Genomic DNA, 57,671 nt, shown 5'->3' with positions numbered 1-57,671 from the left:
TCTTTGTGCAATCGGCGGAGAAGATACCTATAGACTATTACCATATTTATTTGAAAATGATGAACTAAAAAATGTTGTAAGGCAAAAGATATTTTTAGGTTTCTCCGACACCACAGTAAATCATCTTATGCTTCATAAACTTGGTATAAAAACATTTTATGGACAGGCCTTTCTAACGGAAGTGGCTGAGATAGATGATGAAATGCTTCCATATTCTAAAAGCTATTTTAAAGAGCTTATGGAGACCGGGACTATTAGTGAAATTAGACCAAGTGATATTTGGTATGACGAAAGAACAGATTTTTCAAAAAAGGCAATTGGGACTAAAAGACCAACGCACAAAAATAATGGATATGAATTATTACAGGGAAGTGGAAAATTTTCTGGAGAGATTCTTGGTGGATGTATCGACACAATCTATCGAATAATTAGTAAAGACTTTAAGGAAGCCTTTGACTTGGCAAATAAGTATGGAATATTTCCAAGCACAGAAGATTGGAAGAATAAGATTTTACTTTTAGAGACAAGCGAAAATAAACCCGATCCAAAGCTTTATAAGAAGATGATAAGGACATTAAAATCTACGGGAATATTTGACGTAATAAATGGAGTTATTATTGGTAAGCCACAAGACGATAAGTACTATGATGAGTATAAAGAGATTTTAGTTGAAGAGATAGATAATGATTTAAATATTTTATATAACTTCAACGTTGGCCATGCGCTACCAAGATGTATAGTTCCATTTGGCGTGCCATGTGAAGTGGACTTTGATAATCAAGTAATCAGATTTAATAATGAAAAGTAGGAGATTATGACGGACAAAGACAATAGATATGAAACCATAACCCACACTCTAGAGCCACTTTATAATAGTGAATCAAAAATATTAATTCTAGGTTCCTTTCCATCAGTTAAAACTAGGGAATATGGATTTTTCTATGGCCATCCACAAAATAGATTTTGGCCTGTTATGGAAAAATTGTTCAATGTAGAACTAAGTAGAGACATTAACGAGAGAAGAGATTTTTTACTAAGTCATGACATTGCGGTTTTTGATTCCATATATGAATGTGACATAATCGGTTCAAGTGATGCAAGTATTAAAAATGTTAAGCCATCTAACTTGGTGGAAATAGTTAAAAAAGCAGATATAAAACAGGTTTTTTGCAATGGAGGAACTTCCTATAAATACTATAAGAAGTACCACGCAAAAAAGCTTGGACTAAAGGGAGTAAAACTTCCTTCCACAAGCCCTGCCAATGCAAGGTATAGGCTTGATGATTTGTTGGAAGAGTGGAAAGAGATACTGAAATATATTGAGAGGTAGATATGAAATTATTTGAAGAATATATTGATGACAAAATTAAACTAAAAAACCACTTGGTTATGCCACCAATGTGCATGTATCAATGTAAAAAACATGACGGTGTTCCAACTGACTTTCATGTTGCTCACTACGGTGCAAGAGCCATAGGGCAAGTTGGAATGATAATTGTTGAAGCAACCGGGGTTATGGATATCGGACGAATTACTGACAATTGCCTTGGCCTTTGGAATGATGAACAGATTGAAGGGCATAATAGAATAGTTTCGTCAATAAAGAACAATGGAAGCTATGCAGCAATACAACTTAACCATGCGGGAAGAAAATCTGAAACCAGTGGACTAAGACATATTGGACCAAGTGAAGTTAAGTACAATGACAAAGAAATAGATTATGAAGAAATGACTTTGGAAGATATAAAGGAAGTTATTCAAGCTTTTAAAGACGGGGCGAAAAGAGCGGACCTTGCTGGCTATGATGGACTGGAAATTCACGCAGCCCATGGATATTTAATACACCAATTTATAAGTCCTATAGCAAATAAGAGAAAAGATAAATATGGTGAAGATAGATATTTATTGTTAAAAGAAATTGTTTCTGCAATTAAAGAGGTATGGCCTATAGAAAAGGCTCTATGGATGAGAATATCAGCTACAGACTATCATGAAGATGGACTTAAAGTAGAAGACTGGATTAATTTCTTAAATGAAAACAAAGACCTAGTAGACTTTGTACATGTGTCAGCGGGGGCAGTTGTAAATGTGCCAATAAAAGTTTATCCAGGATATATGTTGCAATTTGCAAAGAGGATAAAGAAAGAAACTGGATACAAGACAATTGGAGTTGGCATGATAAAGACACTTGAATTGGCAGACTATGCCTTAGAAGAAGGGGCCTGCGATTTAGTTGCCATAGGTAGAGAACTTCTTAAAAACCCAAACCTTTATCTAGATTTTGTTGAAGATCGGGGAAGGGGCGAAATACCTTTCTACTATAAGAGAGCCTATAGAGAGCTTGACTAGTTACAAAACAAATTCAATTCAGAAATATTAATTATTTTTTAAATTGTAAAGAATTTGTAAGATTTTTTTTCTTGAAACAGATTTGTAGTAGTCTTAAAATAATTATGGTATTACTATGGAGGCGAATATGAGAAAAAAACTAATCTGGATTGTATTATTAATATTACTTGTGAGTTGTAAAGATATTAGTCAAGATAAAAATAAAATAAATAACTCAGAGAGTAATAATCAATTTGAAAGTGATGTATCTAGTAATGATTTATCAAAAGAAAATAAAATTTTAATGTCAAATATGAATGGCGATAAAGTTTTGAATGAAGTTTGTGATGTGCTAAATAAGTCACTTGATAAAGACTCTGTTGAAAATTTCAAAAAAAGTGTAAGTGATTATAATAAATCAGTTCAAGGCGAAGGGCTTTTGAATGAGTTTAAAAACACGAAACAACCTGAATATAATATTTCAAAACTTGAAGAGCTATGGAGCAAGGAACATGGAAACTTTACAGGACTCAACTGTAGAATGAACGCTTTTATGCTTCTAAAAGAAAATATTGAAGTAAATAAAATTGATTTTGATGACAACTTACTATTTATGGATATTGACTCTAATAAACTTGGCAAAGTTTTTAATGATGAGGAAATGGATAAATTCAAAAGTCTTTTTTCAAGGGTAAAGACAGAAGCTGTTAAGGATGTAAATATTCATGGAGAAAAGATGCAAAAGTTTTTGTCTCAATTTAAATTCAATGACAATGCTAGATTTATATCTCTTGCAGTCCATGATAATTTAGATGGAGATTATCTTTTTATTGGACATGTTGGTGTTCTAGTTAAAGATAAAGATGGTTATTTGCTAGTTGAAAAACTATCTTTTCAAGAGCCATATCAAGCTGTAAAATTTCAATCAAAAGAAGATTGTTACAAATATTTTTACAACAAATATGAGAATTATAGAGACGATTCAACTTCAAAACCATTTATAATGGATAATGAAAACTTCATAGACCCATCTGTATATAATAATTAAAATTTGACTGTTAGAGACAAAAAAATGCTCTAACAGTTTTTATTTGTAATAATTCATACCACTAAAATGATTCTTCGTGATAATATATAGAAAAGGAAAGAAAAGAGGGATCATGATGGCAGTAACTTTATAACAAAAGTAAATGCAAAATAAAAATTGAATAGCGAAATTGTTAGGAGGTTATATGAAACTTTTAGACATGAAAAACATCTCCATGGCATTTGGAGATAGAGAACTTTTTTCTTTTGACAGTTTGGAAATATGGTCAGGGGACAAAGTTGGCCTAGTTGGTGTAAATGGATGTGGTAAGACAACTCTTTTTAGAATAATGCTTGGAGAGTTAAAACCTCAAGATGGACTTGTCAATCGAAGTGGAAATTGGAAGGTGTTTAAGCAATTTGAATCCATTGAGAAGTTTAGTGAGATTGATGGAGAGCATAGTGGAAGATGGAATGTAAATGAGATTATAAAAAGAGACAGTAAAAAGTTTTCCGGTGGCGAGGAGACGAGAATAAGGCTTGCAGACACCTTTAGTGCAGAGCCGGACTTAATTTTGCTTGATGAACCAACTGCAAACCTCGATATTAAAGGCATTGAAAAACTAGAAAGTGCTTTAGAGAAACTAGACTCCTTTGTACTAATTTCCCACGACAGAAACCTATTAGACAAGTTGACCAATCGAACCGTAGAGATTAGTGATGGGAAGATTTTTGACTTTAATGGCAATTACTCGCAATATATGCAGTGGAAAGAGGAAGATTTTTCAAGAAGACAGAGAGAATATGAAAACTATGTTGACGAGAAAAAAAGACTTCTAGAAATTTCTGAAAATCAAAAGCAAAAGGCAAGTAAGATGCGTGCAAAGCCGAAAAATCTTTCAAACAGTGAAATAAAACAGAGGGCATATGGAGCTGTAGGCAAATCCTTTGGTGGAAAGGAAAAGAGTTTTCAAAGGGCTGCAAAGCATACGGAAAAGAGAATTGAACAGTTAGAGAAAAAAGAAAAGCCTTTGAAAAATCCTATTATTCGTCCAAACTTTAATCTAACAGACCCTCCCAATAATAGATTTATTATTGAAGGAGAAAGTATAAATTTTTCCTACGGAGATAGAGTTATATTTAAAAATGCGAACTTTAAATTAAAGAGAAATAAGAGAACTGCACTGGTTGGAGAAAATGGATGTGGTAAGACAACACTCCTTAAACTTGTTGAAGAAGAGTACGAGGGTATAAGGATTGTTCCTAAGGCAAAGTTTGGAATCTATAGGCAGTCTTTAGATCAAATTGACGAAGGGAAAAGTTTACTGGAGAATATAAATTCAGTTTCTATTCAAGAAGAGGAAGTAAATAGAAATGTACTCATAAGAATGGGTTTTAGAAGACAAGACTTCCACAAGAGCGCTGCAGTTTTGTCCGGTGGAGAAAAAATAAAACTTACATTTGCAATGCTATTTGTTTCCGATGTAAATGTGTTATTACTTGACGAACCTACAAACTTTTTAGACATTGACTCCATAAAGGCCATAGAAAATCTGTTTTTAGACTTTGAAGGCACAATGCTATTTGTGTCCCACGACAGACATTTTATAGATTCCCTATGTGATGAAATATTTATTATTGAAGATAAAAAAATAAAATCCTTTCCTGGAAATTTAACAGAGTATGAGCAGTCAAAGCAAGTTAAATCAAAGGGCAATGAGGACAAGTTATTACTTGAAATGAAGAAAACAGCATTAATGAGCGAGCTTAGCCTTGGCCTTAGAAATAAAGACGAGATAATTAAAGAACTTGATGAAGTTGAGAAGAGACTAAGAGAAATAAAATAAAGTGGAGGTAAAATGAAAAAGACATTTAGAAAACTATTAATTGGAATTTTGTGCTTGAGTTTATTTACTTCATGTAAATTTAACAAGTTCAAAGAAGGTGTTGAAAAATTATCCACTGAGGAAATGCAAAGTACAGAAGTAGCAAAGAAACCTACAGAAACTACCGAAAATAAAGAAACAGAAACTGAAGAAAAACAATATAAGAACTTAATTGAAAAAGATGGGCAATATCTCGCTTCAATATATGCTCCAAAAAAAGGAGAGGTTGACGAATACAATATGGCTTCAGTATATGAAGTGTCTTCAGACGGAGATGTTCTTATAGTAAAGGGCTCCTTTAATTACAATGAAGAAGTTAATAATATGATGGATTCTGATGACGAAATACTTGAAAATAGTGAATACACTTTTAAAATTGATGAATCTACAAGATATTTTGCTGTTAGTGGACTGGCTAAGCCAGAAGATATGGGTCTTGAAAGATTTTTAAGTTATTTCAAAGAATGTGAAGAAACTGGACTTGGACTTGGCATTATTATTGAAAATGGTGTTGTAACAGAAGTCTCCATATCATCATAAGGAGTTAGTATGAAGGAAAGTTTTAAAATAGAAAGCTCCTCAGGAGTAAACTTAGATGTAAGTTTTTTTAAAAGTGATGAATCAAAGGCCCTTATCCAAATTGTCCATGGAATGCAGGAGCATAAGGAAAGGTACGATGACTTTGCGAACTATCTTTGCTCCAATGGTTATGATGTTGTAATTCACGACCATCTTGGACACGGCAAGAGCATAAACGAAGAGCACCCACTGGGAGATATGGTTTCACTGGAGAATTTAATTACAGATATGCACATGGTGAGAAATCATATAAACTTTGATGGTGAGTATATTTGTTTTGGCCATAGTATGGGATCTTTTCTTGCAAGAATTTATTCTTCAATTTACCCAGTGGACAAGCTAGTTGCTTGTGGCACAGGGCAACCAAGTAAAATGGAAGCGAGCTTTTTAAAGTTTTTACTAAAATTTCAAAAGGGAAAAACACCACTACCAAATATTCAAAAACTTGTAGTAGGGCCCTATGAAAAAAAGTTTAAAGAACCTTCCACATGGATTTCTTATAACGAAGACAATAGAAAAGCCTATATGGAAGATAAGCTTTGCGGCAATCCCTTTACAAGAGAAGGTTTTGAAACCTTGGCTGATATAGTTATAAGGCTTAACAATGAAGATACATTTAAAAACTGTACTGCAAAAGAAATATTATTAATTGCAGGGGCATGTGATCCAGTGGGAGATTTTTCAAAAGGCATAAAGAAAGTTGAAGATAAATACAAGAGCTATGGAAAATCAGTTCAAAAAATAATTTATCAAGACATGGCCCATGAAATTTTAAATGAAAAAGAGAATAAAAAAGTTTATAAAGATGTTTTAGACTTTGTAAACAAGTAAAAATGAAACAGACGATTATGTCTGTTTTTTTCATTGACAAGTGACACGGTGTCATATATAATGAAAACGAAATGACATAGTGTCATAGGAGGCGTTATGAATAGAAAAAATTTAATTTTATTAGCTGCACTGGTATGGATGATGGCAGGTAGCATGGTTATAAAAACAGCAGCATCAGCATATTCATTGAAGGATTTTAAATTTATTTATCTTGCTATTTCTCTAGTAGTTTTTGGATTATTCTTTTTTAAAATCTTTTCACCACTAGCAACTAAAAATAAAAATCGTATTATGAGCTTAGAACATAATCAAGTAAAGTTTTGGAAGTTCTTAGATAAAAAGGGTTATTTAATAATGGCCTTTATGATGACCTTTGGAATTCTTTTAAGAAAGAGTGGACTGGTTAGAGATTTGTACATCTTTATATTCTACTTAGGACTTGGAGTTGCACTTTTCTCTGCAGGAGTTAAATATATGTATTTGTATTTTAAGGAAGGAAAAAACTATGCCAAAAAAGACATTTTATAATCTTAGCGATGAAAAAAGAGGAAAAATCATAGATGTTTTGAAGAAAAATTTTGAACAAAAGACCATCTTTGAAGCAAATGTAAAAGAGATTGTTGAAGAACTTCAAATTGCTAGGGGCAGCTTCTATCAATACTTTGAAGACTTGGAAGACTCATACTTCTTTATTTTGGACATGGAGACAATTGATGTGCACAAGTTGTTTCTAAAGTTGTTAAAAGAAAATAACTTTGATGTCTTGAAGGCATTAGAAGAATATGGTCAGATGGTTTCAGAAATTATTTTTTCAAAGGAAGCCTACAACTTGTATAAAAACAAATATCTCTACTGGAACTCAGAGTTTGAAGAAAAATGGAAAAATTACAAGGCGAAGGATGTGAACAAGAATGAAATTTCAAATATTAACGAACTTAATACGGAAAAAATGAAGTTTATTAAAGCTCTTGTTCATGATTTAATAAAGAGAAATTTTAAAGAAGGTTGGTCGAAAGAAGATTTTTTAAGCCACTATAATATTTATATGAAGTGGATAAAGGAGGGAATATAATGGCAGTTTTTGAATCGTTATTTGATATTATTTATTTAACAATCGTAATTGCAATGGGGGTTAGGCTTTTATTTTTAGATAATAAAGAATCTAACTTAGTTGGCATAATGGCACTTACACTTGGAATAGGAGACTCTTTTCATCTATTACCAAGAGTGTTTTCACATATGAGCGCTGGAGGTTTTGAAAAGTTTGCAAAGTCATTGTCATGGGGACAATTTGTAACAGGTATAACAATGACTGTTTTTTACGTAATATTTTATTTTTATTATAGAAAACTTAGCGGCGACAGAGATTCAAAAAAGAAAATTACAATATTTGTGCTAGCTGTTGCAAGAATTATTTTATTACTTCTTCCGCAAAATAATTGGGGTGGAGAAGGAAATTACAATATGGGCATTGTAAGAAATATTCCATTTTTAATTATGGGCATACTATTAATAATGTGGACATATAAAAAGAGAAATATTGATGGACTAAAAAAGAGTTATTTATGGATCTTACTAAGCTTTTTATTTTACATTCCAGTAGTCCTATTTGCAGACAAAGTCCCAGCAGTTGGCGCGCTTATGATGCCAAAGACAATAGCCTATGTACTTTTAATACTTGAATGTTTCAGACACTATAGTAGAGAGTTTAATCTTAAAAGCCTATATGACATGTCATTAACCTTTTTAATAATGGGATTTGCAGGAGGTGTTTTCTATAGAGAATTTACAAAATATAATTTATTTACGGGAAACACACATCTGGGAAAAGTTCACGTGCATACAATAGTTTTAGGATTTGTAGTTACAATATTACTTTTCTTAATTTCTAGAAGCCAAGAAGACATAACGAAAAATATTTTTAAACCATTTAAAATTTATGTTGCAGGAATTATTCTTTCAGTTTGCAATATGATGGTTTATGGAATATACGATGTTATTGGTGCAGGAAATGATTTGGTTTCAATACCAATGCTTGCAGGCTTTGCAGGAATAGGCCATATATTATTGTCAGTAGGACTGGTATGGGTGCTTTTAAAAATTAAAAGAGATTTAAAAATTGAAGCATAAAAAAGAGCCATTTATATCAAGTGGCTCTTTTTTTAATGGGTATATATAAAAAAGGAAGGTGAGAAAATGGATAGAAATTTTTTAAGAGAATTTTTAGGACGAACAGGAGTTGGAATTGTAAAGTATATTAAAGCAATAGTCATCTCGTCATTAATAAACTTTATAGTTTTATTATTTGGACTTAAATATGCAAATGTTTCATACTATGGACTAATAGCCTTTGCCATAGCAGTGGTAGATGTGTTACCAGTACTAGGTGCAGGAATAGTTTTGATACCATGGGCAATAATAGTTTTAATACAAGGCAACACACATTTGGCAGTGACATTAATAGTGCTTTATCTAATAACATTTGTATTAACACAAATACTTCAACCGATAATACTAGGTAAGACCATTGGACTAAAACCACTTTACACATTGGGAATAACAGTGGTTTGTATGTTTGTATTAACCCCAGGCGTTGGAGCAATAGTGGGAGCTCTAGTGTCAATAATGGTTGCTGTGTTTATTGATATGAAAAATGGAAATATTTTTGGTGAAGATAGGAAATGAATTTAGAAAAATTTGGGAGAAGAGTTTGATTTATTATCGGACTCTTTTTATGAATAAATTGATTTTTTTAATTTGTCTATGCTAATATGGGATTAAATATAAGGAATATGTTATTAAATACTAAAATTTTAAGGAGAATAACTAGAATGGGCAAATCTGAACAGATGATACAAAATGAAATATATAGCAACAATACAACTATTTTAGATAAATATGAGTGTTTAAGCTTAGGTGCAACTACAATTAATAATTTAATGAAATCATCAATCATTAAAGAATATTCAGTAAATAAAAAAATCGGTTCAAAAAAACCTGATGTATTAATAATTGATAGTGAAAAAAATGTAATAATCTATGTTGAGCAAAAAAGACCGAGCAAGCTAAAAAGTGAAAAAGATATAAAGGACGCAATAAATCAAGAACTTTATGTTGCAAAAGCAATAAATGCAAAAATATATGTAGTTAGTGACGGAAGTTCATATATTTGGATCAATCCTAAAACTGGCAATCCAATTATTGATGAAAATAATAATTTAATTAATTTAGAAATCAAACCAAAAGAAAATGGCAAAGAAGTTGCTAAGTTAATAAATGATATACTAATATCAATAAATGATGAGTCTGATCAGATACTAAAAAAAGAATTTTTAGATCCAACAGATTTGGCAGTAAAAATAAATAGAAAATTAGTAAATTTGACTTTTGCTTCAGTAAAAATGTCTCTATATACTTTTGTTGAATTATTTTTATTCAAATATTTATCAGATATTGGAGTATTAAGTGGAGATAGTTCATTTTCTTATATTGCAAATATGTACAAGGAAGAATATAAAAAAATAGACCCAAGTATAAATGATGCAAAAGTATTGGGCAAATACTTAGATGGCCCAAGAGAAACTATGAAGACTCTATTTCCAGAGGGAGAAGACGGTACAAGCATTATAAATGGTCAAGTTTTTCATGTTAAAAAAGATGAATATAATCAATATGTAAGCCCCGACAACAAAGATAAAATATTTAAAGAAGTGGTTCTAGAGTTTGAAAACTACGAAAAAGAAAATGGAAAATTCATTCATATAAGTACAGATTTCAAGTCGAAACTATTTGAAACATTCATGAAACATAGTGATGAAAAATCAAATATGGGACAGTTTTTCACACCATTAAAGATTGTAAACGAAATGATTGAGATGGTTGATATATATGAGGGAATGTCAATATGCGACCCAGCTTGTGGGGTTGGAAAATTTATCTTAGAAGCAATAGAAGATAAAATTTCCGAATACTTTATCTATAAAAAGAAAAAACTAGAAAAACGAATTGAAATAATTGGCTACGATAAGATGATGTCTGAAAGAGATGACTTAACAATAATACTTGCTAAGGCTAATATGCTTATATATTTTTCTGAACTTTTTAAGAAAAACAACTCCTTGCAAGATGTTAAAACTATATCTCAAAGCCTGCTGAATGATTCTTATTACCTACACCAAACAATGCTTGGAACATTAAGAGAGTTAGAAGAAAATAAATATGATTTAATACTTGCAAACCCTCCGTATTATCAAAGCAAAGTAATGATGGAAGAAGCAAAAGCTACTGGATATTACAATTTAAATGGTGCTGGTGTCGAAAGCTTGTTTTTAGAATGGATTTTAAAATCACTAAAACCAGGGGGAACTGCAAATGTTGTATTGCCTGATGGTATATTTTCAAACTATGCTAACTCTAAATTAAAAGAATATATGATAAACAATTTCTTTATAGAAGCAATAATTTCCCTACCAGTAGGAGCGTTTTTCAACACACCTAAAAAGACTTATATATTGACAGTTAGAAAAGCAACAGAACGAGAAAAAGAAGACAATAAAAAACAAGATTATCCTGTATTTACTTATATTGCAACGAGTATAGGAGAAAGTCTTGATGTATATAGGTTTGACATAGAGGATAATGATTTAAAAGAAGCCGTTGCCAAATACAATTTCTATAGAAAAGAAGATAAAAACAACCTAAGAGATTTAATAAAAACTCATATTGAATCAGATCCTAAATTAAAATTAATTGATATAAAAGATTTTGATAAGGATAAATCTTGGATAATAGAGAATTTTTGGTCAGAAGAAGAAAAAATTGAGATAGGACTTAAAAAGGCAAAAAAGGTTGTTACTGTTGATGAATTTCAAATGTTGCTGGATGATATGATTTCTCTAATGAATGAATTCAAGGAGGAATTAGAATGGCTGAAGTAAGGTATATAGAAGTAAAATTAAATAAGCTCTTTAAAAATAAAAGAGGAAACAGCAACTATACGAAGAAATATTGTAATGCTAATAAAGGTGAATATGAGGTTTATACTGGTACAACTATTGGATCTTTTGGTTTTATAAATACCTATGATTATGATGAACCATTATTAACTTACACAACGGATGGTGAAAATGCAGCTACAATTAAAATTCTTAGTGGTAAATATAATGTAGGTGGTCATAGAGCAATACTATTTCCTAAGGATGAAAATATTGTAATAGATTACTTTAAATGGACTTTACAAAAATTATTTTTTGATAATGTAAAAAAAGGAGACGTTCCATCTATTACTTGGTCAAGGATTAAAGATTTAGAGGTTACAGTACCAATAGATAAAAATGGTAACTATGATATAGAAAAACAAAAAGAAGTAGTAAAAAAATATGAAATTGTAGACGAAAAGAAGAAAGAACTTAAAGAAAAGTTAGATTACTTCAAAGATGTTCAAGTTGATTTTATGGCTACTGAGTTATCTAAAAGTAAAAAAATAAAAATCAAAGATATATTTGATTTATCTATAGCTTCTAATGCTTCAAACTTTACAAAAACTTTTATAAAAAATAATAGTGGAGATATTCCGGTATATGGAGCAAGTAAAGAAAATGAAAAACCATCTTATGGATATGTAGTAGATAATGCAATAATAAAAGAAAAAAGTAATAATAAAACCCAAGAAACAAAAGTCAAATATTTTAACGACTGTCTAACTTATAATATAGATGGTTTTGCTGGTTATGTTTTTTACAGAAAGGGGAAATTTAGTTTAAGTGAAAAAGTTCGTCCACTAATAATAAAAGAGGAATATAGAGATTTTTTAAATCCAGAATTTTTGAAATTTGTTATAGAGCCGATATTCAGAAATAATAGAAAAGGTCGCTTAGGAGAAGATGAAAAAAATGAATATACTAAGCTTTATATAAATATGATTGAAGATATAGAAATTAACATTCCTATAAATAAAGATGGAACATTCGATTTAGAAAAACAAAACCAAATTGTAAGCAAGTATAAAGCTATTGAAGAAATGAAAAAATCTATTTTAGAAAAGGGTCTTCCTTTTACGCTATCAAATGTTCAGTTCGATGGCGAAACTCCATATATATATATATAAGGGTTAGGGACTTATTTGATATACAAAGAGGTAAGTCGATTTATACAAAAACTTATTGCAAAAATAATAAGGGAGAATATCCAGTATATTCAGCAGATAATAATAATCCTTTGGGGTACAGAAATGACTATGATTATGATGGAAGATTCTTAACATCATCAATAAATGGTATTGCTGGAGTTTTAACAGTTTTAGATGAGAAATTTTCTACAAATGCAGACAGAGTTGTATTTATTCCAAAAATAGAAAATATTAATCTTGATTATGTAAAAAATATTATAGAGCCAATTCTTAGAAGCAAAAACAAAGGAAGAAAGGGTCTAAAAGGAAAAAATGAATTTACAAAACTCACACCAAGTATGATAGAAGATGAGATGATACCAATTCCATATGATGTGTTTGGAGAGATATTTTCAGAAAAGCAAAGTACTATTGCAGCTAAATATAAAACAATAGATATGATAAAAAAAGAAATCGAAAATAGATTAAGCGAATTAATAAACATGGATTTATTTTTTTAGTAACAAGGCGATTAGAAATTTAAAAATCTAATCGTCTTTTATTTTGAAGAAATGATTTTAACATGAAAAATAAGAACAAATAAAACTAGAATAATAAAGTAATAGAAGATTAAATTGAGATGCATAAGAAAAATTTAGGCAGTAAAAATTTCTGAAAAATTAAAAGAGGACGTAGTAATAAGTGTAAAAGAAGAACCTATAGATTTATAACAAAATAAATATAAAGATTATAAGAATATTGCATATAATAGCAATAATAGATTAAGAACTAGAAATACTGAAGATTTTGTAAAATCTAATAGCTGTTTAGAGCAAGATAATAAAGATAAAGAAAAGCTTGACAATAATAAAAAAATAGAGATATACTCAAATATTACCCGAAAGAGAAAAAGAACTTCGTAAACAGTTAAATGAAGAGTTTGAAAAATATTATGGTGAATATGTAGGCAAAAAACTAGAAACATATTATGGAAAGATACTAATAACACCTAGAATAAAAGAACACGTAAGTGATAGACACCTAGAAGAGATAGAAGAAGGATTAATACCTAGGTCACTTGAAACTTTAATAGGCCCAGATGGTGGATTTCCAACACAAGACAAAAAGAGAATTGAAGCATGGTGTGTATATAAAGAATATGAAGATAGTGAACCTGTAGCAGTCTTTATAAGAAATGGAGAAGTAGCATCAACGTATATACTAGACAATCATGAGAAGTTACAAAACCTTATTGAAAGGGGTAAAGAAAATGATAAAAAAGATGTTAGTGAATTCATGGATGTTGAATGACCATGACCCTACAGACCCAGGAACAGTATTTGTTTTAGATTTTAATGTGGATGATGAAATATTTTATGGATACTTTGATATATTGCCAAAACTAGGTAAACACTACTATGACTATCACACTAAAGAAGAAAATGGAGAAGTGGTAGACGTATCTGATATAGGAATAGGATATTTAGACTCAGCTATAGAATGTGAGTTTAAAGATTTTCCGGAAGAATTAAACGTATACCTTGTAAATGAAAACATGAAAGTAAAGGACTACTTAATAAAAAGATTTTGTATAGATAAAGAGCCTATACCAGAAGCTATTAAACCTACAAATGAAGAATTAATTGAAATATGGAAGAAAAAAAGACAAACAACAATATAACGATTAGCACTTATAGAAATATAGGTGCTTTTTTAATGCAATAAATTAGGAGTAAACAAATGAAACATGAAAGATTTATAGAAATATGTAAAGAGAATGTAAAGCTATTTGAGAATGAACGAACAGATATAGATGAGAAGATACAAATAGATGATGTATTTACTGTATGGAGCTGTAAAACATTACAAAACAGTAAGTGTTTAATGAGTACACCAGTAAAAGGTGCATACTATTATGAATTTACATTAGATGGAGACAAGAGAGAAATATATATGGTTGTATATAAACAAGTGGTTAATATTCACTTGGATAAAGACGGAGACATATTAGAACTTAATAATCGTGGCTAATCGTGAGACAATCGTGTGAAGATATAAGGAATTTCACGTCTTTAGGAAGAAGATAAGACCTGGATAAGTCTATAAACTATCTATTTTTATTTGGAATATTACTCAAGTGTTGAAGAGGGCTGTTTGCTAAACAGTTAGGGCCTTATGGTCGTATAGGTTCGTTCCACCAAAGTCCAAGCATTTACGACTAAAAACTAACATGGAATCTTAAGCATTGTAAGTATAAATTATGGAGGAAGATATGGAAAAAATATAGAAACAAAAGACGAAGTTAAAACTGAAGAAGTTAAAACAGAAGAAAAAGAGATTTCTGAAAAGAAATACTCTGATGAAGATTTGGATAGGATTATCTCTGAAAAGTCGAGTTAAAAAAGCATAGCAACTTAATTTTTAATGAGCAGATATGCCTTATAGAAGGTTATCTGAGAGAAAAATTAATAGCATTCAAAAGGGTATAATAGAATTATAGAGTTAAAATTATTATTTAGGAGATAAACATGATCAAAAAGCATATGGTAAATAACTGGATGGTATCTGATCCTTTTGACCCTGATGAGTTCAAAATAGATTTTGAAGAAAAAGAAAATCTAACATACTATTATGATGATGAGTATTCGGAAATAGACAAACATTATTATACATCCCATGTGGCGGTTGATTGTGAAACTGATGAAATAATTGATATATCACGTATAGGGATAGGATTTTTAGATTTAGCAATAAAAAACGAATTCAAAGACTTCCCGGAAGAATTAAATGTTTATCTTATTGATGAAGAAATGAAGGTAAAAGATTATTTAATAAAACGATTTTGTTTAAACAAAGAACCAATACCAAAAGCGATAAGAATTAATGATAAACAGTTTTTAGAATTAATGCACAAAAAAGGTTTATAAAAATTTTTTGGAGTTAAATTTTAACGAAGATAGGTCAATACAAAATTTATTTAAAATTTGAAACGGAGTTGATGGGCATGAAAGATAATTCAAAAAACATAATGATAGATGAAGATACGATTAAATGTCCTGTATGTGGGAAACCTGTTGGTATATTTGATATATGCGAAAATTGTGACTGGGAAAATTCTGGTGAATACAATATAGATGGCGGTGCTATGAGGATGACATTAGAAGAAGGCATTAAGGCGTTTAAAGAAGGGAGACCAATAAAATAATTATAAATTTTTTGCTAATAGACTACAGAATTGGGAAAAGAGATTAGAGATTGAAAAATTATTTGGTACTTTTTTGGGGAGGAGTTATGAAATCTAAAATTGGTTGGCAATGGTCAGAGGATACTTTAAAGGCGATAATCGCTAATATTATTATTAGAAAATATGAATATGAAGAAGAACTTGAAGCTAATGATGAGTTTGGCAAAGGAGTTGTGGCTGGATATACATATGTAATTGATTCTATAAAAAACGAACTAGAGTGTAGGGGCTATGATTTCGAGGAGTTTATGAAAGCTGAGTAAAGAGTTATAACAATAATATTTTTTATTCGCTTTTTGGAGGTGAATATAATTTCGTAAAATCATAATAATAGGCTATACTTAAATTAGATCAAAAAATTAAAAAAATTTAGTGAGGTGAAAAAATGGAAGAAAATGGAATGACAGATAAGCAATTTAACGGGTTTCTAAGGCAACTAATAAAAAATTTAAAAACAGCCAACAATAACAAAAACGAAGAAGAAAAAACAGAAGAAATAAAAGAAATAATTGAAGATTTACAAAGAACATTGGAAGACTAAGTTAAAAGAGGATTAATACTCTTGAAGTAAATCATGTAATAAAAAAGAAGTCCCAAAAAATGGACGCAATATATCGAGTTAATCACTGCAATGATTAAACTGATAGCCCAAATCTTGGCACTTCTAATAACTCTAAGGGAGTTAGGGCTTATATAAACCTTACCCCTTACAACCCAATACAAGTATATCAAAAATAAAAAAAGTACAGTAAAGGGATGACTTTATAGAGAAAGATTTCTAGACATCAGAGTATCAAAGAAAAGCAAGCCAAAGGTGGAAAAATAAAAAAGAATTAGGTATAGCATCTCTAACTCTTCGGCAAGGTCTTTCGCAAGATATCACGCAAAAAGCCTTGATAATATAAAAGAACTTGAAGACATTTTCAAAAATGAGAACAAGAATTATATTGTAGATGAATAAAAATAAAGTAGATTTGCTCTAAATAAAAACACATTGACTATAGTGGTCCATGTGTTTTATTTTTACTTACATTCAAAACTCTTATTATAATAATGTAGGAAAAAAATTAATTGTTTGAAATTATCGCTACATGTGGCTTGGTGTGATATAATAATTTAATAATATTATTGTTGATTTTCATATACTTTTATGTTACAATACTAGAATGTAATATTGGAAAATGGATAAGTATGCTATATTTTTATATTTCACATACTTATCGGTCTTTTTAATCATAGAGAGGTGGATCGCTAATGCACAAAGAACAGTATGGAACTACTGAAAGAGTTACGTACTCTCGTATTCAAAAAGTTCAAGATCTTCCAAATTTAATAGCAGTACAAAAGGACAGTTACAATTGGTTTTTAGAAGAAGGGCTTAGAGAAGTTTTCGACGATATAAGTCCTATTTCTGACTATGCAGGTTCTCTTGTACTTGAATTTGTTGACTATTATTTGGAAGATACTCCAAAGTATTCCCAACAAGAAGCTAAGGATAGGGACGCAAACTATTCTTGTCCTTTAAAGGCGAAGGTAAGGCTTATTAATAAGGACACGGGAGAGGTAAAGGAACAAGAGGTATTCATGGGAGATTTCCCTATGATGACAGATAGTGGTACTTTTATTATTAATGGTGCCGAAAGGGTTATTGTCAGCCAGCTTGTAAGATCTCCAGGGGTATACTATGCTCAAGAGATTGACAAGTCAGGTAATAAGCTATTTTCATCAACTGTAATACCTAACAGAGGTGCTTGGTTGGAATATGATACTGATTCTAACGGAGTGATTAGTGTAAGGATAGACAGGACGAGAAAACTTCCTGTAACCACTTTGTTAAGGGCTTTAATTTACCCTACTGATGAAGAGATGATAGAAGCTTTAGGTGATACTAAGGAGCTTAATGTAACTTTGGAAAAGGAATCTTCCAAGACTAGAGAGGAAGCAATTCTTGAAATTTACAGAAAGCTTAAACCGGGAGATCCTGCATCTCTTGAATCTGCTGAGCCTTTAATCAACAACATGTTCTTCGACCCAAGAAGATATGATTTGGCAAAGGTTGGTAGATATAAATATAATAAAAAACTTTCACTTGTTGATAGAGTTACAGGTCACTACTTGGCTACTGATGTGGTTAATGAAGAGACTGGAGAAATTCTTGGATCTGAAGGTGACTTTATAACTTCTGAACTTGCTGAAGAAATTGAAAATGCAGGTATTTACTACCTTGACATAAAGGCCGGTGAAGAAACTGTTAGAGTTATTAGTAACAGGTTTGTAAGCCTTGATGCCTTTGATCTTAGTGTTGATGTTTCAGATTTAAGACTTTCTGAAAAAGTTTATTATCCTAAGATGAAACAAATTTTGGAAGAAAATGAAACTGATGAAGATATATATAATGCAATAAAAGAGTCTGTAAAAGAACTTTCTCCAATGCACATAACTCTAAATGATATTCTTGCAAGTATATCATATGAATTTAATCTATTCCAAGGCGTTGGTAGTGTTGATGACATAGATCATCTTGGAAATAGAAGGGTTAGAGCAGTTGGCGAGCTATTACAAAATCAATTTAGAATTGGTCTTTCAAGAATGGAAAGAGTGGTTAAGGAGAGAATGTCTACACAAGATCCAGACCTTGCAACTCCTCAAGCGCTTATTAACATTAGACCAGTAGTAGCTTCTATTAAAGAGTTCTTTGGTTCATCACAGCTTTCTCAATTCATGGACCAAACAAATCCGCTTGCAGAGCTAACTCATAAGAGAAGAATGTCTGCGCTTGGACCTGGTGGTCTTTCAAGGGATAGAGCAGGGGCTGATGTAAGAGACGTTCACGACTCTCACTATGGTAGAATTTGTCCGATTGAGACTCCAGAAGGACCAAACATTGGACTTATAACTTCTATGACTACCTATGCAAGCCTTAATGAATATGGATTTATTCTAACTCCATATAGAAAGGTAGTGAATGGTAGAGTTACTGACGAAATTCATAAGCTAACAGCGGACCAAGAAGACCTTCACATCATCGTTCAAGCAAATGAACCCATTGATGAAGATGGATATCTTGTAAACGAGAGGGTTTTAGGCCGTGGTTACAATGGAGAAAATGATATTTACCCTAGAGATACAGTTGACTACATGGACGTAAGTCCGCAACAAATTGTATCCGTTGGTACAGCTATGATTCCTTTCTTGGAAAACGACGACGCTACTAGAGCTCTAATGGGTTCTAACATGCAAAGGCAAGCAGTTCCTCTATTAAAGACTGAAGCTCCAGTTATTGGAACAGGCATAGAGCATAGAGCTGCAAAGGACTCAGGCGTTGTTATAGTTGCAAAGTCAGATGGAGTTGTAACTAAAGTTTCTAGTGATGAAATTCAAATAACTAGAGACGAAGACAAAAAAGTAGAATACTACAAAGTTTTAAAATTCAAAAGATCAAACCAAGGCACAACTTTAAATCAAAGACCTATTGTTAAGAAGGATCAAGTTGTTAAGGCGGGAGATATTATTGCCGACGGTCCTAGTACAGAGCATGGGGAAATAGCACTTGGTAAAAATATATTAATTGCATTTATGACATGGGAAGGATATAACTTCGAGGACGCCATGTTATTAAATGAAAAACTTGTTATAGATGATGTATTGACTTCTCTTCACATTGAAGAACACGAAAGTGAAGCGAGGGAAACTAAACTTGGACCTGAAGAAATAACCAAAGATATTCCAAATGTTGGAGAAGATATGAGAAAGAACCTTGATGATAGGGGAATTATTCGTATCGGTGCAGAAGTTACCAGTGGAGATATTTTAGTTGGTAAGGTTACTCCAAAGGGAGAAACTGAACTATCTGCAGAAGAAAGACTACTAAGGGCAATCTTTGGTGAAAAGGCTAGGGAAGTTAGAGATACTTCTTTAAGAGTACCTCATGGTGAAACTGGAATAGTTGTTGACGTAAAAGTTTATACAAGAGCAAATGGCGACGAACTTTCACCAGGAGTTAATCAGGTTGTAAGAGTTTATGTAGCTACAAAGAGAAAGATACAAGTTGGGGACAAGATGTGTGGTCGTCATGGTAATAAAGGTGTTGTATCCAGAGTATTACCAGTTGAAGACATGCCATATCTTGATGATGGAACTCCAATTCAAATAGTGTTAAATCCACTTGGGGTACCTTCAAGAATGAACCTTGGACAGGTACTTGAAGTTCATTTAGGCCTGGCTGCTAAAAAGCTTGGATGGAAGGTTGCAACACCAGTATTTGATGGGGCATCTGACCAAGACATCCTAGATGCGCTTAGCGAAGCGGGTTATCCTACAAATGGAAAACTAAGAGTTAGAGACGGTAGAACAGGTGAGCCTTTTGAAAACCCTGTAACCGTAGGATATATGTATATGTTGAAACTTCACCACTTGGTTGACGAGAAGATTCACGCTCGTTCAACAGGGCCATACTCACTTGTTACACAACAACCACTTGGTGGTAAGGCACAGTTCGGTGGACAAAGATTTGGAGAGATGGAAGTTTGGGCTCTTGAGGCCTATGGAGCTTCTCATACCCTTCAAGAGATCTTAACGGTTAAATCAGATGACGTTATTGGCCGTGTTAAGACATATGAAGCAATTGTCAAAGGAGAAAATATTCCTGAACCAGGTATCCCTGAGTCATTCAAGGTGCTTATAAAGGAATTACAATCTCTTGCTCTTGATGTAAAACTACTTGACAATAGTCACGAGGAAGTAGAAATCAAGGAAAATATTGACGATGTATTGGATTTTAATTCTGTGGAATATGAAAAGGGCGAACAAATTATAAATGATTTTGAAGAGTCTAATAAAACCGACGAATTAGGATTTTCCGTTATAGAAAAAGACGAAGACAATTAGAACTGAGTTAAGAAGGGAGATACTCTTTGGAAGAATTAATTACTTTTGACTCAATGAAAATAGGTCTTTCCTCTCCAGAAAAGATTAGGCAGTGGTCTTATGGAGAAGTTAAGAAACCTGAAACAATAAACTATAGAACTTTAAAACCGGAAAAAGAAGGACTTTTCTGCGAAAAGATTTTTGGACCTACAAAGGACTGGGAATGTAACTGCGGAAAGTATAAAAGAGTGAGATATAAAGGCGTTGTCTGCGAAAAGTGTGGAGTTGAAGTTACCAAGTCCAAGGTTAGACGTGAGAGGATGGGCCATATAGAGCTTGCTGCTCCGGTTTCACATATTTGGTACTTTAAGGGAATTCCTTCAAGAATGGGACTTTTACTTGATATGAGTCCAAGAGCCCTTGAAAAAATTCTTTACTTTGCATCATATGTTGTAATTGATGCAAAGGACACCGATATGTATAACAAACAGCTTTTAACAGAGTATGAATATATGGAAGCTTGTGAAAGATACACAGAAGGTGTGGACTTCAGAGCTGGCATGGGAGCGGAAGCTGTTAAGGAACTTCTTTTAAATGTAGACCTTAATAAGGAGTACGAAGACTTAAAGGAAGAACTAGAAGATGCAACAGGACAAAAGAAGGTTAGAATTCTTAGAAGACTTGAAGTTGTTGATGCATTCTTAGAATCAGGAAACGACCCTTCATGGATGATTCTTGATGTAATTCCAGTAATTCCACCGGATTTAAGACCGATGGTTCAACTTGAAGGTGGAAGATTTGCAACTTCAGACCTAAATGACCTTTATAGAAGAGTTATAAATAGAAATAATAGATTAAAGAGACTACTGGACATTGGAGCACCTGACATTATCGTAAGAAATGAAAAGAGAATGCTTCAAGAGGCGGTAGATGCTCTAATAGATAATGGTAGAAGGGGTAAACCTGTAACAGGACCTGGAAATAGACCATTAAAATCACTTTCTGACATGCTTAAAGGAAAGACAGGTAGATTTAGACAAAACTTACTTGGTAAACGTGTTGACTATTCAGGACGTTCTGTAATAGTTGTTGGTCCAAGTTTGAAATTCTATCAATGTGGTCTACCAAAGAAGATGGCACTTGAACTATTTAAGCCTTTCGTAATGCGAGAGCTTGTAGTTAAAGACATAGCACATAATATCAAAAACGCAAAGAAGATGGTAGAAAGGGAAAGCGACGAAGTTTGGGATATTCTTGAAGAAGTTATCAAGGACCACCCTGTACTTCTAAACAGAGCGCCGACTCTTCACAGACTTGGTATTCAAGCATTTGAACCAGTTCTTGTAGAAGGGAAGGCTATTAAGCTTCACCCACTGGCATGTACTGCATATAACGCCGACTTCGACGGTGACCAAATGGCGGTTCACTTACCACTTTCAGTGGAAGCTCAAGCAGAAGCAAGACTTCTTATGATGTCAACTAACAATATACTGGCACCAAAGGATGGTAAGCCAATTACTACTCCTTCACAGGACATGGTACTTGGAGCTTACTACTTGACATATGATGGTGATGAAGAAGATGAAGTAAGATGTTACAGTGACTATGATGAGATGATTAGAGCTTATGAAAGCAAGATTATCCACATGCACACAGTTGTTAAAGTAAGAGTTAAAAAGGGTGAAAATGATAGAGGGAAGCTAGTTAAGTCAACTGTTGGTAGATTTATATTCAACAGTGGTATTCCTCAAGACCTAGGATATGTGGATAGAGAGTCAGATCCATATTCACTTGAAATTGATAAAATTGTAGACAAGAAGACTTTAGGAAATATAATTGACAGATGCTTTAGAAAGCATGGCAATATTGAAACTGCAAGACTTCTTGACTATATCAAAGCAACAGGATACAAATACTCAACAATAGCAGCAATTACAATTTCAATGTCTGACGTAGTTGTACCGGGAGAAAAGGATGAAATCCTTGCGAAGGCAGACGTTGAAGTAAATAAATATGAAAAACTTTTAAGAAAAGGTCTTGTATCAGAAGAAGAAAGACATGATTTCGTTGTAGATATTTGGAACAAGACTACTGATGAAGTTACAGAAGCACTTTTAAAGGACCTAGATCCTAGAAACAACCTTGCGATCATGGCTACATCAGGAGCCAGAGGTTCAACTAACCAAATTCGTCAGTTGGCAGGTATGAGAGGGCTTATGTCTTCAGCATCAGGTAAGACAATCGAAATTCCTATAAAGGCAAACTTTAGGGAAGGTCTTTCAGTACAAGAGTTCTTTATATCAACTCACGGGTCTAGAAAGGGTCTATCAGATACTGCCTTAAGAACCGCAGACTCAGGATATTTGACAAGACGTCTAGTAGACGTATCTCAAGATATTATAGTAAGAGAAGACGACTGTGGAACCGATAGATATATCGTTGCAAAAGACTTTATGGAAGGCAAGGAACTTATCGAAGACATGGCGTCAAGAATTACAGGTAGAACTGCATTTGAAGATATTTTAAACCTTGAAACTGGAGAGTTAATCGTTCAAAAGAACGAAATTATAACTGAAGACTTGGCTGAAAAGATAAGGCAGTCAGGCATAAAAGAAGTAAAGGTAAGATCTGTTCTTGGATGTAAGTGTAAACATGGAGTTTGTGCTAAGTGTTACGGTAGAAACCTTGCAACAGGAAAGCCTGTTAATGTTGGAGAAGCCGTAGGTATAATTGCAGCTCAATCCATTGGTGAACCGGGAACTCAGCTTACAATGAGAACTTTCCACTCTGGTGGTATCGCAGGAGTTGGAATAACTCAAGGTCTTCCGAGAGTTGAAGAGCTTTTCGAAGCTAGAAAGCCAAAGGGACTTGCTTATATAACTGAAATAGACGGTAAAGTTTCCATATTGGATAACAAAAAACGTCATGACATTTTAGTATCTGGAGAAGACGGAGAGGAAAAAATATACAATATTCCTTACGGAGCTAGAATAAAAGTAAAGGAAGGCGACTTTATTAAAGCTGGAGACTTACTAACAGAAGGTTCTGTAAATCCTCATGACATTCTGGATGTTAAAGGTACTGAAGGTGTTCAAGACTATATAATCAAGGAAGTTCAAAAAGTTTATCGTCTACAAGGTGTTGATATAGATGATAAACACGTTGAGATTATAATAAAACAAATGCTTTCTAAAGTTAAAATAGAAAAGGCTAACGATTCAGAATTCCTTGAAGGGTCAATGGTTAATCTAAGAGATTTCGAAATTGAAAACGAAAGACTTGAAGAGGAAGGCAAAGAGCCTGCAGAAGCATCAAGAATACTTCTTGGTATTACAAAGGCATCTCTTGCAACAGAATCATTCTTGTCAGCAGCAAGTTTCCAAGAGACTACAAGAGTTCTTACAGAAGCTTCAATCAAGGGCAAGGAAGACAATCTATTGGGACTAAAGGAAAATGTAATAATTGGTCAACTTATTCCTGCCGGTACAGGTGTTAAGTTATACAATTCAATAAAAATTGACTACGAAGGTATGGCTGAAGAAGATAATCCAGTTGCAGAAGTGACTGAATTAGAAGAAGCTGAAACTGTAGAAGAATAAAATGCCGGGCCTTGTGCTCGGCTTTTTTATCGTAATATTATTAAGAGAGTTTGGAATGAGGAGGAAAAAATGGATAATTTAAAACAACAATTAACCGATGCATTTGAATCACTAAAAGAGCAAAGCAAGTTTGAAGATGGAAAAATTTTAGTTGTAGGTTGTTCTTCAAGTGAAATTGTAGGCTCAAGAATAGGAACAAACTCAAACTTAGATGTGGGACATACTGTGGCATTAACTATGCTTGAACTAACATCACAAAATAATCTCTATTTAGCGGCACAGTGCTGTGAACATATAAATAGAGCTTTGGTAGTTGAAAGAGAATGTGCATTAAAGTATGGTTTTGAAATTGTTTCAGTAGTTCCTCAAAAGAAAGCTGGCGGATCTTTTTCAACAGAAGTGTATAAACTTATGAAAGACCCCGTATGTGTAGAGTTTATAAAGGCGGATTATGGCATGGACATAGGGCAAACCATGATAGGGATGCATATGAAACATGTTTGTGTGCCTGTTAGACTTAATCCAAACAAAATTGGAGAGACAACAGTTGCAGGGGCAAGGGTTAGACCGAAGTTAATAGGTGGAGAGAGAGCAAAATACGCTTAAGGAAGAATGAATGGATGATATTTTAATTGAGGTGAAGGACCTGAGCTTTAAGTACGAGGATGAGGCGAAAAAACTTACCCTTAAAGATATAAACTTAGAAGTTAAAAAGGGAGAGTTTGTTGCAATTCTTGGACATAATGGCTCAGGAAAATCCACCTTGGCAAAACTTATAAATGGACAGATGGCGCCAACGGAAGGCGAAATAAGAGTAAAGGGACTTAAGACCACAGATGAAGATCATCTTCTTGAAATAAGAAAGACATGTGGCATGGTGTTTCAAAATCCTGACAACCAAATAGTTGCAACAATAGTTGAAGAGGACGTTGCCTTTGGTCCAGAGAACCTTGGAGTACCAATGCCAGAGCTTAGACACAGAGTTGATGAAGCCCTTGAAATAGTTGAGATGAGTGACTACAAGAGACATTCCCCTTCATTATTGTCGGGAGGACAAAAGCAAAGAATAGCCATTGCAGGAATTCTTGCTATGGATCCAGATTGCCTGCTGATGGACGAGCCGACGGCCATGCTTGATCCAATAGGACGAAAAGAGATTGTCGACACAATGCTAAAGTTAAATGAAAGGGGAAGGACCATTGTCCTTATAACTCACTTTATGGACGAGGCCATACTTGCGGATAGGGTTATTGTTCTAAACGAAGGGGAAATCGTAATGCAGGGAAAGCCTAGGGAAGTTTTTTCAGAGTTTGAAACCATAAAGTCAAATGGTCTAGATGTTCCACAGGTTACAGAGCTTGCATATAGGCTTAATCAAGATGGTTTTGATATTCCAAAAGACATACTTTCTGTAGAAGAGATGGTGGAGGCGTTATGGAAATAGAATTAAAAGATGTTTCACATATTTACAATCAAGGTAACGCCTTTGAAAAGGTGGCACTGAGAAATATTAATCTTAATATTAGAGAAAATGAATTTATCGGTGTTATTGGACACACTGGTTCTGGCAAATCTACATTGGTTCAACATCTAAACGCACTAAGCCTTCCAACTTCTGGAGATGTTATCGTAGATGGTATAAATACTAAGGAAGATGGACAGAACAAGAGGAATATTAGAAAGAATGTGGGCCTCGTGTTTCAATATCCAGAGTACCAACTGTTCGAAGAGACGATTTATAAAGACATTGCCTTTGGACCGGGAAACCTTGGATTCAGTGAAGATGAAATTGATGAGAGAGTCAAATGGGCATGTGAAATGGTTGACCTTGACTTTGAAAGGGTAAAAGAAGTTTCTCCCTTTGATGTGTCAGGTGGTCAAAAGAGAAGGGCCGCCATTGCAGGAGTACTTGCAATGAAACCAAAGTTCTTGGTGCTAGATGAACCAACAGCGGGCCTTGATCCAAAGGGTAGAGATGAAATCTTAAATAACATAAATAAACTATACCAAGAAGAAAACATGACCATCATACTTGTGTCCCATAGCATGGAAGAGATTGCAAGACTTGTAAATAGAATTGTAGTTTTGGAGCATGGCGAGATTCTTATGGATGGCAAGCCAAAGGAAATCTTTTCAAGACATGAAGAGCTAAGGCAAATTGGTCTTGATGTTCCTCAAATTACAGAGCTTATGATTAAGTTAAGGGAAAAAGGAATGGACATACCTACTGATGTGCTTACGGTTGAAGAGGCAGAGTTGGTTTTGAAAGAGTATCTTAGGAGGTCTAAATGTTAAAAGATATTACATTAGGTCAATATTTTCCAGGAAATTCTTTCGTTCACAGACTTGATCCAAGGGTTAAGATATATGGGCTGACAATTTTTTTAGTTTCAATATTTATAGTTAAGGACTTATACATGTATATTCCGCTGGCCCTTGTACTTCTTCTTGTGATTAAGAATTCAAAAATCCCCGCAAGGTTACTTTTAAATGGCATAAAGTCTCTGAGGTTTATAATCCTTTTGACATTTTTCATAAATATAATTGCAACACCGGGAGAGGTGGTATTTAAGTTTTGGATATTTAATATAACAAGACAGGGGATAGAATTTGCAAGCTTTATGGCACTAAGACTAATTTTTCTAGTTACATCAAGTTCTCTACTAACTTTAACCACATCGCCTATTGCACTTACGGATGGTCTTGAATCCATAATGAAGCCGCTTTCAAAAATCGGTTTTCCAAGCCATCAACTGGCAATGATGATGACAATTGCCCTTAGATTTATTCCAACACTATTTGAAGAAGCAACGAAGATAATGAAGTCTCAAGCCGCAAGGGGTGCAGACTTTGAATCGGGAAATATAATCAAAAGAGCAAAAAATTTAGTTCCACTTCTAGTTCCTCTTTTTATAAATTCATTTAAGAGGGCCGATGAACTTGCGACTGCCATGGAGGCAAGATGCTATCATGGTGGAGAGGGTAGGACGAGACTAAATGAGCTTTACTACGACAGAAAAGATTATATAACAATGGGATGTATAACACTGTTCTTAGGACTATACATTCTTCAAAGGATTTTTATATGAAGAATATGAAGATAACCGTAGCCTATGATGGTACAAACTATTATGGCTGGCAAAAACAAGATGGATATAGAACTGTAGAAGGAAGCATACTAAGGGCCATAGATAAGGTTATGCATAGAGATGTTAGACTTGCCACAGCGGGACGCACTGACAAGGGAGTTCACGCCTATGGGCAGGTCTTTAACTTCCAAGTTGCTGATAACTATACAGAGGACAATATTAGACGTGGACTAAATTCGTTTTTAACAGAGGATGAAATACTTATTACAAATGTTGAAGAAGTGGATGACTATTTTCATTCAAGGTTTTCTGCAAAGGGAAAGCACTACAGATATATTTTAAATACCGACAGGCTAATGCATCCAATGTATCGAAACTATAAAGGAAATACGATTCACAGTCTCGACTTAAAGAAGATGAGGGAGGGGGCAAAGCTCCTTGTAGGTCACCACGACTTTCAGTCCTTTACCAATTCAAAACCTGACGAACCCATAAATACAATGAGGACCATAGATAGCCTTGATATAGTTCAAGATGGAGATGACTTTATCTTCGACATAAAGGCGGAGTCCTTTTTAAGAAATATGGTTAGAATAATTGTTGGAACACTTCACGAAGTTGGAAGGGGCAAGAGGGACTTGGTCTGGCTTGAAAATGCAATAAAAAAAGCCGACAGAACGTCGGCTGGACCTACCACATCAGCGGCGGGATTATATTTAATAGAAGTATATTATTAAGGGGAGTCTCTCCCCTTATTTTTATTTAAAAATATCAAGAATTTCAATTGGACTATCAACTACATAATCAGCGCCTGATTCTTCAAGTTCTTTTCTATCGCCAAAGCCATAGCTCACACCGATGGTCTTAAGGCCCCAGTGCTTGCCTCCGTTGATGTCGTAGTTTCTATCACCAACCATATAGGTTTTGGAAATTTCACAATCGTAATTATCTAAACAATATCTTATAACGTCGGTCTTGTGACTAATTTTGCCATCAAGAGTTGCTCCAGCAATATGGTCGAAGTATTTGAAAACATCAAAGTGTTTTAAAATTTCTATTGCAAAGACTTCTGGTTTTGAAGTTGCAACAAGAAGGTGATTGTTATCTTCTTTAAGCTTTTTAAAAACATCTTCAATTCCGTCGTATAGTCTGTTTTCAAACTTGCCCTTGTCACTATAGTAAACTCTATATGTGTCAACTGCCTCTTTAGCTTCCTCGTCATTTAGCGAAAAGACTCTCTTATAAGAGTCACTAAGTGGAGGACCAATAAAAGTGTTAAGCACTTCGTCACTTTGGTCCTTAAGCCCTAGCTCTTTAATTGAATATCTAATTGCGTTTTTAATTCCTTCCCCGGAGTCGGTTATAGTTCCATCTAAATCAAAAAGTATGAAATTACTCATATTCCTCCTATTTTATAAATCTTTGTAAGAACTCTTTTGTTCTATCTTCCTTTGGATTTTCAAAAAGTTCATGTGGGTTGTTTTCTTCTACGATTACACCCTTGTCCATAAAGCATACTCTGTTTGAGACATCCCTGGCAAAGTCCATTTCGTGGGTAACTACAATCATGGTCATTCCAGATTTAGCTAAATCCGTCATAACTTCTAAAACTTCACCTACAAGTTGTGGATCTAGGGCAGATGTTGGTTCGTCAAACAAAAGCACTTCAGGATTCATACATAGTGCCCTTGCAATTGCAACTCTCTGTTTTTGTCCACCGGAAAGCTGCGAAGGCTTTGCATCCTTTCTATCTAACATTCCAACGGATTCAAGATATTTTAGTGCAGTCTTTGATGCTTCATCTCTGTTAATTCCATGAACCTTTACCTGTGCGATGATACAGTTTTCAAGTACCGTCATATTTTCAAACAGGTTAAAACTTTGAAACACCATACCAACCTTGCTTCTGTATTGACATAGGTCGTATCCCTTAGTAAGAATGGACTTGTCGTGATATAGGATTTCGCCACCGGTAGGCTCTTCAAGTAGATTTATACATCTTAGCATTGTGGACTTACCAGAACCGGACGGACCGATTATGGAAGCTACTTCGCCTTTTTCTATTTTTAAATTAACATCCTTTAAAACTTCGATTTCGCCAAAGTTCTTTTTCAAATGTTTTAATTCTAATATTGTACTCATTAATTTTCACCTCCGGTAACTGATGAAATTTTAAATGTAGATTGCTTGAATAATCTATATTCAATTAATCTTATTAGTCTTGTCATTGCAAAAGTAATTACAAAGTAAATTATAAGTACGATTACATATGTTTGGAAGTATTTGTTAGTAGTTCCTGACACGGATCTTGCCATAAAGAATAGCTCTGTTACAGAGATTACTGAAAGAACGGCAGTATCCTTTATGTTTACAACAAGCTCGTTACCTATGGAAGGAATAATATTTTTAATAGCTTGTGGAAGTACTACATATCTCATTGTTTGACCATGGGTCATACCAAGGGCCTTACAGCCTTCGCTTTGGCCAGAGTCAATGGAGTTTATTCCACCACGCACAACTTCAGATAGGTAAGCACCGGTGTTTATGGAAACAACGACAAATGCAGTTAGTGTTGCATCGGTATGAATGTTAAACAAATATGGTAGTCCATAGAAGAATAGAATTGCTTGAACCATCATCGGTGTTGATCTAAATACCTCGATGTAGCAAGATAAAATAAAATCAACTATCTTCTTTAATACATACTTAACTTTGTCGTCCTTAGAAACCTTTAGGCTCTTTATTGTGGCAACTATTAGTCCAATTAAAAAACCTATTGTAGTTGCCACTGATGCAAGGGCAAGTGTAATACCAATCCCTTTGAAGAATAGTGGTTTGTAGTTATTCCAAATATAAGTTACATCTTCCCAGAAGGAAGTTTCCTTCTCTGTGCCTTCGGAAGTTTGTAACTTAACTTTTTCAGCCATTATCTCCTGCCTTTCATCGTCAGAGATACTATCAAGAACTTCATTTACATCGTCAGTAAGAGTTGTGTTTTTTCTAAGACCAACAGCAATTGAAGTATCTTCTGGATCTACTTCAAAACCTTGACCGTCTTCAAAGTCTATAAAGGTAAGGTCTTTATTTGCAGTTACTGCAGACAGCGCTCCTGGCCTTTCAGAAACATATCCATCAATCTTTGATGTCTTTGTATTTAATATCAAAGTAGAGAAGGTATCCATAGGCTCTTGCTTATTAACCCCTTCAATTTGATCGATTACATCATAGTGAAATGTATTTAACTGTCCTGATATCTTTGCGCCCTTTAAATCTTTTAAAGATTTTGCTCCTTCATATGGAGAACCTTTCTTTATTACAATTACTAAATCAGAAGTGTAATAGTTTGAAGAAAAGTCTATTTCCTTTTTTCTTTCTTCAGTAGGTGACATACCTGCAATTATTGCGTCAATCTTTCCAGATTGTAGTGCAGGAATAAGACCGTCCCACTCAATCTTTACAATTTCAAGTTTCAAACCAAGTCCGTCGGCAATTCGCTTTGCCATTTCCACGTCATATCCGTTTGCAAACTCTCCTGGGCTATTTACAACTTCATAAGCGCCATTTTCTTCCGTTACTTGGGTCCAATTGAAAGGTGCATAATTAACTTCCATTCCAACTCTAAACACTCCGTCGGTTTCAACCTCCACAGCGTTAGAAAAAGTGAATAAAAAATTAATAAAAATAAGTACACCTAAGAGAACCGTAAAATTCTTTTTTAACTTTTTCATTTTTCTCCCCTCATTTTAATTGAAATTGAAACTATTATATCACATAAGCCTTAAGATATTAAACTAAATTGAAAAAATCAACGAGAAAATAACAAATAAATTCAATGCTGTATCATAAAACCCAATTTATTGAAAAATAATTTTGTAGAATAGAAAGGTTCATGTAACCTTCTAATCTATTCAAATAACAATAAAAAACACAAAGGTTTTTATCGTTATCTCCTTTGAAATATCAATAATCATAATACTTTTTTAATTTGATTAAATTGTGCTTATCATTTAAAATAAAGATAGCTAAATGAAAAAGGTGTGATTATGAATAAAGAAAATTTAATGAGCTACGTGATGCGTGTAGTTCTTGGAGATAAAAACTTAACAGCACTTTTAGAAACCGGTAGAAGAATGAATCTTTCACTAAGACAAGATGACATGCCGGATTTTAAAATAATAATTGGAGTAAAGGATCTTAACGAGATTGCTCTGTTGGAGGCTTTTCAAGAGCTTATTGAAGATGGTGTAATATTTCATAAAAAGCAAGGCCTAAACATGATGAACAACCACTTTGGAAATGTATTAAGGTATATTGTAATACTTCCAGATATTACGAAAGTGGACTTCACATTTATGAAAAGCACAGATTTACAGTCTTACATCAACATCGACAGTTTGTGTAAGGTTCATATTGACAAAGATAGTTCTCTTGTTGCAAATGCAAAAATTACCGATGCAAAGTATAGACAGCTAAAACCAACGCAAAAAGAATTTTTACAATGCTGTAATGAATTTTTTATTAAGGCAGTGTCAATAACAAAGGCAATTAATAGATCCGATTTATTTTATGCCTCAATACTATTCGACAAATTAAGACATGAACTAAATTTAATGACCTGTTACTATATCGGTTCTAAATATGATTTTGCAGTAAACATTGGACCAAGCTTTAAGTCATTTAAAACATATCTTGAAAAAGATCACTACGAAAAGTTTATGGAAGTTTATCCCACTCCAAAAACAGACTCGCTTTGGACGGCGCTTTTTAATGCATGCATGCTATTTAGAAAGGCAGGTCTTGAGGTTGGAGAAATTTTAGGTTATGACTATCCTAAACGAACCGACAGGGACATAATAAAATTTATAAGAGATAGTTGGAACAGTTCAATAAGATAAATAGGGAACCTTCAATTTAAAAGTTGAAGGTTTTTTGGTGGAAACATGGAAGATTTTAAATTATCCGTTAGGGGTTTAATAGAATTTGTTATGAGAAGTGGAGACATTGACAACTCCTTTACCGATAGAGGCAGACTAAAGGAAGGTCAAAGGATTCATCAAAAGCTTCAAAAGGAATATGGCAAGAATTATGAAAAAGAGGTTCGCCTAGTAAACGAAACCTTTCATAAAGAGATGCTTTTTAAAGTAGAAGGGCGAGCTGACGGAATTTTTAGAGAAGGTGACCATGCACTAATTGACGAGATAAAGACCACTACAAGACCTCTAAAGGAACTAGAATACAATACAAACCCACTACACTGGGCACAGGCAAAGTGTTACGGATATTTTTATTGCATTAGGGAAGAGCTTTCAAATATAGATTTGCAATTGACATACTATAATGTAGAAAATAGTGAAATAAAGAGAATTGTAAAGAACTTTTCTTTTTTTGAACTGGAGGAGTTCTATTTAAACTTGCTAGATTTATACTTAGACTTTTCCATTATGATAGTTGAGTTTAGAAAAAAGAGAGATGAAAAGATAAAATCCACCACATTTCCATTTCCAGTTTATAGAAAGGGACAGAGGGAGCTTTCAGTGGCAGTTTATAATGTAATATCCACCGGGAGTAGGCTCTTTGTGGAAGCACCAACGGGAATAGGAAAGACCATGTCCACAGTGTTTCCTTCCATAAAAGCCCTGGGAAATAAATTGACGGACAAGATATTTTACTTAACCGCCCGCTCCACAACAAAGGAAGAAGCTAACAAAGCGGTGGTTAGGCTAATGGATAGGGGATTGGAACTTAAAACTTTAACAATTACGGCGAAGGAAAAAATCTGTTTAAATGATGAAATAAAATGTAATCCCAAGGACTGTCCTTATGCAAAGGGACATTTCGACAGAGTTAACGAAGCCATATTCGACATATATGAGCATGAAGATGTGTTAAACACTGAAACCATACTTTCATATGCACGAAAGCACAAAGTCTGTCCCATGGAGTTTCAGCTTGATATGGCAAACTTTTCTGACCTTATTATCTGCGACTACAACTATTGTTTTGACCCTGCAGTGTACTTAAAGAGATTTTTTGATGTTACCGTCGAAAACTATACTTTTTTAATTGACGAAGCCCATAACCTTGTGGACAGGGCAAGGGATATGTATTCAGCGGAGTTTTCCTTAAATAATCTTGTTGAAATGACAAATCTATTTGAAGAAAAGCATTATAAAATCGTTAAGCAAATTGAAGAGCTTATAAAGTACTTAGAGAGTTTTAAACTTAACAATAAAACCATGGAAGTTGTAGAAGAGTATATTAACATAAATTTTTTAGACAATTTAGAGATAACGCTTCGAATGTTGGAGAAGTTTTTGTCAAAAGAAAAAGAAGCGCCAAATTATGATAAAATTTTAGAAAATTATTTTACACTTAAACATTTTTCTAGAATAACCGACTACTATGCAGATAATTACAGAACCTTGATTAGAACAGAGGAAGATGATAGAATTATGCAGTTACTCTGTTTAGACACTTCGCCTATATTAAAAAACATATTGAAGCGAGCAGAGTCGTCGGTGTTTTTCTCAGCCACATTGTCGCCTATGGACTTTTATGTGGATGTGTTTGGATGTAAAGATTCAGCGTATTACAGACTAAAACTTCCATCACCATTTAATCCCGACTACTTTAAAGCGGGCATTGTTCCACTTTCAACTAGATACTTAGACAGAGAAAAAAATTACGACATAATTACCAAGGCATTGGAAAAATATGTAAATAGAGATGGAAACTTTTTACTTTTCTTTCCATCATATAAATTTATGACAGAAATTTATAATCGCTTTGATAAAAATGGCAAAGATATTGCAGTTCAAAACAGAGTTATGACGGAAGAGGAAAGAAGAGAATTTTTAAGTCTCTTTACACAAAAGTCAAATAGAGTTGGCTTTGTTGTGCTCGGTGGTGTGTTTTCAGAAGGAATAGACCTAGCAGGAGAAAGGCTTAAGGGAGTTGGAATAGTTTCCGTAGGTCTTCCAGGAATTTCCACACAGAGGGATTTAATTCGAGACTACTATGACGAAAGAGGCAAACGAGGATTTGAATACGCTTATATCTATCCTGGAATGAACAAGGTGTGCCAAGCAGCAGGTAGAGTAATCAGAACGGCACAGGACAGGGGAGATTGCGTTTTAATAGACGACAGATTTCAAAATTATCCATATAGAAATCTATTACCTTCACATTGGAAAGACATAAGACTTTTCAGAAAACCAAGAGACTTAGACTATTTTATATAAGGAGTAAGGAGAATAATATGCTAAAATCACAAAACCTAATGAAAGGTGATATAAAAACAGCCATAGCGAGAATGGCAATGCCCCTTATGGGAATAGCCTTTATACAAATGGCGTACAATCTTGTGGACTTGATTTGGCTTGGAAGGCTATCAACAGATGCTGTTGCAGCAGTTGGTACAGTTGGGTTCTTTATGTGGATGGCAAATGCAATCACACTTATTATAAAGACGGGAATGTCCGTAGAACTTGCCCAAGCCTATGGAAGAGATGACAAAGATGATATAGAAAAGATAACCATAGGAGGCTTTCAATTAAATATCTTGCTATGGGCGCTTTTAACAACTTTTTTTATATTGGGAAGAGAGCATATATATGGATACTTCCATTTAGAAGAGGAAGTTTTTAGACTTGCACTGGACTATCACCTAATCATATCCATTGGACTAGTATTTACATTTTTACTTCCATTTTTTAGTTCCCACTTCTACTCCCAAGGTAACAGTCAAACTCCATTTAAGACTTCAATAATTGCACTTATTTTTAATATCGTAATGGACCCGATTTTAATCTTTGGAGTTGGACCAATAAAGGGAATGGGAATAAAGGGAGCCGCTCTTGCAACAATACTGGCACAGGCCTTGGCAGTTTGTATTTACATCTATATCGGCTTTAAATATAGGGAAGCCTACATGAAGTACAACTACTTTAAAAAGATTGAGTTTCAAAATGCAAAGGAGATTTTCAAACTGGGCATAGCGCCATGTGGCCAGTCGCTTATACACAACTTAGTTTCCATCAAACTAAACAAATATATCGCAATATACGGAACGGTAGGATTAGCAACCTATGCAATAGGTTCACAAATAGAGTCAATCTCATGGATGTCATCAGAAGGATTTGCCACAGCATTTACCACATTCTTTGGACAAAATTATGGCGCAAAAAATTACGAAAGACTTGAAAAGGGTAAATGGGTTTGTATAAAACTTATACTTATCATTGGTATAATAGCAACTGCAGTACTTATGCTTGGATCAAAGAGCCTTTTCAAAATATTTACACCAAATGACCCAAGGGTTATACAAGAAGGAACAATATACCTACTAATTTTAGGATCAACAACTATACTAATGTCACAGGAGATTGGCGTTTCTGGAATGTTAAACGGCCTGGGATTAACAAGATATCCAGCAATGGTCTCAGCTGTGTTCAATGTAATGAGAGTGCCAATGGCATACTTCCTAATGAAGCTTTTTGAACTAAAGGGAATTTGGATTAGTATGTCTGCTTCACAAGCACTAAAGGGAATTTTCCTATTAGGAATACTTGCATATATACAAAAGAAGACAGACGGATTTAGAAATAATATGGAAAGGTATATAAAAAAGAGATGAGAAAGAAAAAAGAGATTATAGCAACAATTGCATCAACAGAATTTCCAAACAAATCCATAATAAAGCATAACGATAGAATATATAAATTCAAAGGTGGAATCCCGGGGCAAGTTGTAAAGATTTTGCCAAAGAGAAGAAAAAACAACTACACTGAAGCAAAACTTGTGGAAGTTTTAGAAAAATCTGACCTGGAAACTCACGAAACCTGCGATGTATTTGGAAGATGTGGCGGATGTGCATATCAATCCATCTCCTACGAAAATGAAATCAAAATAAAAGTAGATGGAATAAAAAAACTTTATAATGGGCTATATGATGGTGAAATTAAAGAAAACCCTGCAAAGTCAATAAAGAACTATAGAAATAAAATGGAATATTCCTTTGGCGACCAAGAAATAGGTGGACCAATCTTTTTAGGAATGCATACAAAGGGAAAGTTTTATGAAATAACACCAACATTAAACTGTAACATCGTCCCAGAAGGATTTGAAATAATACGTAAAAAGGTTCAGGAGTACGCAAGGGAAAAAGAATTCGACTTCTATAGAATAAAAACCCACAAGGGATTTTTAAGACATTTGGTTTTAAAATATTCCTTTAGCGAAGACGCCTACATGATTAATGTTATAACATCATCCCAGGGAGAGCTCTACAAAGAAGATTTTTTAAAATCTTTAGAAGAGCTAGAAATAAAAGATAAAATAAAAAGCGTGCTTCATACCATTAACGATTCCATGTCTGACTCGGTACAGGCAGATAAGGTAGAAGTTTTATTAGGAGATAGCTACCTAGTGGAAGAGATGTTTGGACTGAAATTTCATATAGGTCCATTTTCATTCTTCCAACCAAACCCGATTATGGCAAAGAAACTTTACTCCATTGCGCTTAACATGGCGGGAGATATCCACGACAAAACCGTATTCGACTTGTACTCAGGCACAGGAACCATCAGCCAAATCTTTTCAAAAAAAGCAAAGAGAGTATATGGAATTGAAATAGTGGAAGAAGCGGTTGAAAAAGCAAAGAACTCAGCAAGACTTAATGAAATAGAAAACTGCGAATTTATTGTAGGAGACGTCCTAGAAAAGATAGACGAATTAAAAGACCTTGCAGATATAATTGTCCTTGACCCACCAAGAGAGGGAATTCATCCAAAGGCAATTAAAAAGATAATTGATATAAAACCAGAAAAATTTGTCTATATTTCATGCAATCCAGTAACACAAGCAAGAGACCTTGCTATAATGAAAGAAAATGGATATGAAATAGAAGATGTGGAGATACTTGATCAATTTCCAAGAACGACACATGTGGAGTGCATAGCGTTGATACAAAGAGTGAAATCGTGAAAATACTGCATTTTAAGCAGTTTTACAAGCATTATGTATTTGTAGAAGACGGAGAGGGAGGACGAAAAAAAGTCTTAAAAAATTATATTGATGTGAATGTTTGCATTGATATGGTGTGTGGAGATACAAAGAATGCTTTAGAAAGTGAGGACTACTAAATGATGAGATGGATAATAAAAATAATCTTGTTTCCAATTAGCTTGGTGTTAAGTATCCTCACAGCATTTCTGACATTTCTACTTGGTATCGGAACAGCCCTACTATATTTGCTGATGATGTTTTGCATATTTGGAGCAATAGCATCTTTCTTACAAAAAGAAGTTACCATCGGAATAGAAGCATTGATTATTGGATTCTTGGTTAGTCCATATGGAATACCGATGGTTGGTGCAGCAGTTATAGCTTTTTTGCAAGGTATCAATGAGGCAATAAAATCAATTTAAAAAATTTCATAAAAATGGTTACCAAAGGCGATAGAAGAAAAAACTATCGTCTTTTTCTTTGCAAATTTTTAAGGAGGGAGGTGATCCTGTATGGACTTTGACTATTTCTATAACAGAGAAGCGGAAAGATTTAACTTTCTAAAAGTGCCTGAAATATTGGTAGACGGAGAAGAATTTAAGGGACTGTCTGCTGAAGCCATTATCCTATACTCCATGCTTTTGAAACGCACAGGAATGTCCTTTAAGAATAACTGGGTGGACAAGGAAGGCAGAGTATTTATCTATTTTACTGTTGAAGAAATTATGAGAAGAAGAAATATCTCAAAGCCGACAGCTATAAAAACATTGGACGAGTTAGACAGCAAAAAAGGAATAGGACTGATTGAAAGAGTAAGGCTTGGACTTGGTAAGCCGAATGTCATTTATGTTAAAGATTTTATGAGCATAATAGCGGTAAAAGAAAATGACTTTCAGAAGTCAAAAAACTTAACTTCAGAAGTAAAAGATTTTAACCTCAGAAGTAAAGAAAATGAACTTCAGGAAGTTCAAAATGTTGACTCTAACTATATAGAGAATAATAAGAGTAAATATAGTAAGAGAGAATATAGTTTTGGGAAAAGCGGACTTGGAACATTTCAAAATGTCTTTTTGAAAGATGAGGATATAGGAGAATTACAAATAAAAATGGCAGGAGAGCTTGATAACTACATTGAAAGACTATCAACCTATCTTCAAAGTACCGGAAAGACATATAAAGACCATAAAGCAACAATCCTTTCTTGGTTCTATAAAGATCAGGGAAGTAAGAAAAAAACCAATATCCCTACATGGGAGGAATATAACAAAGGAGTACATTTATGATTAAAGAATTAGAAAAAGTGATGATAGAAGATGTGGAATACAGCTTTGATCCTGAAAAAGAATACATCAAAGACGGACACGCCTACTGTAAAGTGTGCCATGAAAGAAAAGATGGAAAAGCATTAGAATTTTTCGGAAAGCAGATGATATTTAAGACAGCTTGTAAATGCGATAGAGATAGAGAAGCAAAAGAAAAAGAAAGACAAAAGCAGCTTGAAATCGAGAGATTAAAAAGTATCTGCTTCACATCCATGATTCAATGGGCATATACCTTTGAAAACTATCAGGGAAAAGAAAATCAAAGCCTTATCATCGCAAAGAATTTTGTAAAAGATTATGAGCTGATGAGAAAAGAAAATATCGGACTCCTATTCTATGGTTCGGTGGGTAGCGGAAAGACCTATCTTGCCTGCTCTATTGCCAATGCTCTGATTGAACAGTATCAGATAAGCGTTAAGATTAGAAACTTTTCACAGATAATCAACGAACTGCAAAAAGGCGGATTTGACCTTGATAAAAACGCATATATCGAATCCCTTGTAAACACTTCCGTTCTCATATTAGATGATTTAGGAATTGAAAGAGATACAAGCTATGCAAAAGAGCAGGTATATAACATTGTGAATAACAGGTACTTAAAGCATAAACCAACAATCTTTACCACAAATCTTTCATACAGCCAAATTGAAAACTGCACGGAGAGTGTGGAATACCAAAGAATTTACTCAAGAATTATTGAGATGTGTATTCCTGTGATGGTACTTGGAGAAGATTACAGGAAAGTTATTCAGGAAGAAAAATTAAAGAGGAATAAAGAAAGGTTACTGACGGGAGGTGAGAGAACTTGATCAATGAAGAAATTGCAAGAAAAACGCTGAATATGGAGGTTAAAGCCGGAAAAGTAACAGCAAAACTTCTTTTGACTTTACTCAAGAAACTGATGAAAGAGGCTGAGAAACTCGGAGGGCTTGAAAAGCTGGTTAATGCTAACGGAAATGAAGTAAAGCTAAAAGATATGGTAAAAAAGGGACAGCTTGAAGAAATTCCGGTAGAAGAAGCAGAGCTGAAGGAACTGAAAAAGGAACTTAATCGGTATGGGGTAAAGTTTTCAGTAATGAAAGATAAGGAAAGCGGAAAATACTCCGTATTCTTTCAGGCAAAAGACATGAAAGTGATGGATAGAGCCTTTAAGCACGCATTAGCACAGTCTGAAAAGAAAACGGAAAGAAAGGAATCTATCCATAAGAATATTGAGAAGTTTAAGGAGATGGCAAAGAACACTGTTTCTAAAGATAAAGTTAAGAATAAACAAAAGGAGCAGAGCCTATGATAGATAAGATACTAAAAGACATCAAAGGCTTATTTAAGGTGCAAGATAAGGCAAAGTTTCTAAAGCAGAATACTCCCTATCTTGCATTTTTCTATGTTGGCAATATATTTTCTCATCATGTAAGAGCCTATATAGGTGGCGATGTAATAGATAAAATCTTTCAAGGAATATTAGAGCTTAATACCATGAGCTTTATTCCAAGTATTCATCCTTCTGACATTTTAATGGGCGTAGGAGTGGCAGCTATAATTAAATTTATTGTCTATACCAAAGGCAAAAATGCAAAAAAGTTCAGACAAGGGAAAGAGTATGGATCAGCACGATGGGGAACGAGAAAAGATATAGAGCCGTATGTGGATGAAAAGTTCCAAAACAATATCTTGCTTACTCAAACGGAACGATTAACTATGAATGGTAGACCTGCTAATCCAAAGTATGCAAGAAATAAGAATGTACTTGTTATTGGCGGTTCAGGCTCCGGAAAAACAAGATTTTATGTAAAGCCAAACCTAATGCAAATGCACTCGTCATATTGCGTAACAGATCCAAAAGGAACAATAGTCATTGAGTGTGGGAAGATGCTTGAAGATAATGGCTATGAGATAAAAATCTTAAATACCATCAACTTTAAAAAGAGTATGAAGTACAATCCATTCGCCTATCTCAGAAGTGAAAAAGACATACTTAAATTGGTACAGACAATCATTGCAAATACTAAGGGAGAGGGTGAAAAAGCAGGTGAAGATTTTTGGGTGAAAGCCGAGAAACTCTACTATACGGCTTTGATAGGTTATATTTTTTATGAAGCTCCAAGAGAAGAAAAGAACTTTGCGACACTACTGGATATGATAGATGCTTCAGAAGTCAGAGAAGATGATGAAACCTATATGAATCCCATTGATAGACTATTTGAAGCATTGGAAAAGAAAGAGCCTACGCACTTTGCGGTAAAGCAATATAAGAAATATAAGCTTGCAGCAGGAGTAATAGAATTAAGGAGAACACTTAATCACTATTTTAGTGAAATATGTACTTCTTAATTCTTTTTTTATTGAAAAATTAAGAGAAAGGGGGTAAAAATGAGGAATTTTGAAAAGATAACAGCACTCTATGAGAGATTAAGTCGTGATGATGAACTGCAAGGAGAGAGTAACTCTATCATCAATCAGAAAAAAATATTGGAAGAATACGCAAGCAAAAATAATTTGTCAAACATCATTCACTTTACAGATGATGGAATCAGTGGAACGCAGTTTGACAGACCGGGATTTATGGCAATGATGAACGGAGTCAATCAAGGAAATATTGGTTGTATCATTGTAAAAGATATGAGCAGACTTGGCAGAGATTATCTCAAAGTCGGTCAATGTATGGAGATACTAAGACAAAAGGGCGTAAGACTAATCGCTATCAATGACAATGTAGATAGTTTTTACAGAGAAGATGATTTTACCCCTTTTAGAAATATCATGAACGAATGGTATGCAAGAGATACATCAAGAAAAATCCAATCGACTTTCAGGTCAAAAGGCGAAAGTGGGAAACATACTGCAAGTACACCGCCTTATGGCTATATCAAAGATGAAAAAGATAAAAACAAGTGGATAGTAGATGAAAAAGCAGCAGAGATAGTAAGGCGAATATTTAACCTGACCATGCAAGGAAATGGTCCGTATCGAATAGCAAAGATATTGGAGAGTGAAAAAGTAGATATACCAGCCTATCATCAACAGAAATTAGGCTATGGACTATATCAAAGCAAAAACTTTGAACATCCCTATCGTTGGTGCAGCTCAACCATAGCAAGCATTTTAAAGAAACAGGAATACTTGGGACATACAGTCAATTTCAAAACAAGAAAACACTTCAAGGACAAGAAAAGCAAATATGTATCCGAGGATAACTGGCTTATTTTTGAAAATACACACGAGCCAATTATAGATCAAGAAACCTTTGACAATGTGCAAAGGATAAGAGGAAATGTAAAAAGGTATCCTGACGGTTGGGGAGAATATCACCCACTCACAGGACTGATGTATTGTGCAGATTGTGGAAGTAAAATGTATGTTCATAGAACAAGCAATTACAAAAATATACCCTATTACACTTGCAGTGCCTATACTAAAACACCTTGTGGCATGCTTTGTCCATCAGCACACAGAATAAAAGCGGAAGTAGTCTTAAATTTAATACAAGACACACTAAAAGATATTAAAAAATACCTTGATGAAGATAATGAAGCCTTTATCTGTTCCATTCAAAATGAAATGGAAGAAAAAGAAAAAATAGAGATAGAAAAGAAAAAGGTAAGATTAACGGAAAGCCAAAACAGACTTAGGGAACTCGAACGACTTATGTGCAGAATTTACGAAGATATGATCCTTAACAAAATACCAAATAGCAGATATGAGATACTAAACAATCAATATGAAACAGAGCAGATAACTTTAAGCAAAGAGATCAAAGATTTAGAGCAGCAGGTATCAAGATATGAAAAAGAAACAGACAGAGCAAGAAAATTTATATCTCTTATCAGTCGTTATGAAAACTTTGATGAACTTACAACTACAATGATAAATGAGTTTGTAGAAAAGATTATCGTACATGAAAGAGATAGAAAAGGAAGTCAGACATCAAAGCAAAAGATAGAAATTTACTTTAATTTCATAGGTAATTACGAACTACCACAGGCGGAGTTAAGCGAAGAAAAAAAACAAAAACTTGAGGAAGAAGAAAGAAAAATCGAAGAAAGAAAAGACAAGCTACATCAAAATTACCTAAAGCGTAAAGCGAGTGGAAAACAGAAAGAGTATGAAGATAAATATAAGGCAAGAAGAGAACAGAAGAAACAGGAGAAAATAAAGGTTTTGAAAAGAGTGGGGATACCGGTGAGTGAGTATATAAAAACAAATATTTAAATCTATCTTGACAAATATTGAATTTTAATTTATTATTAAATGTAGATTCAGTATTGGAATAGAAAGAGGTGTGCTATGGCACAAGTATTAAAAGAAGAAGTTAGAAATAGAATACTCGAAGCAGCAGAAAAAGTATTTTATAAAAAGGATTATAGAGGTGCCAAATTAACAGAAATTGCAAAAGAAGCAGATATTCCTGTGGCACTAATTTATACCTATTTCAAAAATAAGGCAGTTTTGTTTGATGCAGTAGTAAGTTCTGTTTATATAAACTTCGAGTCAGCTTTTAATGAGGAAGAATCTTTGGAAAAAGGTTCTGCTTCTGAAAGGTTTGATGAAGTTGGAGAAAATTATATTCATGAACTTTTAAAAGATCGTAAGAAGTTAATTATTTTAATGGATAAAAGCTCAGGTACAAAGCATACAGAAGCAAAACAAAAACTTATATCGCAAATGCAGGTTCATATTGAAGTAAGTTTAAAAAGACAATCGAAACAGGAATATGATCCAATGCTTGCCCATATTTTAGCCAGTAACTTTACAGAGGGACTTCTTGAAATAGCAAGGCATTATCAAAGTGAAAAGTGGGCAAAAGATATGCTAAAACTTATTGCAAAGTGTTATTACAAGGGAGTGGAATCATTGTAAGTTGATTTGATATTTAAATGCGATAAATTTAAATTTTTGGAGGAGATATTTTGAAGATATATAAAGATAAAGAAGAACTGAAATCTGAGATAAATAAAAGTTTTGAAAAGTATATTTCTGAATTTGATATTATTCCTGAATCTCTCAAAGATAAGAGAGTCCCTGAAGTTGACAGAACACCAGCAGAAAATCTTGCTTATCAACTCGGATGGACAACATTAGTTTTGAAATGGGAAAAAGATGAGAAAAACGGTTTTGAAGTAAAGACACCGTCGGATATGTTTAAATGGAATCAACTTGGAGAATTATATCAGTGGTTTACCGATACTTATGCTCATTTATCGATAGAAGAATTAAAGAAACGATTGAAAGAAAATATTATATCTATCTATACAATGATTGATACACTAAGTGAAGAAGAATTATTTCAACCGCATATGAGAAAATGGGCTGATGAAGCTACTAAAACAGCGACATGGGAAGTTTATAAGTTTATTCATGTTAATACGGTTGCCCCTTTTGGAACGTTTAGAACTAAGATTAGAAAATGGAAAAAGATTGTGCTATAATTTTTGATTTGCTGATACAGTAATTTAAAAAAATATAGTGATCGGATAAAATAGACTTTGCGTAATCAGCAAAGTCTTACTTTAAACCTTAATACTGAATTAAAATTCAATATTATTCAATTTTGAAAGGAGAGTTGTTCATGCCGGAAAAAGAATTAAGGAAAAAAGTGATTGGGAAAAATAGTTTATCCAATTCACTTCTTGCTTTAAAAATAGTATTTGATTTGATACCACAAATCTTACTTGTATATTTGATTAGTTCTTTAATCACAAACAATATTAACGAAGGTAATTTAAAGTATATATTCTTGGGAATCTTTATATCGTTTGTATTAAAAGGAGTGTTTTATTATTTTGCAACAAAGGTTGCCCATGAGAAAGCATACGAAAAATTAACAGAACTTAGGTTAGATATTATCGGTCATCTGAAAAAACTAAGTTTGGGATTCTTTAAAGAACATAATACAGGAGAGCTTACCAACATTGTTCAACATGATGTAGAGCAAGTGGAAGTATACCTTGCCCATGGTCTTCCTGAAATAATGGCAGTTACACTTCTGCCTACCATTATTTTTGTAGCTATGATTTTTGTGGATTGGCGTCTTGCTCTTGGGATGATTGCCGGAGTTCCACTCATGTATTTGGTAAAAGTTCTTTCACAGAAAACAATGGATAAAAACTTTGCGATTTACTTCAATCATGAAAACAGAATGAGAGAAGAGCTAATGGAATATGTAAAAAATATTTCTGTGATTAAGGCTTTTGCTAAAGAAGAGGAAATTAGTGAAAGAACATTAAAAACGGCAAGAGAATATATTTACTGGGTTAAAAAGAGCATGGGGATGGTTACAATTCCAATGGGACTCATTGACATATTTATGGAAATTGGAGTGGTTATTGTCATGATTTTGGGAAGCATATTTCTTTATCATGGAAATATTACAACGCCTAATTTTATCCTTGCCATTATTTTATCGTCTGCTTTTACTGCTTCTATAAGTAAGACAGCTACATTGCAACATTTTTCTATTGTGTTTAAGGAAGCGTTAAAGGCGATAGGGAAAGTATTAACAGTTCCACTTCCAAACAAAAAGACAGAACAAGGTTTAGAATTTGGAAACATAGAATTTAAAGATGTGAATTTTGCATACGGAAAAGATAGCTTTGAGCTTAAAAATATCAATTTGAATTTTAAGAAAAATAGTTTGAACGCCTTTGTAGGAGCAAGCGGTTGTGGAAAGAGTACGGTATCTAATTTGCTTATGGGATTTTGGGATGCAGATGAAGGACAAATACTGATAAATGGAAAAGATATAAAAGAATATAGTCAAGAAAATATCTCAATGCTGATTGGTAGTGTGCAACAAGAAGTTATCCTTTTTGACTTAAGTATTTTTGAAAATATAGCAATTGGAAAACTAAATGCAACAAAAGAAGAAGTCATAGAAGCTGCTAAAAAAGCAAGATGCCATGATTTTATTTCAGCATTGCCAAATGGATATGAAACACGAGTAGGTGAAATGGGAGTTAAGTTATCCGGTGGAGAAAAACAAAGAATCTCTATAGCAAGAATGATACTGAAAAATGCACCGATTTTAATATTAGATGAAGCAATGGCGGCTGTTGATAGTGAAAATGAAAGACTTATCGGCGAAGCAATTGACGATTTAAGCAAGGATAAAACCATCATTACAATTGCTCATCATCTAAATACGATTAGAGATTCAGACCAAATTATTGTTATGGATAAGGGTGTTGTTCTTGATGCAGGAAGCCATGAAGAGCTGATGAAAAGATGTGATTTTTATAAGGATATGGTTGAAGCACAGAACAAGGTAGATAGATGGAATTTGAAAGAGGTGGTAACAGAAAATGTTTAGAGAAATGTTAAAACTACTTACAAAAACTGGCAAGAGAGATTTGATTATATCGAGTGTATTCTTTGCCCTTTATGGACTAAGCTCCATAGCTATGATTGTGATCGTATTTTCTATACTGTTCCAAATATTCGATGGAACGAGCTTAGCAAGTCTATATAAATATTTTATTGCGATTGGATTACTTGTAGTGTTCAAAGGTATTTGTAATATGGTTGCAGATATGAAAAAGCATAGTGCAGGTTTTGATATTGTTCAGCAAATCAGAGAACGCATGATTATCAAATTAAAAAAATTCAGCTTAGGATTTTATACCAACGAAAGACTGGGCGAGATCAATACAATTTTACACAAAGATGTTGATAATATGTCCCTTGTTGTAGGACACATGTGGTCAAGAATGTTTGGTGATTTTTTGATAGGTGCAGTCGTATTTGTTGGTCTTGCAAGTATTGATTTCAAACTTGCTATTATTATGGCTGTATCTGTTCCGATTGCACTTATCTTTCTATATCTGACAATTAAGCAATCTGAAAAAATAGAAAATCAGAACAACTCAGCACTTCTTGATATGGTTAGCTTATTTGTTGAATATGTTAGAGGAATACCTGTACTAAAGAGTTTTTCAAACAATAAGATCTTAGATAATGAGCTTATGAACAAAACGAAAAAGTTCGGAGAAACAAGTAAAGCAGCTTCAAGATTCAAGGCAAAACAGTTATCTATATTTGGTTTTTTACTGGATATTGGATATTTAGTTCTTTTAATTGCAGGAGCAATACTTGTTATAAAGGGAAATCTCGATGTGCTTAATTTTATTATCTTTGCGGTAATTTCAAAAGAGTTTTATAAGCCGTTCGCTTCTATGGAACAACACTATATGAACTATGTTTCGGCGGTAGATAGTTACGAAAGACTTTCAAGAATTTTATATGCAGATGTAATCCCGGATAAAGTGAATGGAATTGTTCCGAAAGATAATGATATAGCTTTTGATAACATTGGATTTTCCTATGAAAAAGATGAATTTAAAATGGAAAAATTGAGCTTTTCTATTGCTGAAAAAACAATGACAGCCTTAGTTGGAGAATCAGGTAGTGGAAAGACCACTATAACCAACTTACTTCTAAGATTTTATGATGTGCATAAAGGAAAAATTACACTCGGAGGAATTGATATAAGGGATATTCCTTATGATGAGCTTTTAGACCGTATTAGCATTGTCATGCAGAATGTTCAATTGTTTGATAACACGATTGAAGAAAATATCAGAGTAGGTAAAAAAGGAGCTACAAAAGAGGAAATCATTGAAGCTGCAAAGAAAGCAAGAATACATGATTTCATTATGAGTTTACCAAAAGGTTATGAAACTGATATTGGCGAAAATGGAGGAATTTTATCAGGTGGACAAAGACAAAGAATATCTATTGCAAGAGCTTTTCTAAAAGATGCACCGATTTTAATTCTTGATGAAATGACAAGTAATGTTGATCCTGTAAATGAATCTTTGATACAGGATGCTATTACAGAACTTGCAAAGAATAGAACTGTACTTGTAGTGGCTCATCATTTAAAAACAATTCAAAAAGCTGACCAAATTCTCGTATTTCAAAAAGGAAATTTACTTGAAAAAGGAAAGCATGGTGAACTTCTTGCAAAAAATGGTTACTACACAAAATTATGGAAAGCTCAGTATGAGGTATAACCATGATTTTGCTAAAAAATGTTTATTATGAATGGGAAGATGGACGAACTGCTTTAAAAAATGTCAATCTTGAAATTAGAAAAGGTGAATTTGTTTTAATTTCAGGGAAAAGTGGAAGTGGTAAAAGTACTCTTGGAAGTGTGATGAATGGTCTTATTCCACATTATTACAAAGGCAAAATGAAAGGGGAAGCCTTTGCGTCCGGAAAAGATATAAGCAAATTATCGCTTCATGAAATAGGGCGTATTGTAGGTACTGTATTTCAAGATCCAAGAAGTCAATTTTTCACGACAACGACAGATGAAGAAATAGCTTTTGGGCTTCAAACTATCTGCAAATCAAGATATGAAATCAAACAGAGAGTAGAAGAAGTATATGCAGAGCTGGATATTGAGGAACTGAAAGGAAAATCTGTTTTTGAATTATCAAGCGGGCAGAAACAAAAGATAGCTATTGCAAGCATCTATGCAATGAATCCGAAAGTTTTAATTTTAGATGAGCCTTCAGCAAATTTGGATATGAAAGCAACATTTGACCTATTTTTAATTTTGGAAAAATTAAAGAAAAAGGGAACAACTGTTGTTCTAATTGAACATCGTTTGTACTATGTAAAATCTTTATTTGACCGTTTTCTTTTGGTTAAAGATGGAGAGATTGCACAGGACTTGAGTCGGGAAGAAGTTATCCATCTTGAAGGGAAGTTTTGGGATGATAATGGACTAAGAACTCTTGAATTAAAAGAATACAGGATAAGTGAGAAGAAAGATTTATATCAATTAAATGATGAAAGTATCAGTGGGAAAGGCTTGAAATTTTGTTACCCAAGTGCAACTAAGGTTGGAAATAAGCAAAATCAATACATCTTAAATCATCTTGATTTCAATATGGAGTGCGGAATAGCCATTGGTCTTATCGGCTTAAATGGTACCGGAAAAACTACCTTTGCAAGAGTGATTTCAGGACTTGAGAAGATAAAAGAGGGGAAGATATGGACGGGGAAAGATAATTCGCTTAATCATAAAGATTTAATGGATATGTCATATTTTGTCTTTCAAGATTCAGACTATCAGTTGTTTTCGGAAAGTGTACTTGATGAAATGCTGCTTGGTATTTCAAGTAAAGATAAAAAAGAAAATACTCAAAAGGCAAAGTCTATTTTGAATGTACTTGGCTTAGATAAATACATTGATAAGCATCCGTTTGCTTTATCAAGAGGAGAAAAACAAAGACTCACAATAGCTTGTGGAATGATGAAACAGGCAAAAGTTTTTATCTATGATGAACCAACATCAGGTTGTGATAAAGACTCAATGCTTTCAGTGGCAAAATTAATTGAAGAACAATTAAAAAATGGAACAACAGTTTTGGTGATAAGTCATGATTTTGAGTTTTTAGCGAACACAGTGAGTAAGCTCTGGGTAATGGGAGATGGAAAAATAGAAAGTGTTTTGAATATGAGTGAAAGTAATAAAATTCTCATATTGGACAAGATGAGAGGAGGTAGATAACTTGATGGATAGAAAAACAGTCGATCCGAGAATAAAACTTACTCTACTTCCAATTGTTGGATTTACGAGCTTTTTTATAAGCGATACAATTCTACTTTTCGGACTGATTCTCTTTGCCTTTTTTCTGTATGTATACAGCAGTATGTGGAAAAGAGCATTACGCTTTATTTTGTTTTTTGTGATTTTATACTGCATAGAGTTATGGCTTGGAAAGTTTTGTGAAGCAAGTATCGTATTTGCAATATATATGTTTATTTACTTTGCATCAAGGATGACCTTAATTGCTATGTTTGGTGGATATATAACAAAGACTACAAGTGTAAGTGAAATGCTTGAAGCATTAAATAGAATGAAAGTACCAAGAAGCATTGGTATACCTTTTAGTGTTTTGCTTAGGTTTGTACCAACTATAAAAATAGAACTCAAGGCATTAAAAGAGAATATGAAGATTCGAGGAATCGTAACAAGTAGATTTTTTCCCTTGCTACATCCAATTAAATATATTGAATATACGCTTGTTCCGCTTTTAATGAGAATGATTAAGATTTCAGATGAACTGTCAGCTTCAGCACTCATTAGAGGACTTGATAGTGATGAGAACAGGGTTACATTAACAAAATTGAGGTTTAGAACAACGGATTTGTTGATTGGACTATTAGGAGCTTTGATGATTGCTCTTGTGATAGTAATACAGAAAATTTATTAGGAGGACTTTTATGAAAAACAAATTAAATGGTCGTGATTTTATTACAATCGGAATCTTTAATGCAATTGGAATTGTCATATACATGGCGGTTGCATTTGCTATGGCAACAACAGTGATTGGAGGATTTATTGCTTCAGGAGTTAGCTTTATGGTAGCTGCTACCGTTTATATCCTTATGGCTTTGAAAGTTAAAAAGAAGGGCGTATTTACAATATCAGGAACGCTTCTTGGTTTAATTGCATTGTCAGGAGGACATTTGCCTCATGCAGTCTTTGCTGTAATCGGTGGAATTATATGTGATTTGATTATAGGAAATTATGAGAGCAAGGGACGAATGATTATTGGATATGGGATATTTGCATTAGCGGATTTTTTAGGGACAGTAATTCCTGTGATTTTATTCGGAACAGCTTCTTTTGTGGAAAGAGCATCAAAATGGAAAATGAGTGAAGCACAAATAAATGAAGCATTATCTTATTTCAAAGTTTCATGGGCAGTAGGCTTTGCCTTGATAACATTTGTTCTTGCTTGCATAGGAGCATTCGTTGCAACAAAGATACTCAAAAAGCATTTTGAAAAAGCAGGAGTGATTTAATAATAAATTTACTTAGGAGGGAAAATAATGGAGGGATAATTATGTCAAAACTTATAGTTTCGGTTTTCACAGAACGATATAATTATCCTTTTTTATTCTTGGAATTGCTTACACATAGCAATAATACTTTACCAGAAACGACCAAATAGAAAATTATATAAAACATTAGTTTTTAAGCCGAGAGGACTTTTTACGCCAAAGTGTAGAAGTCCTCCTTTTTTATTCTCAAAACCAAAACAGAGAACTTAAAAAGGAGGATGACTAAGTGGCAAAGAAAGAATATTACCTTTATGTAAAAGGCAAAGCCGTACCTGTAAGTGAAGAAGTCTACAAAGCCTATTGGAAGATAACAGAGCATGAAAAGTATCTCCAAAGAAAAGATTGGAAGCATAATGTAATACCATTTTCGGCACTGGATCATGATGGACACTTTGTAGATAACATCATAGATGAAAAGATAGACTTAGAAAAAATTGTAGAAGTAAAAATGCGAATTGAAGAACTTCATAAAGCATTAAATACTCTTACAAAAGAAGAACGAGAACTAATGGAAGCCATCTTCTACAAAGAAGAAAGTCTAAGGTCAATCAGCAGAAGAGAGAAAGTTACACATCAAGCAATCAGTGGGAGGAGGGATAGGATTTTAGAAAAACTGAGAAAGATTTTAGAAGATAAAATCTAAAAACTTGGAAAGGTTAAGTGTCAAAAAAGGTGCTTAACCTTTCTTTATGGAAACAAGCAGATACCAAAACGGAGGAATTAAAAATGAAGAAAGAAAAAACATTACAGGAAGTACAGGAACAAATTTCTGAACTTCAGGAAGAAAGAGAAAAGTGCGATGTAAAGCTGAAACAATTACAAAATCAAGGCAAGAAATTAGAAAAACTTGCAAATGAAAAGGAACGAAAAAGAAGAAATCACAGGCTTATACAAAGAGGCTTGATAGTAGAAAGAGTGGTTAAAAATTCTCTAATGTTTACCAATGAGGAGATAGAAAAGCTATTAAATATTTCTACTCACACAGAAGAATACAGACAAGCCTATGAAGAAATGATAAATGGAAAAGATATGGAAGATGAAACAGACATCGAGTAGACAGAATAAAAAACCTTAGTTTTTTCAGAAGCTCCCTGCAAGGGCAAAAAGCTTCGCAGAACGCAAAGCACCCTTTAGGGTGTATAATTGCGCCCTTAGAAAAACTAAGGGATTTTAGCAAGTCTTTGAAAATCCAAAACTTAATAAAAACATACGGATAAAGCAGATAGGAAAAGATACAAACAATAGCCTGTCTGCTTTTTTCTTTATATGAAAAATAAACAAAAAAATGAAAGGAGCTTATGAAGATGGCAGAAACATTTCACTTTAGTATTTCCATGATAAGTAGAGGAAAAAGTAAATCGGCAGTTGCAAGTGCAGCATATATCTCTTGCGAGAAAATCAAAAATGAATGGGACGGAGAAGTTCATGACTACCACAATAAAAAAGGACTTTTACATTCAGAAATCTTCTTACCGGAGAATGTCCCTATAGCATTAAAAGATAGAACTACCTTATGGAACAGTGTTGAACTAAATGAGAAAGCAAGCAATGCACAGCTTGCAAGAAACTTCATTATTGCCTTACCGAAAGAATTATCCTTTGAAGAAAACAAAAACCTCATTACCGACTTCATACAAGAAAATTTTGTATCAAAAGGAATGATAGCAGACCTTGCAATCCATGATGAAAGTGATGAAAAAAATAATAATATCCATGCTCATATTATGACTACCCTTAGACCAATAAATGAAAAAGGAGAGTGGCAGGCAAAAAGCAAAAAAGAATATGTTCTTGATGAAAACGGAGAAAAGATAAAACTAAAAAGTGGAAACTACAAAACAAGGAAAATAGAACTGACGGATTGGAACGATAAAGGAAATGCAGAGAAATGGCGAGAGAATTTTGCAAGACTTTGTAATCAGTATTTAGAAAAAAATCATCAAGAAAAGAGAGTGGATCATCGTTCCTACAAAAGGCAAGGGATAGAAGAAATCCCAACCATTCATATGGGAGCAAGTGCAAGTGCCTTAGAAAGAAAAGGCATTGAAACGGATAAGGGAAATATCAATAGAGAAATTAAAAAATATAACTCTTTAGTAAAAGCTATCAAGAACAAGATAAAAGAAATCACTTCTTGGATAGACTCTTTACTTGGAAATCTGCAAGCAAAATACGATGGGTATAAACAGACCAAGAAAGATGAACTGGAGAACAAAGCAGAACTCTTTAACCTTTATGAATATATTTCTATCTACAACGAAATACAGGGAGAAAAAACAAAAAATCTATCCTACTATGGACAGATAAAAAAGGGAAATGCAGACCTAAAGAGATTTGTAAAAGCAATCTACTATCTAAAAGATAATCATCTTCAAACCATAGCAGACCTACAAGAAAAAGTTTTTGAACTGGCAAAGCAAAGTAAAAAGATAAGTGAAGATATTCAAAGCAAAACCCAAAGAATAAAGGAGTTAAATCGTTGCTTTATTTGTGCAGACATCATCAAAGAAAATAAGGCGGTATATCAGGAATATAAAGATAAAACTTTTCTTAAAGATAAATTTTACAATTCACATAAAGATGAAATTGAAAACTACAAAAAAGCAAGAAAGACTATAGAAAAATTTACTGGAACATCAGCTATAAAGTCGAGTGATTGGCAGAAAGAAATATCAAGCCTTGAAAAAGAGATACAAGACTTAAGCGAAGATAAAGCTAAAGTACAAGATGAATTTAAGCAGATAGACCATATCAAATATGCAGTAAAGATTGTCAATGATGAGTATGGAATAGATTTATCCATAGAGATAGACAAGGCAATTAAGAGAGGAGATAAACCAAGCGTAATTGCACAACTGAAAAAATTCCAAGAGCAAGAGGAAATAAAGAGGCAGTACAAACAAAAAGCCAAGGAAAAGGCTAAAGAAAATTATAAAAATAAAGGGGAGGAAAGATAAAAATGGCAGACAACAGAAGATACTATTGGTTAAAATTGAAAGAAGATTTTTTTACAGATAAGAGAATCAAAAGGCTAAGAAAAATATCAGGAGGAGATACCTATACAATCATTTATCTTAAATTGCTTTTACTTAGCTTAAAAGATAGTGGGAAGCTGTATTATGATGGAGTAGAAACAGACTTTATCAAAGAGCTTGCCTTAACGATTGATGAAACGGAAGATGATGTAATGGTTATAGTAAATTATCTTGTAGCACAAGGATTGATGGAGATAATTACAGAAAATGACGAGTATTTTTTAACAGAAATTCCAAGTCTTATAGGTTCAGAAACAGCTTCTACAAGGCGTTCAAGAAAATCGAGAGGACAAAAAGCGTTGCAATGCAACACTGGTGCAACACCTTGCAACCTTTTGCAACAAAACTGCAACGGAGATATAGAGATAGATAAAGAGATAGATATAGAGTTAGAAAAAGAGGGGGAGATAGAAAAAATATCCCCCAACCTTTATGGAGAATATAAAAATGTTTCCTTAACCGATGAAGAATATGGGAAGTTAAAGGATAAAATGCAAGGTCATAGGGAAGAAATGATAGAGAAGCTGTCAACCTATATGCAAAGCACGGGAAGAAACTATAAAGATCATTATGCGACCTTAGTTCATTGGTATGAGCAAGATAAAGGTAAATTAAAAGAAAGCCATAAATCAAAAGTATATACCCTTGAAGATTATGACAAGGGGGAACATTTATAATCTCATATAAGACGGTGGAGAGGCTTTTTTAGAGCGTTAATGATAAAATAGGTATCAGACTATAGCTAAGTGTAAAATAGGGCTTAAAATTGCAGTATGAAAAAAATATCGAATTTATGATAAAATGATAGTGATATGGTAATAAACTCAGTTATAAGGAGAGGATATATAAATGCGAATTCAATTTACTGTAACCGATGAAGAACTTGAAATTTTAACTAAAAAAGCAATAGAGGGAGGTTTCCCAAGCGTTACTGAATATTGTAAGTGTAGCAGTTTACAAGAAAATACAAGCTATGCTGACCTATATACTACCTTATTAAACAAAATTAGCTCTTTACCGAAGGGCAAAGAATTTGTTTTGAGAGAGTTAATCGCAACACCGCCGGCATTGATTGGCAGATGGTTTTATGAAAATGTAAATAAGAGACTTGTAAAAAATGTGGAACACATCGGAAAAGCTGAAGGCGGAGTAGAAAAATATAAAAGAATTTAGATAATGTTGGAGGTGCATTTCATGGCAGAAGAGAATAAAGAGATAGTTATTGTAGATGATAAAACTATACAAGAAAAAATATATCTTATTCGTGGGCAAAGAGTAATGCTTGATGCAGATTTAGCTGAAATATATGGTTATGAAACAAAAAACTTTAATAGACAGGTGAAAAACAATATTGAGAAGTTTGAAGGCGAAGATTTTATGTTTCAACTGACCGAGAATGAATTTGAAAACTTGAGGTGCAAAAATTTCACCTCAAGTTGGGGCGGTTCAAGATACTTACCAAATGCCTTTACAGAACAAGGTATTTATATGCTTATGACGGTATTAAGAGGTGAACTTGCGATTAGGCAAAGTAGAGCCTTAATTAGAACATTTAAGCAGATGAAAGACTTTATAATCGAAAATCAAGATTTTATTAGCTCAAAAGAATTGGTACAAATAGCAGTACAGATAAATCAAAACACAAAGGATATAGCTGAAATAAAGTCGCAAATGGCTACAAAAGAAGATTTGAAAAAGGTTATGGATAATTTTATAGATCCGGACACATACAAGCATTTCCTTTTAATGAACGGAGATAAGATTGAAGCAGATGTTGCCTATACCAAAATATATAAGTCTGCAAAGAAAAGTATTTATGTGATAGACAACTATATAGGCTTGAAAACCTTAGAATTATTAAGGGCTGCAAAAGACAATGTTGAAATTATAGTCTTTAGCGACAATGTGAAAAACAAGGATATGCTGACAAAAAATATCCTAAACGATTTTAGAAAAGATTACCCTAATATCAATCTGAAGATGAAAATTGCAGGTAAAAAGTATCACGATAGATATATTGCCATTGACTATGGAACAGACAGTGAAGCCTTTTATCTTTGCGGAGCTTCATCAAAAGATGCAGGAAATAAAATATCAAGTATTACAAAGATAGAGGAATCTTCCAAGGATATGTATCATACGATGTTTGGTGGAATGCTGAACAATAAGGATTTGAAAATTTAATATGTAAATGGTAAAGCGTTATTAAATGAATAGCTATAAGACTTGTGAAAGGCGGTAGAAATAAAACTCTATCGTCTTTTTTTGATTGCAACTAACAGGAGGGAAACTAATATGCACGAAAATAAAAATGAACATAATACAGGAACAAAGACTATAAAAAAGATTGGAAAAGTAACTTATGAGGTTATTGTCCATTTTAATGAAAATGCGACTGAAACTATGCAAGATAAATTGAAAAGGATAATGCTTAGAGAAATGGAGATGAAAAAACATCAAAAAGGAGATAAAAATGATTAGAAAGTCCTTGACAAGTTGTTACAGGAAAAACAGCTAAATCTATTCTTATTTCATGTGGTGCAAGGCTTGCTCCTTTTGATATTCAGGAGCTTAGGGACTTGATGAAAGAAGATGAACTTGAACTTGATACACTTGGAGATAGAAAGACAGCACTCTTTGTTATTATCTCTGATACAGATGATACTTTTAACTTTGTGGTGTCTATCATGTACTCACAGTTATTTAATCTACTTTGTGATAAGGCAGATGATGAGTATGGAGGAAGATTACCTGTTCATGTAAGGTGTTTGCTTGATGAATTTGCAAATATCGGCTTAATTCCAAAGTTTGAGAAGTTAATAGCGACAATCCGTTCAAGAGAAATATCTGCAAGCATTATTTTGCAAGCACAATCTCAGCTAAAGGCAATCTACAAGGATAATGCAGATACCATTGTAGGCAACTGTGATAGTACATTGTTTTTAGGTGGAAAGGAAAAGACCACATTAAAAGAGCTATCAGAAACGCTTGGAAAGGAAACGATAGATCTATATAATACATCGGAAACAAGATCAAATGCTAATAGTTATGGACTCAATTACCAAAAGACAGGAAAAGAGCTGATGAGTCAAGATGAGATAACGGTTATGGATGGCAGTAAATGTATCTTTCAGCTTAGAGGTGTAAGACCGTTTTTATCAGATAAATTTGATATTACAAAGCATAAGAATTACAAGTTACTTGAAGATTTTAATAAGAAAAATGCCTTTGATATTGAGGAATATATCAAGAGAAAAGGGAAAGCAAAATTAAATAGAGAAACGGTTATTACAAGAGTGCAGTAAGTCTAAAGAACATAGATTTGCTGCTTTTTTATTACTCAAAATCAGGAGGAAAGATGGTAAGGATAAGAAGTCCCACTAAGGAAAACTAAATAGCAAGAGTATCAGCGATTGGAAAAGAAAAACTCCGATCGCTTTTTTTATTGAAGAGAAAAGGAGAAATTTTTAATGAAGCAAGAAATGATTAACATCAATGCCAACTTATTGGCAGAACCAACTTTTTCAAGTTTTGACAAAGAGGGAGAAACGGTTGAAGTTGCAAACTTTACGCTTGTAAAAAAGTACGGAAAAGGTAAGGAATATATCAATTGTGCAGCCTATGGAGAAAAAGCGGAGAAAGCAAAGGATTTTGAAAAGGGCGATTTGATCCATATCTTTGGATACTTTAAGAAGCGTGAAAAAGATGGAAAGACTTACAAAAACTTTGTTGTGAAGTCATACAACAAAATTGAAAAGAAAGAAGAAAACGAGGAGGAATAAATTATGGAATTTTTTACACAGGCAGTAAATGTATTAAAGATTTTAGTTATGGCAGTAGGTGCAGGACTTGGAGCATGGGGTGTAATTAACCTGATGGAAGGTTATGGTAATGACAAT

57 protein-coding genes and 1 pseudogene (1 of these 58 running past the window's edge) are annotated in these 57,671 nt (G+C 33.5%); 55 read left to right on the top strand and 3 right to left on the bottom strand.

Features of this window, described 5'->3' with window-relative positions; translation table 11 throughout:
• The 27 genes from WKS98_RS02300 to truA form a co-directional block, all read left to right on the top strand.
• On the top strand, positions 1 to 808 hold the 3' portion of the coding sequence (locus WKS98_RS02300) for a S66 family peptidase (protein WP_498916540.1). Its footprint begins 224 nt before the window's first position; only the last 808 of its 1,032 coding nucleotides appear in the window; its start codon lies off the left edge, out of view; it ends in the stop codon at positions 806 to 808.
• Positions 809 to 814: 6 nt separating this feature from the next.
• On the top strand, positions 815 to 1,330 hold the full coding sequence (locus WKS98_RS02295; protein ID WP_498916538.1) for a DNA-deoxyinosine glycosylase: 516 nt from the start codon (positions 815 to 817) through the stop codon (positions 1,328 to 1,330).
• A 2-nt stretch (positions 1,331 to 1,332) separates the two neighbouring features.
• Complete coding sequence (locus WKS98_RS02290; RefSeq protein WP_498916536.1) at positions 1,333 to 2,349, top strand: oxidoreductase; 1,017 nt, start codon at positions 1,333 to 1,335, stop codon at positions 2,347 to 2,349.
• A 127-nt stretch (positions 2,350 to 2,476) separates the two neighbouring features.
• A complete protein-coding gene (locus WKS98_RS02285; RefSeq protein ID WP_498916534.1) occupies positions 2,477 to 3,376 on the top strand; it encodes a DUF4300 family protein in 900 nt (299 codons plus the stop codon).
• A gap of 184 nt (positions 3,377 to 3,560) precedes the next feature.
• Entirely contained in the window at positions 3,561 to 5,201 is a 1,641-nt protein-coding gene (gene abc-f / locus WKS98_RS02280; RefSeq protein WP_498916532.1) for a ribosomal protection-like ABC-F family protein, read from the top strand.
• 12 nt (positions 5,202 to 5,213) lie between these two features.
• Positions 5,214 to 5,780: a hypothetical protein gene (locus tag WKS98_RS02275; protein WP_498916530.1), complete on the top strand. Its 567-nt coding sequence runs from the start codon at positions 5,214 to 5,216 to the stop codon at positions 5,778 to 5,780.
• A 9-nt stretch (positions 5,781 to 5,789) separates the two neighbouring features.
• Entirely contained in the window at positions 5,790 to 6,650 is an 861-nt protein-coding gene (locus WKS98_RS02270) for an alpha/beta fold hydrolase (protein ID WP_498916528.1), read from the top strand.
• A gap of 96 nt (positions 6,651 to 6,746) precedes the next feature.
• A complete protein-coding gene (locus WKS98_RS02265) occupies positions 6,747 to 7,178 on the top strand; it encodes a hypothetical protein (protein WP_498916526.1) in 432 nt (143 codons plus the stop codon).
• Entirely contained in the window at positions 7,156 to 7,722 is a 567-nt protein-coding gene (locus WKS98_RS02260; protein WP_498916525.1) for a TetR/AcrR family transcriptional regulator, read from the top strand. Before WKS98_RS02265 ends, WKS98_RS02260 begins: the two co-directional genes overlap by 23 nt.
• Entirely contained in the window at positions 7,722 to 8,780 is a 1,059-nt protein-coding gene (locus WKS98_RS02255; protein WP_498916523.1) for a DUF2871 domain-containing protein, read from the top strand. The genes WKS98_RS02260 and WKS98_RS02255 overlap by 1 nt, the downstream gene beginning before the upstream one ends.
• Before the next feature lie 66 nt (positions 8,781 to 8,846).
• Entirely contained in the window at positions 8,847 to 9,335 is a 489-nt protein-coding gene (locus WKS98_RS02250) for an AI-2E family transporter (protein WP_498916521.1), read from the top strand.
• A 146-nt stretch (positions 9,336 to 9,481) separates the two neighbouring features.
• Positions 9,482 to 11,587, top strand: a complete 2,106-nt coding sequence (locus tag WKS98_RS02245) for an HsdM family class I SAM-dependent methyltransferase (RefSeq protein ID WP_498916519.1) — start codon at positions 9,482 to 9,484, stop codon at positions 11,585 to 11,587.
• Positions 11,575 to 12,756 (top strand): restriction endonuclease subunit S, encoded by a 1,182-nt coding sequence (locus WKS98_RS02240; protein ID WP_498916517.1) that lies wholly within the window; start codon positions 11,575 to 11,577, stop codon positions 12,754 to 12,756. Before WKS98_RS02245 ends, WKS98_RS02240 begins: the two co-directional genes overlap by 13 nt.
• A complete protein-coding gene (locus WKS98_RS02235; RefSeq protein ID WP_498916699.1) occupies positions 12,678 to 13,277 on the top strand; it encodes a restriction endonuclease subunit S in 600 nt (199 codons plus the stop codon). The genes WKS98_RS02240 and WKS98_RS02235 overlap by 79 nt, the downstream gene beginning before the upstream one ends.
• A gap of 749 nt (positions 13,278 to 14,026) precedes the next feature.
• Positions 14,027 to 14,437 (top strand): hypothetical protein, encoded by a 411-nt coding sequence (locus WKS98_RS02230; protein WP_498916515.1) that lies wholly within the window; start codon positions 14,027 to 14,029, stop codon positions 14,435 to 14,437.
• 59 nt (positions 14,438 to 14,496) lie between these two features.
• Positions 14,497 to 14,787: a DUF6275 family protein gene (locus WKS98_RS02225; protein ID WP_498916513.1), complete on the top strand. Its 291-nt coding sequence runs from the start codon at positions 14,497 to 14,499 to the stop codon at positions 14,785 to 14,787.
• A 497-nt stretch (positions 14,788 to 15,284) separates the two neighbouring features.
• Positions 15,285 to 15,683: a hypothetical protein gene (locus WKS98_RS02220; protein WP_498916511.1), complete on the top strand. Its 399-nt coding sequence runs from the start codon at positions 15,285 to 15,287 to the stop codon at positions 15,681 to 15,683.
• 77 nt (positions 15,684 to 15,760) lie between these two features.
• Positions 15,761 to 15,961: a hypothetical protein gene (locus WKS98_RS02215; RefSeq protein ID WP_498916509.1), complete on the top strand. Its 201-nt coding sequence runs from the start codon at positions 15,761 to 15,763 to the stop codon at positions 15,959 to 15,961.
• An 86-nt stretch (positions 15,962 to 16,047) separates the two neighbouring features.
• Entirely contained in the window at positions 16,048 to 16,263 is a 216-nt protein-coding gene (locus WKS98_RS02210; protein ID WP_498916508.1) for a hypothetical protein, read from the top strand.
• 122 nt (positions 16,264 to 16,385) lie between these two features.
• On the top strand, positions 16,386 to 16,541 hold the full coding sequence (locus WKS98_RS02205; protein ID WP_498916506.1) for a hypothetical protein: 156 nt from the start codon (positions 16,386 to 16,388) through the stop codon (positions 16,539 to 16,541).
• Positions 16,542 to 17,254: 713 nt separating this feature from the next.
• Positions 17,255 to 20,887 (top strand): DNA-directed RNA polymerase subunit beta, encoded by a 3,633-nt coding sequence (gene rpoB / locus WKS98_RS02200; RefSeq protein WP_498916504.1) that lies wholly within the window; start codon positions 17,255 to 17,257, stop codon positions 20,885 to 20,887.
• A gap of 26 nt (positions 20,888 to 20,913) precedes the next feature.
• Positions 20,914 to 24,465 carry a DNA-directed RNA polymerase subunit beta' gene (rpoC, locus tag WKS98_RS02195; RefSeq protein WP_498916503.1) on the top strand — a complete coding sequence of 1,184 codons (3,552 nt, stop codon included), beginning with the start codon at positions 20,914 to 20,916 and terminating at the stop codon, positions 24,463 to 24,465.
• Between the two features lie 69 nt (positions 24,466 to 24,534).
• Positions 24,535 to 25,071 carry a TIGR01440 family protein gene (locus WKS98_RS02190; RefSeq protein WP_498916501.1) on the top strand — a complete coding sequence of 179 codons (537 nt, stop codon included), beginning with the start codon at positions 24,535 to 24,537 and terminating at the stop codon, positions 25,069 to 25,071.
• A 10-nt stretch (positions 25,072 to 25,081) separates the two neighbouring features.
• The gene (locus WKS98_RS02185) at positions 25,082 to 25,909 is read left to right on the top strand and encodes an energy-coupling factor transporter ATPase (RefSeq protein ID WP_498916499.1); all 828 of its coding nucleotides are present in this window, start codon (positions 25,082 to 25,084) and stop codon (positions 25,907 to 25,909) included.
• Positions 25,900 to 26,760 (top strand): energy-coupling factor transporter ATPase, encoded by an 861-nt coding sequence (locus WKS98_RS02180; protein WP_498916497.1) that lies wholly within the window; start codon positions 25,900 to 25,902, stop codon positions 26,758 to 26,760. Before WKS98_RS02185 ends, WKS98_RS02180 begins: the two co-directional genes overlap by 10 nt.
• Complete coding sequence (locus WKS98_RS02175) at positions 26,754 to 27,554, top strand: energy-coupling factor transporter transmembrane component T family protein (RefSeq protein ID WP_498916495.1); 801 nt, start codon at positions 26,754 to 26,756, stop codon at positions 27,552 to 27,554. Before WKS98_RS02180 ends, WKS98_RS02175 begins: the two co-directional genes overlap by 7 nt.
• Positions 27,551 to 28,291 (top strand): tRNA pseudouridine(38-40) synthase TruA, encoded by a 741-nt coding sequence (truA, locus tag WKS98_RS02170; RefSeq protein ID WP_498916494.1) that lies wholly within the window; start codon positions 27,551 to 27,553, stop codon positions 28,289 to 28,291. Before WKS98_RS02175 ends, truA begins: the two co-directional genes overlap by 4 nt.
• A gap of 21 nt (positions 28,292 to 28,312) precedes the next feature.
• On the opposite strand, the gene WKS98_RS02165 is transcribed toward truA, so the two are convergent.
• From WKS98_RS02165 to WKS98_RS02155, 3 genes are read right to left on the bottom strand one after another with little or no spacing between them, the layout of a single operon-like run.
• Entirely contained in the window at positions 28,313 to 28,954 is a 642-nt protein-coding gene (locus tag WKS98_RS02165) for an HAD hydrolase-like protein (RefSeq protein ID WP_498916492.1), read from the bottom strand.
• A 7-nt stretch (positions 28,955 to 28,961) separates the two neighbouring features.
• A complete protein-coding gene (locus WKS98_RS02160) occupies positions 28,962 to 29,696 on the bottom strand; it encodes an amino acid ABC transporter ATP-binding protein (RefSeq protein ID WP_498916490.1) in 735 nt (244 codons plus the stop codon).
• On the bottom strand, positions 29,696 to 31,282 hold the full coding sequence (locus WKS98_RS02155) for an ABC transporter permease subunit (protein ID WP_498916488.1): 1,587 nt from the start codon (positions 31,280 to 31,282) through the stop codon (positions 29,696 to 29,698). The genes WKS98_RS02160 and WKS98_RS02155 overlap by 1 nt, the downstream gene beginning before the upstream one ends.
• A 315-nt stretch (positions 31,283 to 31,597) precedes the next feature.
• Between WKS98_RS02155 and WKS98_RS02150 the strand changes: the two genes are divergently transcribed.
• From WKS98_RS02150 to WKS98_RS02015, 28 genes and pseudogenes are all read left to right on the top strand, one after another.
• Positions 31,598 to 32,449 (top strand): aminoglycoside 6-adenylyltransferase, encoded by an 852-nt coding sequence (locus WKS98_RS02150; protein WP_498916486.1) that lies wholly within the window; start codon positions 31,598 to 31,600, stop codon positions 32,447 to 32,449.
• Positions 32,450 to 32,494: 45 nt separating this feature from the next.
• Positions 32,495 to 34,795, top strand: coding sequence for an ATP-dependent DNA helicase (locus tag WKS98_RS02145; RefSeq protein ID WP_498916484.1), 2,301 nt, complete (start codon positions 32,495 to 32,497; stop codon positions 34,793 to 34,795).
• Between the two features lie 17 nt (positions 34,796 to 34,812).
• The gene (locus WKS98_RS02140; RefSeq protein ID WP_498916483.1) at positions 34,813 to 36,189 is read left to right on the top strand and encodes an MATE family efflux transporter; all 1,377 of its coding nucleotides are present in this window, start codon (positions 34,813 to 34,815) and stop codon (positions 36,187 to 36,189) included.
• On the top strand, positions 36,186 to 37,538 hold the full coding sequence (gene rlmD / locus WKS98_RS02135) for a 23S rRNA (uracil(1939)-C(5))-methyltransferase RlmD (RefSeq protein WP_498916481.1): 1,353 nt from the start codon (positions 36,186 to 36,188) through the stop codon (positions 37,536 to 37,538). The genes WKS98_RS02140 and rlmD overlap by 4 nt, the downstream gene beginning before the upstream one ends.
• Entirely contained in the window at positions 37,535 to 37,696 is a 162-nt protein-coding gene (locus tag WKS98_RS02130) for a hypothetical protein (RefSeq protein WP_001843395.1), read from the top strand. Before rlmD ends, WKS98_RS02130 begins: the two co-directional genes overlap by 4 nt.
• Positions 37,697 to 37,699: 3 nt before the next feature.
• Entirely contained in the window at positions 37,700 to 37,981 is a 282-nt protein-coding gene (locus WKS98_RS02125; RefSeq protein ID WP_141561292.1) for a CD1845 family protein, read from the top strand.
• 90 nt (positions 37,982 to 38,071) lie between these two features.
• On the top strand, positions 38,072 to 38,842 hold the full coding sequence (locus WKS98_RS02120; RefSeq protein WP_154705001.1) for a replication initiator protein A: 771 nt from the start codon (positions 38,072 to 38,074) through the stop codon (positions 38,840 to 38,842).
• Positions 38,839 to 39,690 carry an ATP-binding protein gene (locus WKS98_RS02115; protein ID WP_055328032.1) on the top strand — a complete coding sequence of 284 codons (852 nt, stop codon included), beginning with the start codon at positions 38,839 to 38,841 and terminating at the stop codon, positions 39,688 to 39,690. The genes WKS98_RS02120 and WKS98_RS02115 overlap by 4 nt, the downstream gene beginning before the upstream one ends.
• Positions 39,687 to 40,172: a PcfB family protein gene (locus WKS98_RS02110; RefSeq protein WP_023056454.1), complete on the top strand. Its 486-nt coding sequence runs from the start codon at positions 39,687 to 39,689 to the stop codon at positions 40,170 to 40,172. Before WKS98_RS02115 ends, WKS98_RS02110 begins: the two co-directional genes overlap by 4 nt.
• Positions 40,169 to 41,212, top strand: a complete 1,044-nt coding sequence (locus tag WKS98_RS02105) for a type IV secretory system conjugative DNA transfer family protein (protein WP_143877059.1) — start codon at positions 40,169 to 40,171, stop codon at positions 41,210 to 41,212. The genes WKS98_RS02110 and WKS98_RS02105 overlap by 4 nt, the downstream gene beginning before the upstream one ends.
• Positions 41,213 to 41,251: 39 nt before the next feature.
• Positions 41,252 to 43,090, top strand: a complete 1,839-nt coding sequence (locus WKS98_RS02100; protein ID WP_001243447.1) for a recombinase family protein — start codon at positions 41,252 to 41,254, stop codon at positions 43,088 to 43,090.
• A 75-nt stretch (positions 43,091 to 43,165) separates the two neighbouring features.
• Positions 43,166 to 43,738, top strand: coding sequence for a TetR/AcrR family transcriptional regulator (locus WKS98_RS02095; protein WP_000079884.1), 573 nt, complete (start codon positions 43,166 to 43,168; stop codon positions 43,736 to 43,738).
• Between the two features lie 50 nt (positions 43,739 to 43,788).
• A complete protein-coding gene (locus tag WKS98_RS02090) occupies positions 43,789 to 44,307 on the top strand; it encodes a ClbS/DfsB family four-helix bundle protein (protein WP_000708365.1) in 519 nt (172 codons plus the stop codon).
• Between the two features lie 140 nt (positions 44,308 to 44,447).
• Entirely contained in the window at positions 44,448 to 46,187 is a 1,740-nt protein-coding gene (locus WKS98_RS02085) for an ABC transporter ATP-binding protein (protein WP_002842637.1), read from the top strand.
• Complete coding sequence (locus WKS98_RS02080; protein ID WP_498916477.1) at positions 46,180 to 47,889, top strand: ABC transporter ATP-binding protein; 1,710 nt, start codon at positions 46,180 to 46,182, stop codon at positions 47,887 to 47,889. The genes WKS98_RS02085 and WKS98_RS02080 overlap by 8 nt, the downstream gene beginning before the upstream one ends.
• A gap of 2 nt (positions 47,890 to 47,891) precedes the next feature.
• Positions 47,892 to 49,397 carry an ABC transporter ATP-binding protein gene (locus tag WKS98_RS02075; protein WP_002842626.1) on the top strand — a complete coding sequence of 502 codons (1,506 nt, stop codon included), beginning with the start codon at positions 47,892 to 47,894 and terminating at the stop codon, positions 49,395 to 49,397.
• Between the two features lies 1 nt (position 49,398).
• Positions 49,399 to 50,103, top strand: a complete 705-nt coding sequence (locus WKS98_RS02070; RefSeq protein ID WP_025194627.1) for an energy-coupling factor transporter transmembrane component T — start codon at positions 49,399 to 49,401, stop codon at positions 50,101 to 50,103.
• 10 nt (positions 50,104 to 50,113) lie between these two features.
• Positions 50,114 to 50,698 carry an MptD family putative ECF transporter S component gene (locus WKS98_RS02065; protein ID WP_000791747.1) on the top strand — a complete coding sequence of 195 codons (585 nt, stop codon included), beginning with the start codon at positions 50,114 to 50,116 and terminating at the stop codon, positions 50,696 to 50,698.
• A gap of 265 nt (positions 50,699 to 50,963) precedes the next feature.
• Positions 50,964 to 51,380 carry a sigma-70 RNA polymerase sigma factor region 4 domain-containing protein gene (locus WKS98_RS02060; protein WP_001074477.1) on the top strand — a complete coding sequence of 139 codons (417 nt, stop codon included), beginning with the start codon at positions 50,964 to 50,966 and terminating at the stop codon, positions 51,378 to 51,380.
• Between the two features lie 83 nt (positions 51,381 to 51,463).
• Entirely contained in the window at positions 51,464 to 51,793 is a 330-nt protein-coding gene (locus WKS98_RS02055) for a DUF3847 domain-containing protein (protein WP_164403348.1), read from the top strand.
• A gap of 248 nt (positions 51,794 to 52,041) precedes the next feature.
• Complete coding sequence (mobQ, locus tag WKS98_RS02050) at positions 52,042 to 53,694, top strand: MobQ family relaxase (RefSeq protein ID WP_498916473.1); 1,653 nt, start codon at positions 52,042 to 52,044, stop codon at positions 53,692 to 53,694.
• Positions 53,695 to 53,696: 2 nt separating this feature from the next.
• Positions 53,697 to 54,449 carry a phage replisome organizer N-terminal domain-containing protein gene (locus WKS98_RS02045; RefSeq protein WP_498916471.1) on the top strand — a complete coding sequence of 251 codons (753 nt, stop codon included), beginning with the start codon at positions 53,697 to 53,699 and terminating at the stop codon, positions 54,447 to 54,449.
• A 172-nt stretch (positions 54,450 to 54,621) separates the two neighbouring features.
• Entirely contained in the window at positions 54,622 to 54,945 is a 324-nt protein-coding gene (locus tag WKS98_RS02040) for a hypothetical protein (RefSeq protein WP_001222545.1), read from the top strand.
• A gap of 21 nt (positions 54,946 to 54,966) precedes the next feature.
• Positions 54,967 to 55,956 (top strand): ORF6N domain-containing protein, encoded by a 990-nt coding sequence (locus tag WKS98_RS02035; protein WP_498916469.1) that lies wholly within the window; start codon positions 54,967 to 54,969, stop codon positions 55,954 to 55,956.
• Positions 55,957 to 56,067: 111 nt separating this feature from the next.
• Positions 56,068 to 56,253: a transposon-encoded TnpW family protein gene (locus WKS98_RS02030; protein ID WP_062570877.1), complete on the top strand. Its 186-nt coding sequence runs from the start codon at positions 56,068 to 56,070 to the stop codon at positions 56,251 to 56,253.
• Positions 56,254 to 56,264: 11 nt separating this feature from the next.
• A pseudogene (locus WKS98_RS02025) lies at positions 56,265 to 57,077 on the top strand (VirD4-like conjugal transfer protein, CD1115 family); the annotation flags it as partial.
• A gap of 165 nt (positions 57,078 to 57,242) precedes the next feature.
• Entirely contained in the window at positions 57,243 to 57,554 is a 312-nt protein-coding gene (locus WKS98_RS02020) for a single-stranded DNA-binding protein (RefSeq protein ID WP_249526310.1), read from the top strand.
• Between the two features lie 3 nt (positions 57,555 to 57,557).
• A partial coding sequence (locus tag WKS98_RS02015; protein WP_498916697.1) for a Maff2 family mobile element protein occupies positions 57,558 to 57,671 on the top strand: 114 nt, incomplete at its 3' end.

This window comes from Lagierella sp. ICN-221743, from assembly GCF_037890055.1.
GTDB lineage: Bacteria > Bacillota > Clostridia > Tissierellales > Peptoniphilaceae > Mediannikoviicoccus.
Note: the sequence above shows the minus strand (reverse complement) of the source record. Positions and strands in the feature narration are given on the sequence as shown.

What these genes read in the sequence shown, in the direction of transcription:
- WKS98_RS02295 (WP_498916538.1), top strand. Translation starts at nt 815, where the DNA reads ATGACGGACAAAGACAATAGATATGAAACCATAACCCACACTCTAGAG.
- WKS98_RS02290 (WP_498916536.1), top strand. Translation starts at nt 1,333, where the DNA reads ATGAAATTATTTGAAGAATATATTGATGACAAAATTAAACTAAAAAAC.
- WKS98_RS02285 (WP_498916534.1), top strand. Translation starts at nt 2,477, where the DNA reads ATGAGAAAAAAACTAATCTGGATTGTATTATTAATATTACTTGTGAGT.
- abc-f (WP_498916532.1), top strand. Translation starts at nt 3,561, where the DNA reads ATGAAACTTTTAGACATGAAAAACATCTCCATGGCATTTGGAGATAGA.
- WKS98_RS02275 (WP_498916530.1), top strand. Translation starts at nt 5,214, where the DNA reads ATGAAAAAGACATTTAGAAAACTATTAATTGGAATTTTGTGCTTGAGT.
- WKS98_RS02270 (WP_498916528.1), top strand. Translation starts at nt 5,790, where the DNA reads ATGAAGGAAAGTTTTAAAATAGAAAGCTCCTCAGGAGTAAACTTAGAT.
- WKS98_RS02265 (WP_498916526.1), top strand. Translation starts at nt 6,747, where the DNA reads ATGAATAGAAAAAATTTAATTTTATTAGCTGCACTGGTATGGATGATG.
- WKS98_RS02260 (WP_498916525.1), top strand. Translation starts at nt 7,156, where the DNA reads ATGCCAAAAAAGACATTTTATAATCTTAGCGATGAAAAAAGAGGAAAA.
- WKS98_RS02255 (WP_498916523.1), top strand. Translation starts at nt 7,722, where the DNA reads ATGGCAGTTTTTGAATCGTTATTTGATATTATTTATTTAACAATCGTA.
- WKS98_RS02250 (WP_498916521.1), top strand. Translation starts at nt 8,847, where the DNA reads ATGGATAGAAATTTTTTAAGAGAATTTTTAGGACGAACAGGAGTTGGA.
- WKS98_RS02245 (WP_498916519.1), top strand. Translation starts at nt 9,482, where the DNA reads ATGGGCAAATCTGAACAGATGATACAAAATGAAATATATAGCAACAAT.
- WKS98_RS02240 (WP_498916517.1), top strand. Translation starts at nt 11,575, where the DNA reads ATGGCTGAAGTAAGGTATATAGAAGTAAAATTAAATAAGCTCTTTAAA.
- WKS98_RS02230 (WP_498916515.1), top strand. Translation starts at nt 14,027, where the DNA reads ATGATAAAAAAGATGTTAGTGAATTCATGGATGTTGAATGACCATGAC.
- WKS98_RS02225 (WP_498916513.1), top strand. Translation starts at nt 14,497, where the DNA reads ATGAAACATGAAAGATTTATAGAAATATGTAAAGAGAATGTAAAGCTA.
- WKS98_RS02220 (WP_498916511.1), top strand. Translation starts at nt 15,285, where the DNA reads ATGATCAAAAAGCATATGGTAAATAACTGGATGGTATCTGATCCTTTT.
- WKS98_RS02215 (WP_498916509.1), top strand. Translation starts at nt 15,761, where the DNA reads ATGAAAGATAATTCAAAAAACATAATGATAGATGAAGATACGATTAAA.
- WKS98_RS02210 (WP_498916508.1), top strand. Translation starts at nt 16,048, where the DNA reads ATGAAATCTAAAATTGGTTGGCAATGGTCAGAGGATACTTTAAAGGCG.
- WKS98_RS02205 (WP_498916506.1), top strand. Translation starts at nt 16,386, where the DNA reads ATGGAAGAAAATGGAATGACAGATAAGCAATTTAACGGGTTTCTAAGG.
- rpoB (WP_498916504.1), top strand. Translation starts at nt 17,255, where the DNA reads ATGCACAAAGAACAGTATGGAACTACTGAAAGAGTTACGTACTCTCGT.
- WKS98_RS02190 (WP_498916501.1), top strand. Translation starts at nt 24,535, where the DNA reads ATGGATAATTTAAAACAACAATTAACCGATGCATTTGAATCACTAAAA.
- WKS98_RS02185 (WP_498916499.1), top strand. Translation starts at nt 25,082, where the DNA reads ATGGATGATATTTTAATTGAGGTGAAGGACCTGAGCTTTAAGTACGAG.
- WKS98_RS02180 (WP_498916497.1), top strand. Translation starts at nt 25,900, where the DNA reads ATGGAAATAGAATTAAAAGATGTTTCACATATTTACAATCAAGGTAAC.
- WKS98_RS02175 (WP_498916495.1), top strand. Translation starts at nt 26,754, where the DNA reads ATGTTAAAAGATATTACATTAGGTCAATATTTTCCAGGAAATTCTTTC.
- truA (WP_498916494.1), top strand. Translation starts at nt 27,551, where the DNA reads ATGAAGAATATGAAGATAACCGTAGCCTATGATGGTACAAACTATTAT.
- WKS98_RS02165 (WP_498916492.1), bottom strand. Translation starts at nt 28,954, where the DNA reads ATGAGTAATTTCATACTTTTTGATTTAGATGGAACTATAACCGACTCC.
- WKS98_RS02160 (WP_498916490.1), bottom strand. Translation starts at nt 29,696, where the DNA reads ATGAGTACAATATTAGAATTAAAACATTTGAAAAAGAACTTTGGCGAA.
- WKS98_RS02155 (WP_498916488.1), bottom strand. Translation starts at nt 31,282, where the DNA reads ATGAAAAAGTTAAAAAAGAATTTTACGGTTCTCTTAGGTGTACTTATT.
- WKS98_RS02150 (WP_498916486.1), top strand. Translation starts at nt 31,598, where the DNA reads ATGAATAAAGAAAATTTAATGAGCTACGTGATGCGTGTAGTTCTTGGA.
- WKS98_RS02145 (WP_498916484.1), top strand. Translation starts at nt 32,495, where the DNA reads ATGGAAGATTTTAAATTATCCGTTAGGGGTTTAATAGAATTTGTTATG.
- WKS98_RS02140 (WP_498916483.1), top strand. Translation starts at nt 34,813, where the DNA reads ATGCTAAAATCACAAAACCTAATGAAAGGTGATATAAAAACAGCCATA.
- rlmD (WP_498916481.1), top strand. Translation starts at nt 36,186, where the DNA reads ATGAGAAAGAAAAAAGAGATTATAGCAACAATTGCATCAACAGAATTT.
- WKS98_RS02125 (WP_141561292.1), top strand. Translation starts at nt 37,700, where the DNA reads ATGAGATGGATAATAAAAATAATCTTGTTTCCAATTAGCTTGGTGTTA.
- WKS98_RS02120 (WP_154705001.1), top strand. Translation starts at nt 38,072, where the DNA reads ATGGACTTTGACTATTTCTATAACAGAGAAGCGGAAAGATTTAACTTT.
- WKS98_RS02115 (WP_055328032.1), top strand. Translation starts at nt 38,839, where the DNA reads ATGATTAAAGAATTAGAAAAAGTGATGATAGAAGATGTGGAATACAGC.
- WKS98_RS02105 (WP_143877059.1), top strand. Translation starts at nt 40,169, where the DNA reads ATGATAGATAAGATACTAAAAGACATCAAAGGCTTATTTAAGGTGCAA.
- WKS98_RS02100 (WP_001243447.1), top strand. Translation starts at nt 41,252, where the DNA reads ATGAGGAATTTTGAAAAGATAACAGCACTCTATGAGAGATTAAGTCGT.
- WKS98_RS02095 (WP_000079884.1), top strand. Translation starts at nt 43,166, where the DNA reads ATGGCACAAGTATTAAAAGAAGAAGTTAGAAATAGAATACTCGAAGCA.
- WKS98_RS02085 (WP_002842637.1), top strand. Translation starts at nt 44,448, where the DNA reads ATGCCGGAAAAAGAATTAAGGAAAAAAGTGATTGGGAAAAATAGTTTA.
- WKS98_RS02080 (WP_498916477.1), top strand. Translation starts at nt 46,180, where the DNA reads ATGTTTAGAGAAATGTTAAAACTACTTACAAAAACTGGCAAGAGAGAT.
- WKS98_RS02075 (WP_002842626.1), top strand. Translation starts at nt 47,892, where the DNA reads ATGATTTTGCTAAAAAATGTTTATTATGAATGGGAAGATGGACGAACT.
- WKS98_RS02065 (WP_000791747.1), top strand. Translation starts at nt 50,114, where the DNA reads ATGAAAAACAAATTAAATGGTCGTGATTTTATTACAATCGGAATCTTT.
- WKS98_RS02055 (WP_164403348.1), top strand. Translation starts at nt 51,464, where the DNA reads ATGAAGAAAGAAAAAACATTACAGGAAGTACAGGAACAAATTTCTGAA.
- mobQ (WP_498916473.1), top strand. Translation starts at nt 52,042, where the DNA reads ATGGCAGAAACATTTCACTTTAGTATTTCCATGATAAGTAGAGGAAAA.
- WKS98_RS02045 (WP_498916471.1), top strand. Translation starts at nt 53,697, where the DNA reads ATGGCAGACAACAGAAGATACTATTGGTTAAAATTGAAAGAAGATTTT.
- WKS98_RS02040 (WP_001222545.1), top strand. Translation starts at nt 54,622, where the DNA reads ATGCGAATTCAATTTACTGTAACCGATGAAGAACTTGAAATTTTAACT.
- WKS98_RS02035 (WP_498916469.1), top strand. Translation starts at nt 54,967, where the DNA reads ATGGCAGAAGAGAATAAAGAGATAGTTATTGTAGATGATAAAACTATA.
- WKS98_RS02030 (WP_062570877.1), top strand. Translation starts at nt 56,068, where the DNA reads ATGCACGAAAATAAAAATGAACATAATACAGGAACAAAGACTATAAAA.
- WKS98_RS02020 (WP_249526310.1), top strand. Translation starts at nt 57,243, where the DNA reads ATGAAGCAAGAAATGATTAACATCAATGCCAACTTATTGGCAGAACCA.